We start from the raw sequence: 52,536 nt of genomic DNA on the forward strand, positions 1-52,536 counted from the left end.
CAGAGGTGGTGGATTGTGGAAACTCAATCCTGAAGTTTTTGGATTGCATTGCTCATCGCCTCGCCGGTTCGTTCCAGGCAGCCACGATCGAACGGCGTTTGCCAGACGGGGTAGGTATCGACATCGTACAGATTCGCCGGTGGCAGGTAGCCGACCGTCCCGTTGATGATGTTCATGCAGATGACCGCGTGATCGGGAAAACGGCTTCGCAATTCTTGCTGCAGCTGCGAGTAGGCTTCGCCCGCACAGCCGACAAGCACAGCGTCGCCGATCCTCCAGGCATACACTGGAAGCGGGAACGAAGAGCCGTCTCCGAGCCACTGTCGGATATCCCGTTTTCGTCGCAGCCGTTCTTCCAGAGCCCGGTCATCGCAGGCCACTCGCTGCTGTTCGAGTGCCTCCGCTGTCGGCCAGTCTTTGAGTTCCAGGTCCACTGCAACTTCGACGGCTTGCAACGCTGACGAAATCTCGTGGGGTTGATATTGCCAGAGGGCCAGCGGCGCACCGGATTCCATGACGCCCTCGAAGCACAAATGATTTCCGACCGGATCCATGTCGCTCAGAGTTGCCAAGACAGCATGCCCCAGTTGTCGTCCATGGCGATCGGCCACTTCGACGTCGCCAACGTATTGATGCTTCGGCGCGAGATCTCCCGACATCCCTTGAAGAAAGATCGCTGTCGCGCCGGTGGCCTCTTCGACCGTCTCCCGCATCGCCCCGATATAGTCGGGGGAGATCGCAGTGTTCTCCCAGGCCAGTGTGGTCGGGTGGCAGGCGTAGTTGACCAATGTTGCTCGCACCGTTCCCGCCGGGTCGGTGATGCGTCCTACCAGCAACGTGTCGTCGGCCGCGACGGCCGGATTGTAACCGCAGATCATTCGATTCGCCGTTGGATCAGGGTCGGGGAGATCGCGTGCGACCGCCAGTCCACATCGCCCCACGTGCCAATCCAGGACGGCCTCGTCAGCGGTCGCTAACGCGCCCTCGATGGCACTCACGGCGGCCTGGTGAACGAGTTCCAACCACGGTTCGAGCAGCTCACTGCCAGGCAACGACGGATCGGGCTCCATCAACGGGGCGGACGCGTGCGTGTGGCTCAAGGCAAAAATAAGGTGGGACGATTCGACGTTCACTTCATCAAGCAGTCGCTTCTGAAACCGGCCAAACAAGTCCATCCCACGCCACCAGCCCAGGTCAGCATCAATCAGAACAAGAGGGGCGCCACCGGAGATTGGGGCAAGCGTTAGAGCTGTGAGCGTCAGCGGTCGATGAATCGAATCGGCTGTCTCATGCGCCGCGGCGCCCCAGTTGCGTGAGTAGATACCCACCGGTGGTGTGATGTCCTCGCGGGTAATCCCGATGCGGCCTCGGAACGAACAGTGTCGTCGAGCGGATGGAGGCTGAGCAGGTGGGTGTTGGTTCATTGTGGCTGGGCCGGTCAGAGTTGAACTTGCGCTGTGAAAAACGGAAGCCGGGTGGCTCCGAACTCACGTCGAGGACGTGAACAATTGCTTTGTGGCTCCCTACCAATCACCGACACCGCCGTCTCGATAAAAGACACGTTGCGGAATCTCCTGTTCAAACGGGTGTTTCTTCACTTCCTCTTCGTTAATGGAGATTCCCAATCCGGGCTTCGTGTTGGGCGATACAGTGCGAGTTTTCTCGTCGATGGTGAAACCCTCCTCCACAATATCATCCCGCCACGGGACGTCATTGTGAACGGACTCGCAGATGATGTAGCTCGGCTGCGAGAACCCGAACTCCAGCGATGCGGCTGTGCTGACGGGGCCTTGCGGATTGTGAGGTGCAAGTGCGATCCGATGGGCGTCGGCAAGTGCAGCGATCCGTCGAGCCTCGGTGAATCCCCCGCAGTGGGTCAAGTCGAGTTGGCAGATCTCGCATCCTCGGGCCGCAAACAGATCGCGAAACGCCGCCAGATGCGTGACCCGTTCCCCCGATGCAATCGGCGTCGCGACCGCCGCGTTGATGGCGGCAAGTCCTTCGACGCTTTCCGGCCAGCAGGGTTCTTCTAGGAAGTAGAGTCCGTATTGATCGAGGGCCTTTGCGAACTGCATCCCCATCGCTGGTGAAGGGCGCGCGTGGCAGTCCACCATGATGTCGATGTCCGCTCCGACGGCCTCACGCATCGCGGCAACGCAGGCATCGGCCGCCTTGATCGGTCCGAGGCCCTCGATCGGCATGGTGGGCGGCACCGCCATGGATTTAAACGCCGTGAATCCGTCTTCAACGGCTTGCTGGGCCAGGTCCGCAAACTGCTTTGCATTGTCGACAGGGGTCTCATAAAAACTCTCCAGATCGCCGCCGCCAAGATGGCAATACAATCGGATCGAATCTCGAACGCTGCCGCCCCACAGCTTGTGACACGGAACCCCGTACGCCTTGCCGACGATATCCCACAACGCGAGATCGATCCCGGCAATCGCCGTCGATCGAGTCACCCCGCTGCCGTGCCAGAAGTGCTGCCGCCACATCATCTGCCAGAGATGTTCGACACACGTGGGGTCCTCACCGATCAGGAGAGGCGCTAGATCTTCGATCGTGCCGACAACGCCGCGAGTATGCCACTCCAGCGTCGCTTCCCCCCAACCATAGAGCCCGGGTTGGTCGGTGATCACTTTAACAAATATCCAGTTCCGCATGCGGGCGTGACAAACATGCGTTTGGATCGCTGTGATTTTCATTCCGTTCCACCAGTTCTTGCTGTGACGAGGTGTGTGGCCCGAGAAAACGAGTCACCGGTCACCCAATCTATTTTTAACTTTGTCGCCAAAGTACTTGTTTTTGTCGACGAAGACAAGTACTTTGTCCGTATGCCCATCACCACATACATCAAAAATGACCTCGCTGCTCAACTGCAATCGGGCCAGGAAGTTCCGGTTCAGCTGACCCTCGTTTCACTCGCCGGCCACTACAACGTCAGTTTGACGCCTGTGCGAGCCGCGGTAGCGGAGTTGATCGACGAGGGGTTGCTGCAAAAGGGCGAAAACAATCGGCTGGCCGCCACCTCCCAATGTGGAAAGGGAAAGGGTAAGAGTCCGGGGGCACGCCGTGAGTCCCCATTGCCTGAGTTGCCGCGTGATCCGTACGACGTCATTGCCAATGACTTGGTGCAGCTCAGTCTGGTCGGTGATCCGGTGTATCTGCGTGAGGAAGTAACGGCCGAGAAGTACGGCATCAGCCGTTCGGCGCTCCGCAACGTTCTGCACCAACTCGCCGGTGAGGGCGTGCTCGACCACATTCCACGACGCGGTTGGCGATTGCGACCGTTTCGGCAGGACGATCTCCTTGCTTTCATTGAAGTACGTGAGGCGTTGGAGCTAAAGGCACTGGAGCTGGCGCGACCGAAATTGGATGCTAGCGAACTCGAGCACCTGCTCGAACTGAACGCGGCTCCTAAATCGACCAAGACCCCTCTGAGTGTTAATGAGTCGTTGCACGAATACCTCATCGTTACGGCGGGTAACGCCTATATCAAGGACTTCTTCGAGCGTCAGGGACGATACTACAAACTACTGTTTGTCTGGGAGGATCGTGACCGTGATGTTGCGATTGAGACGATGCGTCAGCACCGCGAGATTCTTACTGCTTTGCTAAAGAAGAATTGGTCGGCGGCGAAAAAATCGTTGTCGCGTCACATCCGCAACAATCACCCTGTCCTGTCCAGGGGCTGACACTGGCGATCAATTACCGGCACCGCGTCCGTTTCTACACATGGTGAGCCACACGGGTGTCGCAATGGCAGCGTCGCAGTACGACAAACAGAAAACACAATCCCACCCCCACTTCCTTTCTGTGCTTTTGTGAGAAGTTAAAATGAAACGTTGCATTTCGAAACCGAGTCCCGGTTTCACCCTTGTCGAGTTGTTGGTAGTGATTGCGATCATTGGTGTCTTGGTCGGGCTGCTGCTGCCCGCGGTCCAGGCAGCGCGGGAGGCGGCCCGCCGAATGCAATGCTCCAATAATATGAAACAGCTTGGATTGGCGGTTCAGAATTACCACAGCGCCTACGATCAAATTCCTGCTGCAGCCACCCATTTCGAAGCCTATCAAAACGACGCAACCTATCCCCGCGTCAGCGGAATGATCTTCTTGATGCCCTACATGGAGATGGGGGCCCTGTATGAAGCCTTCACGCAGGATGCGAAGGTCGCCGCTCCAGGCTCGTATCTATGGGATTCGCCCTCGTTGCAAGCTGCAGGCACTCAGGCCGCGTTCATCTGCCCATCAGCTACCGGCGGAGAAGCACCAGCGCTAAACAATATTTCCAAGTGCTTGTACGTATTTTGTGTGGGCGATGCGATGTGGCACAATGCGAAGTCCGATGCATCAGAAGGAATGTCCATCGCCAGGATTGATTCACGCAGCATGTGGGTCAGCGCCCTGGCCTCGAATATGAATGCCAATCGGAGACGCTTTCGCGACATTCTCGATGGGCTGAGCAACACGATCGCGATGAGCGAAGTGGTGGGAGCTCCACGGGATCAATCGCTCGTTAAGGGCGACGTTGCGAACTTCAATGGGATGTACAATGGCTCGACGGCATCTCCGGCACCTTGCCTGACCGTCCCTATGACTACCGACCGAATCTCGTACACCACCGGTGCTGACTGCTGGCGTGGATTGATTCTGGGTGACGGTCGGACGATTAATAGTCGCTTTACAACAACGCTCTCTCCCAATTCCCCGTCGTGTGCCTACGCGGGCAATAACAATAGTTGGGGCACGTTTTCACCCACCAGCCATCATCAAGGCGGAGTGCAAACTCTCATGTTCGATGGCGCGGTTCGATTCGTGACCGATTCGATCGATACTGGAAACCTTAACCTGCCACAAGTGAAATCAGGGAACAGTCCTTACGGTGTTTGGGGAGGGATGGGGTCACCGCAAGGAAAAGAAGTAACGACGCTATAGAAAATGCGAGGGCGGCATGTCTCGATCCTCCGTTCTTGCTTTTATCGCTCCGGCGTGCCGATTGAAGGAGCCCGTTCCTGACATGCTCTCCTGTTTCTAATTCTCACCGACTCATTTTTACTACTATTAATAACCAACGAAAATATACATGTTTCCCATTCTCCGAATTCTCCCTGTTCTTCTGCTTTCGTCTGTACTTGGCTGTTCCAAGGAAGATCGTCCCGCTGGAATGCCAAGCCTAGAGCCGGTCGTCGTGACGGTGTTGCAGGGCGGGGCGCCGCTAGAAGGTGCCAGTGTTCAGCTCATGCCGGAAGATACTGCCAATACCTGGGCGATCGGCGGATCAACCGACGCGATGGGGCAGGTCAAGGTCATGACACTTGGGAAGTACGAGGGAGCCCCCGCAGGCAAATACAAAGTAACGATCGACAAAATTATCAGCGATGGGCCAGCTGTCGCGGTGGATGATCCCGCCGGAGTTCCTCCAGCAGCTTCTTTCCGCGTTGTTGACCCGGAATTTAATTCGGTCAAGACGACAACAGCTGAAATCACGGTCACCGAAGGTGCGCCAGCTGAAGAAACCATTGATGTCGGCCCGGCCGTCAAGAAAGAACTGCCCAAACTCTAGGTTCGAGTTTGGCAGTTTGAAATCATTTGTTGATGAATGCTTTTAGAGAAAGTCGTCCCGCGTTCGCCAACCCTTACGAGCTTTGGGGAGTGTCGTTAGCGGGGTGACTGTATTGTCTCGCTGTCGCCAGGTACCTGTTTGCGATAGCAGCCATTTAAGGGTCGAGCGGGAAATAAGTGGCCGAACGCTCCGCGGTTGGAATGCTCGACCGCGGAGCATTCGAGCACAATTCCAGACAGTGATTTTCCGCTCGTTCCTAAGTCGTTGTTTAACATTGTTAACAATGTGCTTGTTTTTGTCGACGAAGAAAAATATAGTGAAGAGCATGACTCCTCTGAACTTGCTTTATAGTTGAAGAGTAGTGAACAGCGGCAATGAAATTGTTGTCGTCGAGTATTTGTAGTAATCACCCCGTCCTCTCCAAGGAACGAAACTCATGAGCCAATCATCCTCACGACGTCAATTCATGCAAGCGATAGGTCTGGGTACCTCGGCGCTGAGTGTGGGAATCACAGCCGCGGCTCAGGAGACGGGATCGGCACCGAAGGATGCGAGTGGTCAGGTCATCGCGGGGTTCGAGAAGGGCCAGTCCGATCCAAACGCATCGAAGAGCTGGCAGCCGTTCTCGGATCGCAAAATCCGCGTGGGCATTGCCGGTTACGGTTTGTGCCGTTTCGGGGCCCAGTTCGGTTTCCAGAATCACCCCAACGTCGAGGTCGTCGCGGTCACAGATCTGATCCCCTCGCAGTGCGCCGAGTTGGCGAAGGTGTGTGGTTGTGAGACGACCTACCCGTCGTTCGAGAAGATGATTTTGGACGATCGCATTGAGGCCGTGTTTATCGCGACAGACGCGCCCAGTCACGCGCGGTTGGCGATCATGGGCTTGGAGCATGGCAAGCATGTGGCTTCGGCAGTTCCCGCAGTCTTCGGATCACTCGAAGATGCTGACCGGTTATTCGAGGCGGTCAAGAAGACTGGTCAGAAATACATGATGTTTGAGACCTCCTATTTCCGCTCCGATCTGTATGCGATGCATCAGCAGTATCAGGCGGGCCTATTGGGTGAGCTCGTTTATTCTGAGGGTGAGTACTTTCACTATTTTGGAAAGATGTTGGGCGGCTACAACCCAAAGACAAAACGAGTGGACAGCAATGGTTGGCGTAAGGGACTGCCGCCACAATACTATCCGACGCATTCCAATGCATACTACATTGGTGTCACCGGTGGGAGCTTCACCGAAGTCTCCTGCATGGGGAATCACAGCATCATTCCGCATTTGCAAGCGGCGAACAACGACTATAAGAACCCGTTCGGATCTGAAATTGCGTTGTTCCGCACCAGTGAAGGTGGGATGTCGCGGATGGCCGTTTGTTGGGACATGCCGTCAGCTCACGGTGAGCAGGGTCGAGTGTATGGGCAGTTGGCCGGCAAGGGTCAAGTCAACACCGACCGGCCACCGCTACCACCAGGCGTTGCCGGCGGCGGACATGGCGGGTCACACGGTTTACTGACGAGTGAATTTGTCGACGCCATTCTCCGTGATCGCAAGCCTTGGGTGGACGTCGCCCAGTCCCTCAATATGACGGTGGCAGGGATTGTCGCGCACCAATCGGCATTCCGGGATGGGGAACTATTGAAAATCCCGCAGTACGTGATGTGAAGCTTTCTGTGAGAGCGTCTCGGGACGCATCCAGTGAGTTGTTGAGGCGAGCGGAACTCGCCAGGAGTTTCGATTACTCGGGAAAGTGAAAGTCCCGACGACGTCCGCTGTCATCAAGGAAAGAGAAGTATGGGAGTTGAATCATTTGCGTTGGCACCGCTCGATTATGTAGCTATCGGGGCCTTCTTCGCGACGTTGTCGATCGTGGGATATTGGGCCGGACGCGGAGAACAGGCGAGTAGCACCGAGTATTTTCTCGCCGGAAAGAAGCTCCCTTGGTACGTCGTCGGTGGATCGTTCATCGCGTCGAACATCAGCAGTGATCACTTCATTGGGATGATTGGTTCGGCGGTTGTGTTCGGTATCTCCGTCTCGATGTTGGAGTGGGGCAATGTGATCACCTTCTCACTTCTGATCTGGTTCTTTATCCCCTTTTTGTTAGCGGCTAAAGTTTTCACAACGCCGGAGTATCTGGAGCTTCGGTTCAACGCCGCGATGCGGCAGATATTTGCCGTCGTCACGGTGATCAGCAACGTGGTGGCGTTCTTGGCTGCGGTGCTTTACGGCGGCGCGCTGGCTCTGGCGAGCTTGTTCGGATGGGATCCCTGGTTCGCTGTCATCGCACTGGGAATCGTATCGGGCATTTGGGCGATCTACGGCGGATTATCGAGTGTCGCGTGGACCGATCTATTGACCGTGGCGGTCATGATCGTGGGAGGCCTGACCGTCACGATTCTTGGCCTGGACGCACTGGCGGGCGAGGGCGGATCTCTGATCGATGGATTTCGCACCATGATCGAGCGGAACCAAGCGACGCACGGTGCATGGGCTGAGGCCGTCAATGTCAACACGGATCATCTTGCTGGCGGAGAGGCCGACTCATACGATCGTATGTCACTCTTCCAAGGTGCGACGCATCCGATCGTCCCGGCGATCAGTCTCTTGCCTTTCATCCTCTCCGTGGGCGTTTGGTACAACGTGCTGAATCAGTTCATGATCCAGCGTGTGCTGGGGGCAAGGAGTGAATACGATGCCCGGATGGGGATTGTGTTCGCGGGTTGGATCAAGGTGTTGATGCCCATGATCACCGTCCTGCCGGGGATGGTATTGTTCGCTCTGCATCCTGAAATCCTGTTAGGGCCGTGGGACCAGGTGAAGCCTGAAGCGGATAAGGGATACGTGCAGCTGATCCAGTCGTTGGTGCCCGTGGGGCTGCGTGGACTGTTGCTTGCGGCACTCTTTGGCGCGATCCAGTCGACCGTCAACTCGGTGCTCAACTCGACCTCGACCATCGTGACGCTGGACATCTACAAGCGGATGTTTCGCCCTGAGGCATCGGATCGGGATCTCGTCAGAGTCGGCGTGATCTCATCGATCGTCATCCTGGCCATCTCCATCGTGCTGGGGGGATTCGTGGGCAGGTTAGGCGGCAGTTTGTTCGAGTATATTCAATCGCTCTATGCGTTTTTCGCACCTCCATTTGCCGCCGTTTTTGTTCTTGGCATCCTGTGGCGACGGATCAACGGTACCGGCGCCCTGGCGGCCGTCATCTCGGGGTTCGCTCTGGGTATCGCAATCAAGCTGTATATGAACTTCGCCGCCGCGCCTCCCGCATGGCTGGTGCCCTACGCCAACCAGGCATCCATCAACTGGTTTTTCTGTCTGGCGATATGCAGCGGTGTGAGTTTGCTGACGTCGCCTCCTCGAGCGGAGCAGGTGAGTGACCAACTCACTTTCAACTGGCGGAAGATGAATCTCTTGAACGACCTTGGCGACCGGTGGTACACCAGTGTTGTGACTTGGTGGGGATTGTTTATCGTCACGATTCTGGCGTTGTTTATCATCTTCTCCGGTTTCGTTTTGCCCAGCGGCTGAGTTCAGCGTTCATCAGGGGGTGACTCGCAGCGGGTGCTGGTCTGATGCGGTCGACCAATGCGGTCGACCAATGCGGATGCCCGATGCGAGTCCCCCGACACGGTGGGTTCGGAGAGTCGAGCGACCCTGTTCTACGTCGACAAGCTTGCTTGATCACTCAGGCCAGCCGACTGGCCGGGCGTCTCTTGGTCGGAAATCGTAACCGCCACGACCGCCGCGCCCACGCTGTCGCCGAACACATTGACAGCGGTACGGAAGCGGTCGAGCAGCCAGTCTACTGAGAGGATCAACCCGATATACTCCAGCGGCAATCCGACCGCACCGAGCACGATCAGCATGGTCACGAGTCCCGCTTCCGGGATACCGGCGGCGCCGATAGCCGCGAGCGTTGCCGTCACAGCCACAATCGCTTGCTGAGACATGGTCAGATCTTGTCCGATCACCTGGGCGATGAAAATCGCCGCGGCGGCTTCGTAGAGTGCCGTGCCGTCCATGTTGATCGTCGCCCCGAGCGGGATGACAAACTCCGAGGAGCGTTTCGAGATGCCCGCCGACTCCGCGCACTCGAGCGTGACCGGCAGTGTGGCTGAGGAGCTCGCCGTCGAGAACGCCGTCAACAATGCTTGGCTCATCGCGGCGGCGAAGCGATAGGGATTCTCGCGGCGAACGACCCAGAAGATCAATGGCAGGACGATGAAAGCATGGATCGCCAGTCCGATCAGCACGGCGGCAAAGTACCAACCGATTTGTCCGATCTCTTGGAGGAATTTCCCTTCCGCTTGAGCCTTGCCGAATCTCGCCGTCACCAGACAAAAGATACCGATCGGAGCAATCTTCATCAGCACCATGACAAACGCCAGCAAGGCATCGTTGGCTTCGCTGATGAGCGTCGTGATTGAGCGGGTTCGATTCGGCATCGTCGTCAATAACGCACCGAAACAGATCGTGAATACGATGATTGGTAGCAACTGCATTTCTGCGGCCGCCCGGAACAGATTATCCGTGACGAGCATCAACGCGAGGTTTTCCAAGATCTTGCTTGTGCTCGGTATGTCATCATCGATGCCCGGCAATTCGTGGAACACTCCGGCGACCTCGCCTTCGGACAGTCCGCTCTCTTCCGCAAGTGTTTTACGGAGAATCTGCCTCGGTTTTTCTTCCCCTTTGCTGAATTCCTGCAACCGGGCTCGGTCCACCGTCCCAACGCCTGGCCGAATCACGTTGACCACGACCAAACCGACGATCACCGCCAACACGGTCGTGCATAAGTAGTAGCCCACCGCCGTCGCACCGGGTTTACCGAGCCGGCGGACGTCCCCCAGCCCCAGAATGCCGCACATCACGGAGGTGAACACCAGCGGCACGACGATCATCTTGAGTGAACGCAGAAACAGCTCACCACCGATGTCAAAGTGCATCGCGATTTTCGGTTGCCATAAGGCAAGGGCAATCGCCGCGACAATCGCCCCCGCGATCCAGTACGTCAGGGCATTACTATGTTTGGGGACGTTGGCGTCATCAGTCATCGTTTGGTTCCTTCACAAACCGGCGTTGGGCATCCCAGGGGGCCATCCCCCTTTTTCCGATACGCTTTAAGATACCGAATGATGAGCCACCGCACGGGTGCCAGAAACGGAAATGCTGAGCCCTGCGTCTTTCAGGAATCGCCCTCCTGCCTACCAGGCCGCCGCGTCGTTGCTGGACTCGTTGTCGACGCCGAGGCGGGTTTTGAGTTGTTCAAAGCGATCTCGCATCCGTTCGCTGCTGCTGTGAACATGTTCCGCTTCGGTGACAAAGCGGATTTTGTTATCGGGATAGACATCTCCCGCGATCAAGGTTTCCCGAAAACACGTTAGCGGAGTGCCGTAGGCGATCAGCAGTTTATGTTCGTCGAGCTGGATTTCCTGTTGCCGGGCGGGGCTGATGACAGCGATCCCCGTGCAACCATCGTCGGTCAGGACATCTTCAAATTCCAGCAGGATGGTCTTGAGCACCGGCACGTCGATGTGATCGCGGTACAGATCTTCATGGTGGGAATGGCAGTGATGGCTCGTTTCAAGTACCACATCGACCACGCTATCAAGCTGATCGATCAGACCGAAAAAGGTGTCCATCAAGATTGATTTGGTGACCGCGGCCATGATCACGGGAGTCGTTGCGCCGCTGACCTCATCGACGTACTTGTCATACCGAAAGCCTTGGCGCGGCGATATTCGTACGTCGTACGAAGGTCGGATCGCATCGGTCAATTCGAAACTACCATAGGTTTTGATACCCATGTGAACTTGCAGTTCCTCATCGCTGAGACATTCAAAGCTGCCGGAACGGGTCGACCGACTGGGGTGGTCGGTCGTGGAGGGTCGGAGGATGCGTTTGAGGAAGTCCATCGTGTTGATTATTCGAGAAACGCGGTTGTGCGGGATCAATTTCAATCGCGGTTCATGCCGTCGATTTGAAACGGTTCACCGATCGATGGGTGAACACCCAAAATTAGGTCATCCAGCGGTCGAAGCGTCCGCAGGCTGTTCTTAGTCAGCAAAACGTGCAGAATGATCAACGTGGGGCGGGTTACCGTCGCTACAATCGGTTTAATCGATCTGAGTTAAGGTGAACGGGAACATGACAGGAATCAAACGCAGTTTTCGGACACACATTTCGGTGCGGCATCTCGGCGGCTGTGTGCTGCCGTGTTTGCTATTCGGCGTGATCGTGGGCATGTTCCCTGGTTGTGATTGGCCCGACCGGCATGATATCGGAATCTTTCGCAAGCCCGCGGTTTGGGAAGTTGTGGACACTTCCATGGCGGAGCGTGACCGCATGGAACCGTCCGGTTTGTCAGGAAGTCCAGATGGGGAGCGAGGCCCACCGGAGGCGTGGCATTTTTGGTACTTGCATCAAACCGATCAGGGGGGCGTGGTCGGCGGCATGGAGATGCAGTCGCAACGGATTTTGTCGGCAAGTGCTGAGGACCAAATCCAAGTCACACTTCACGAACGGTCCGTCGTCGAGTCGGATGCTTCGACGTCGTGGACGCCCACCACGTTTCGTTATCTATCAACCAACGACCAGACGTTTTGGTACGGGCTCGATGGGGGGCTGTTGCGTGCCGAGTCCCAGTTTCGGATTGGGCCGGTCGAGCAGACCCGCACCGTCGAAGTGGCTGAGGAAAGGATTCGGTTCACGGCCGATGGTTTCAGCGGCATCACGTCAAAGAGCATCCCCCACGAGGGAGCCGTGGCGGGGCCGCTGGCGGTCTACCGCTCGCTCTTGGGCCATCCGCTGGGGCCGAACAAGCAGCGGAAAGTGACCGTGGTGTTGCCGCTGCAGGAGTCGACCGCCGAGTTGCTGATCGAAGGGCAGCCACCGGCCCTGGCGCGGCGATTGACTGCGCAGGGCGTGGTCATGGATTCACTACGCGAGGCCATCGCTGTCGTCTCGACGGATCCATCCCGGCAGCGGCAACAGTACTTCTGGTACGACGACGAGGGGGTCGTTCAAGCGACCCACGTCAGTGGCGATGCGTGGTTCACCTATCGCTGCGACGAGAATCAATACACTGAAATGGGCCAGCCATTGTTTCAGCAACAGTACCCCATCGTTGTTGATGTGCCCGGGAAACCGATCGGATCCGGTCCGCTCAGCTTGTTGTCGTTGGAGGTGGAACAGTCCCCCCCATCGCTGGCCTCGACGACATCGACTTGGCCAGGCATCTCGGCGGCACCTCGACAATATGTACAGAAGATCGACGCCTCACACCAACGAGTGGTCATGGCGGGACCGTCGATTTCACTGGCGAAGTTTGACGGTCTCTCGCCGCGATACGATTCGCCCGTCGAGCTTGCTGATTTGGCGGAAACGCCGGTGTTGAATTACCGTTCGGCCGGCGTCAGGGAGGTACTCAAAGTAGCCGCTTCGATGGCGGGTATGGGCGACCAGGAGAAAGCGGACGAATTGAACCGAATTGTCCACTCGTTGTTATCCGTTGTGCCGCTGTCCGCGGGGATCCGCCCGGCGGGCGCGATCGCTCAATCGAGTCTTGCTGACAGTACCGAGCATGCCATCTTGCTGATGGCGATGTTGCGAGCCAACAACGTTCCCGCGCGACTAGCGTTGGGACTGCGTTATCTCCCCGGCGAGTTGGACGAAGGCACCTCGGCGGCGACTCCCGCGTCCGCCCGAGCTCCGCGATCACATCGATTCGTGTACCACGCCTGGGTGACTGCCAAGACGGAGGATGGTTGGATTGCATTGGACCCCACAACGGGCGCGCCGACTGGGCCGGAGTGCCTGGCACTCGACATTAACGACTTGTCAAATTTGAATGCGAGCGGGCTGGTCAATCATTACTTGGCGATGTTGCGTTCGCTGCGATTGAAGGTTTCGGCAACGGTTGTCGGGCCGTAGTTCGATTTCTGCACTGTCCAAGTGCTCGGCGAGCGAATCGTGAACGAGTGTGTGTCAGCAAAAAACTCGCATGCAGGACGCCCGGTGCGATTCCACCGGATACGCCTGGGAAACGGGCCAAGGTCGACTTCAGCAGATACGAAAAAAAACGCCCCAGGAGAAGTTTCCTTCTTCTGGGGCGTTGATGTGGTCACGTCTGTTTGACGCAGTGTTACTTTCGCTTTTTAGTGAACAAGTTCACTATCGAGCGTAGCTGGCACTGGCCTGAATGACGCGACGATTACGGGAGATGCTGGCACTTGGGTCCACGATAGGAGCAGGTGGCATGGCATCGGATTGTTCTGCTGCAGGAACTTCGACAGGTGCTGCGTAAGGAACGGAAACAGGTGTTCCGCATCCGCAACCAGCCGAGGTGTAGCTGTCACAGCCCGAGTCGCAGCTGTTGTCTTTCTTGCAGCTCAGCTTGCCGAACATTTTGCTCAGCAGGCCGCACTTTTTCTTGCTGTCGCAGCAGCTATCGCAAGCTGGTGCTTCGCAGATCGTTTCGCAGCCACAAGCAACTTCGCAAGGGGCGTCGCAGCAGCCTTTGTTCTTCTTGTTGAAGAGTTTGCTGAGCAAACCGCCAGCACAGCCTTTCTTGATGCCACAGCCTTGGCTGTCACAGCAGGGGTCTGCACAAACGGTTTCGCAACCGCAGCTCGTATCGCCACAGAGTGTGGATTCGCATCCGCACGCTGGTTCGCAGCAATTCTTGCCGTGGTCGAACAAGCCCGTCAGGCAAGAACCGTGCTTCGATTCACAGCCACAGGCGGGTTCGCAAGGAATCTCACATGCAGATTCGCATCCACATTCGTTTTTGCCGTGGTCAAACAAGCCGGTAAGGCAGCTTCCGGTTTTTGATTCACAGCCGCAGGCCGGTTCGCAGCTTGTCAATCCGCAGCCGGTGGATTCGCATCCACAGGCTGGTTCGCAACAGGTATTATCATCGCATGGGGCTTCGCAGCAAGAGCTCGAGTTGCCGCAGCCTTTCATGCCGAGCATTCGGTCGAGTAGGTCAAAGCCATAACCTTGGCTACAAACTGAACTCGCCAAAACCATCGTTAATGTTAGGATTGTCCGCTTCATGGAGATCAATCTCCCTCTCTAGAAATTTGCGGGGTTGGAAACGCAGGTCACCAAGTGGTCTGCGAAACCGTGCGATCATCCGGTTGGGTGACTGGGGGACGCGGTCGTCGGACGAAGTCGCCGACGATCATTTCCCGAAGTCGTTTAGTGAACACACACGAACCAGGTGCGGACACCCGGCCCGCTGACTTCGTTCAGTTCACATTGACCAAACCGCCTCGAAGACAGTTGTCTTCGAGTGATTCTCTCAGGCTTCACTCATCTCACTGGGGTTACTGTCTAGTGCCGACATCCGCTGTCAGCACGTTTGGGTCTGTTCCAGGCGACTCACAGACGCCTCACAGGCTTGGAGAAGCTGAGTGAGGTGTGGTGCGTCCCTTGGACACAAGGAGATATCGGCGAGGGCACCGTTGGAAAATAGCCGAAGGCCCGCTTTTTCTTCGCTTGTTAAGCTTTTACGGATGTACCGTCTCGGTCTAATTTCGGGATCGGTCGCGTGGTAGCGAACAATCGGTTTCCATAATTCATACAATCGGTGTAGACTACCGTTCCCGCCGTTTCACGACCCGTGAAACTCAGATTGCCTGCCTTTTCCCGATCGTTCGCTCTCCATGGCTCAGCCGCAAATTGTCGACTTGACCGCGATTGCACCGGTTGCTTGCCCCTGTGGGTCGGCCCGCCGGGCCCTGGGCGACTTCGCTGAGTTCCCCGGAACCCTGCATTTGACGGATATCGTGGCCAGTGCTCATCCGCATCATCACGAGCATCACACCGAGGTCTACGTGATTCTGGAGTGTGATGCCGACGCAGCCATCGAACTCGATGGGGTACGGACGCCTGTGTCCCCCCTGACGGCGGTGGCGATTCCGCCCGGTGTTGTCCACCGTGCGATCGGCGAGATGCGGGTGCTGATTGTTTGTCATCCCGAGTTCGATCCCGCGGACGAGGTGTTGGCTTGATGGGTGATTGCCGCACTGTTTTGCCAAAACCGCATTCTGAGGCGAATCGGTACTTCCCGTTCGTTTTGACTAGCCGTTAAAATGTGCCATCAGCCCTGCTGTCGAAATCTCCCACCGTCGTTCCCCTCTCACTGGTTTCATTGATGTCCCACCAGACCGTGACGATTTCTCACTCCGACGACCCTGAACGGAGTCGATTTCTGTTACCCGTTTGCTTAGCTGCATTGTTGTTGTGTGCCTTTGCTAGCACTGCGTCGGCCGAATCGCATGCAGATTGGACGTATTGGCGCGGTCCCCACTTCGACGGCACCGCCGATGCGAAGGGATTGGTGGACGACTGGGATGCAGCCGGCGGCGACGGTAGCAATCTATTGTGGAAACGCGATGATCTCGGTGCCCGCAGCACCCCGGTGGTCATGGACGGGCGTCTTTACATGACCACGCGATCGGATCGGGACACCGTTGACGAAGGGCAAATGGTCGTTTGCCTTGATGCGGAAACGGGCGAGACCTTGTGGGAAAACAAGTTCAACGTCTGGATGTCAGACGTTCCCAACACCCGTGTGGGCTGGAGCAGCGTGGTGGCAGACCCGGAAACGGGCAATGTCTATGTGCTCGGCGTTTGCGACCTGTTTCTATGCATCAATGGCAAGACCGGCGAAACGATCTGGAGCAAACCGCTGCACGAGCAATTCGGGATGCTCAGCACGTATGGTGGGCGGACGAACTTCCCCGTCATTCACGAAGATCTGGTGATCATCAGCGGTGTCATCATCAATTGGGGCGAGGCTTCCAAGCCGAACCACCGTTTGATCGCCATGGACAAGCTGACGGGCGAAGTCGTGTGGTTCTCGGGAACTCGCGATCTACCCGATGACACCACCTACTCCGCTCCGACACTGACGACGATCGACGGTCAACGGCAGCTGATCATCGGTGCGGGCGATGGGGCGCTTTGGGGATTCCAGCCGCGCACCGGGAAAGCTCTTTGGCACTACGATCTCTCGCGCCGTGGGCTTTTCGCCACACCATTGGTGCACGGCAACCGAGTCTATGGCACGCATAGCGAAGAAAACATGAGCGGTCGCTCGATGGGTGCGATCGTGGCCCTGGAGATTTCGGGGACCGGCGCTGCGACGACTGCGAAGGAAGTCTGGAAACTGGATGAACTGGTCGTCGGCCGCAGTGCTCCGATCATTGTCGATGGTCGGCTCTACGTCGTCGATGACCGCTGCAAACTATGGGTGATCGATGCCGCCACGGGTGACATGATCGCCGAGCGGATTGCGATTGGGGACCGAAAACAGTGGCCCAGCCTTCTATACGCTGACGGGAAAATCTACGTCCTGACTGAAAACGGACGCTGGGCGATTCTCGAAATCACCGACGATGGCGTTGAATTCCTCAATAAGGGCCGACTGCGGGATGAAGCGTTCTACGGATCGCCGATCGTCGCGGACGCGAAATTGTACTTCCAGGGGACCTCGGCGCTGTACTGCGTGGGCAACGACACCGCGACCCAAAAACCGGAGAGTCTGGCTGAACAACTGGTCGGTGAAACTCCCACGGAGCAAAATCCCCAGCCCGCTGAACTGCTTGTCACGCCCGGCGAATTGCTGCTGCAGCCTGGCGAATCAGCCGAGATGTCGATCCGTCTCTTCAACGCCCTCGGCCAACCTCTGGCGACGCCTGACGCCGAAGAAATCACGTATGCAGTCAGCGGCTCGGGCAGCATGGACGGTTCGACGTTCACCGCGAACAGTGACGCGGACCACCAAGCCGCGACGATTACCGCAACGGTCGGCGATGTCAGTGGCTCGACACGGGTGCGGATCGTACCGCCGCTGCCGTGGAAATTCACCTTTGACGAACTCTCCGATCCGCCGTTGACCTGGATTGGTGCTCGCTATCGACACCAAATCCGGACCGTCGATGGTTCGAAGGCCCTCGTGAAAGTTAGCACCATTCCGAAGGGTGCCCGCAGCCGCGCGTGGATGGGGTCGAGCGAGTTGTCCAACTATACGATCGCTGCGGACGTTCGCGCCGAGCGTAACGGCGACCAAATGCCCGATATCGGTCTGACCGCCAACGGCTATGCCCTCGACATGATGGGCAACAGCCAGCAGCTGCAGATCCGCTGCTGGGCCCCCGAGTTGCGGATGGCGGAAACCATCGATTTCCCATGGGAACCCGATCGTTGGTATCGCATGAAGCTGCGGGCGCAGATCGAAGGCAGTGGTGAAAACGCCGTCGCCGTGCTGCAAGGCAAAGTCTGGGTGCGCGGCGAAGACGAGCCCGACGACTGGACAATCACCGCAAAAGATCATTCGCCTGTGATGTCGGCCAGCCCCGGGTTATACGGCAACGCCAAAGTCGCTGAATTTGCGATCGACAACCTCGAGGTCACCGAGAACTAGCTCCTGGCTTCCCTACTCCCCCCTCTCCCAAGTCCCGTCTCCCCCCTCACCTCCCCACTCCGATATGGTCCGTACCGAAACTACAGCTTTGTTATTGATGTTCATGTCCGCCGTGCTGGGGGCGATCACGACCGTGCTCGTTGCGGGTTGCAATCCGCCAGTCAGCATGGTGGCACCCGTGACTCTGGTCAGCACGACAGCGGCTGCTCCGGATGTCGATTCCGGCGAGAAAAACAATACCGACGCCAGTCCTGTGCAGGAGTTCATCCAACCCGAAACGGTGCTCAGTGAAGGCAAAGAATGGCCACAGTGGGGCGGAACGCGAGCTCGCAACAACGTGCCGAATGTCAAGAATCTGCCCGCATCGTGGAACGTTGGTGATTTCGATCGGCGCACCGGCGAGTGGAATGACGAGGATGCGGAAAACATCCGCTGGTTCTCCGAACTCGGCAGCCAAACCTACGGGAACCCCGTCGTGGCCGGTGGCAAGGTATTCGTCGGCACCAATAACGGTGCCGGTTACCTCGAACGCTATCCCTCGAGCGTCGATTTGGGCTGCATGCTCGCCTTTGACGAGGAGACCGGCGATTTCCTATGGCAGCATAGCAGTGAGAAACTGATCACCGGCCGTGTCCATGACTGGCCTCTGCAAGGACTTTGCTGTGCCCCGATGGTCGAGGGCAATCGAGTGTGGTTCGTGACCAGTCGCGGGGAAGTTCGCTGTGCTGATACCGAAGGTTTTCACGATGGTGAAGATGATGGCATTGTCGATCCCGAGCCAGCCCGAGTGGCCGATCTTCCCGACAGCGGCGACAACAACGATTTCGAGGATACGCTCCAGATGCTCAGTGAGGGGCAGCTCAGCGAGCCGATGCGAAAGCTGCTCGCCGGTGCGGGCAGCGAAGCGGGTAACGACGTGAAAATCGAGTCGGTCGCGGCCAACAAATCTTGGCAGGCAACCGGCACCTTCGGCGGTGCCAAGCGAGAGCTCTCGATCAAGTTAATGGGCCCCAAGATTTCCGTATTCAAGACGCTCGGAGTCAACGATAAACGAGATGCGGACGTGATCTGGGTGTTTAACATGATGGAAGAACTCGGCGTCAGCCAGCACAACATGTGCTCCTGCAGCGTGACTTGCTACGGGGATCTTTTATTCGTCAACACAAGTAACGGTATCGACGAATCGCACATTAACCTGCCTGCCCCGGAAGCCCCGAGCTTCATCTGCATGAACAAGAACACAGGCGAAGTGCTGTGGACGGATCGTTCACCGGGCAGCAATATTCTGCACGGACAGTGGTCCAGCCCCACCGTGGAAGTCTTCGGAGGCGTGCCTCAAGTCCTGTTCTGCGGTGGTGACGGCGTGCTTTACAGTTTCCGTGCCGATGGCGGCAAGGATGGAAATCCCGAAGCGCTCTGGCAATTTGACTGTAATCCCAAGACATCGAAGTGGGTTCTCGGCGGCGAAGGCACGCGAAACAACCTGATCGCGACGCCTGTCGCTTACGATGGATTGGTCTACATTGCCGTCGGGCAAGACCCCGAGCACGGCGAAGGCGAGGGGCACCTGTGGTGCATCGATCCGACCAAACGCGGTGACGTCTCACCGCAACTCGCCGTCAAGATCGAAGGCAGCAAACGCACCCCGATCCCACGCAAGCGAATTCAAGCTGTCGAACCCGAGAAGGGAGAAGCGGCCGTCGATAATCCCAACTCGGCTGTCGTATGGCACTATTCACTTGCCGATCAAAATGGCGATGGCGAGATTGACTTTGAAGAAGAGATGCACCGCAGCTGTGGAACCGTAGCGATTAAGGACGACGTGCTCTACATCGCCGACTTTTCCGGACTGCTGCACTGCCTCGATGCCAAAGGCAGCCCCGACGGCACGCCGATCGTCCATTTCACCTACGACATGTTCGCGCAGAGTTGGGGCAGCCCCTTGATCGCCGATGGCAGAGTCTACATCGGTGACGAGGACGGCGACGTCTGCGTGTTTGAGTTGGGGGCTGAGAACAAGGAACCGATCGAAGAGATCAACATGGGCAGCAGCGTGTACAGTACTCCTGTGGCAGCTGATGAAACCATCTTCATTAGCACCAAGGACAAACTGTTCGCAATCGGTTTGCCGAAAGAGTAGTCGTCGGGCGTTCATCCCGAACGCTAGGCAATTTGCCAGACGCTAGACAATTTACCAGGTACCGCTGCACCCGCTCCAGACGAACGTCAGGGGCGGGTGCGGTCGCGCGCAGCAAGGAACGAGCGGAAAATCAGTGGCCGAACGCTCCGCGGTCGGAGCGTTCGACCGCGGAGCGTTCGACCACAATTTCAGACAGTAATTCTCCGCTCGTTCCTAAGGTTCGGGGTAGGGCAGAGGTACTGGATTTCGATCTCGAGGTGCGGGAACGATCTTCAATATCGACGTACCTTGACCAGCAGGATGGCGCCGATACTCCCCAGCACGATGTTGCCCGTCCACACACCATAGGGCGGCAAGTCGCCTGACTTGGCTTGATCGAGCCCCAGCAGAAACAGCGGATAGTAGATCAAGATGATGGGTAGGAAGCACATTCCAAACGTGGTCCAGTAGTCGCTGGTCTTCGCCAGGATTGCCAGTGGGGCGCCGACGAAGACGAAAAAGAAGCAGGTGAAGCCCTCGGCCCAGCGACGCCAGGGCTCAGTTTTCAAACGTGTCAATCTCGTTTGGCTGGCGTCGAGTGCCGCATGGATGCTTTGTGCCTTGGTCCCACCGATCGTTTCGGGGCGGGATTGCAGCAGGGCGAATCCGGTGAACGCGGCTAATTGTCCAACCGCTGCGTGGGTCGCCTCGCGTTGATGTGATTTCTGCCGGCGAATCAGCCGCAACGGTAGCTCACTCGGGCTTTTAATCGACGGATCCTCGTCAGCCAACGTATTGCCCAGAGGGATCTCAAAGGTGGACTCACCGGGCAACGTGCCGCCGAAACCACGCCCCCGGACAACTTTGCTATCGACGAGTTTGAGTACCAGCGCTTGACGCTCCTCATCCATCACGAGTTGTCCCTCGCTCGCGGTGACCTCGAACGCCTCGTCACCCCGTCCCCGCACGATCACCGTTGGCGAAATCATCCGTCTGTCTTTGATTTCGCGAACATGAATCGAAAATCCGTGATCAGAGGTGAATGAATGTTGGGATTCGAGCACCTTGTAGGCAATGTCTTCGACCGACAGCAGCACGACCCGTTTCACCCCGGGTTTCCCCCAGGACACGGCTGTGTCGCTGCAGTAGACCGCCAATGGACTGAGCAGGGCCGCAAACATGAATGCTGGTTGGAGCAGCCGCAGCGGCGAGATGCCGGACGATTTCACTGTGCTGATCTCCCCGTCCGCCGCCATTCGGCCGTACACACAACAGACCGAGAATAATGCTGTCGCAGGAACTGCGTGCTGCAGCGAAATCGGTATCGCGAAGGGGAGCAAATGCAGAACGGCCATCGGGCCGAGTCCCTTGCGAATCAGTTCACGGGCCACTGCGATCAACAGGATGATGGTCGTCAGCACCACCAACGCGATCACAAAGATTCGCAAAATCTCCCACAAAATCGTACGTGTTAATCGAGTTGGAATCACGAGTGAAAGATTGGGTGTGGAGAGAGATGGGAAGGGCGATACCGGGATCGAAACAATCGCCGTTTCACGATTTTGGCGTGAAACTGGATGGCAAAAGATGCGTGGGATCGCGACGGATACGTTGTCGTAACAAATCCGGTATCCCGAGCGACAGAGCGTTAATCTGTGCGGGTTTTGCGGGTCGATCCGTGTCTGATATGCAATCACGCAGGACAATCGGCAGAATCGGCATGATCCTCCCCCGGCTCGATCCGATGAGATCAAAGCACCGAGGCAATCGCCGATGTTTGTGCTGTCACCTGAGGGACCCGTTCATGAATCATTCACACCATCCCAACTGTCACTGTCAACGCGTCAAAATGGTGTTGGCTCGTGCCTTCTTCGGAGGAGCGATGTGTTTCGCATGTGGCGCGCCGTTGGCCGCCGATGAGAAACTCCCGCAGTCGACCGCCAATCCAACATCCGCCTCCCGCATCACGCCGCTGTCGCCGATCACATCCGTTCGTCTGCGAATGCCTCACGGGATCGGCGATTCACCGGCATCCTCGAGTGCGATCGATAAGCCCGCCAGATGGGCGGACCTTTCGATGGGGATCAATCGCATGGGATATGCGATCAGCCCACCACCGGACCGTTCCGGCCGCCAACAGAGCGTCCAATCGAATGCCGCATCGAGCGTTCATGTGGGGCCGTCCCCGGCGGCATTTGTCCCCGAAACGTTCCGTGGAGCTCGGCACGACCGCGAACAGCTCGCCCGGAAACAATTGCGTCCGGTTCGTTTGCCTCCGACCGGGCATTTCGACGAATCGGTGATGAACGCACGCGTCGCGACGGCTCCTCAGCGTCCAGCAAACGTGCAGGAAAAATAGCGTTCACGGTGCCGTCGGCTGCCATCGAAAACCACTTGAGTCCGCGTCAATTGGGACGCGAGGCCTGTGGAAATCATCCCGTGTTGATGGTGTGAGAGCCAATCGGACACTGCGGCTCCTGCTGATTCGCTCGGTCGGCGAGTTTGTGCCGAATGGCGGGATGGTTCCGGTGGGGCCAGTTGTCGGGCGGCCGTAGTCGAATTGTTGCCTCCTCGGCACGTTCCCTGCCCAAGCAACCTCAATTGACGTCGACCGAAGTGCCGATAGATCACTACCAGTGAGCAGCCTCCCCGCCGCCGGCCCCCCCTACTCAGGACGAGAGACAAGATGGAAAAGGAAGTCAACGTGATGGCCTTAGTCAAAGGCGAAGAGAAATTCATCTTTTTGTTCGATGATGAAAATCGTGACGAAACGCTGCGGCAGCTGGCCCGTTTCGCAGCCAATCCTGAGCTGGATTTTTCCTGGTACGACGCGGCCATGCTGTCTCGCAAAATCCGTGAATCCGTATTCACCGAGTACGACGAAGTCGACGCCAGCGAAGAATTCGACAGCATCTCGATGGATGATTTCGCGTAGTGCCCCGCGCCACTCTCTCATCGGCGATTACTCGGTTTTTGAGATACATGGCCACCGAACGCAATGCATCGGACCTGACAATCAAAGCCTACCGGGAAGATCTGTTCGGGTTCGCCCAGTGGATCGGCGGTAGTGATGATGCGGGGACATCCGTTGACGCGTTAACGCCCTCGCACCTGCGTCAATTTCAATCTGCTCTGCAGCAAGCGGACTATGCCAAGAGTACGATCTCGAGAAAGCTCGCATCGCTGCGGAGTTTCTTCAAATTTGCAATGCGTGAAGGCACGACGAAATCGAACCCTGCCAAGCCGCTGCGCAACCCACGTCAAAACCGCAAACTGCCGCTGGTTCTTTCCAATGAGGAAATTGGCCGTCTGTTGACGGCCCCCTCGGCACATGACCCTGCTGGTCTACGCGACCGGGCGATCTTGGAAACAACGTATTCAGCTGGCCTGCGGGTCAGTGAGCTGGTTGGACTGCGTGATGGTGACCTGGATTTCTCGCAGGGCATCGCACGGGTGCGCGGTAAGGGTCGCAAGGAGCGGATCAGTCCCCTCGGATCGTACGCCATCGAAGCGATCCGCACCTATGCGGCGCGGCGCACCCGTTCAGCTAAGACCGAGTTGCTCGGCCAGGCGGCCCCAGTGTTCGTCAATCGCTTTGGCAACATTTTGACAACCCGTAGCGTGGGTCGCATGCTCGACAAGTACATTGCTGCGGCCGATCTCGATACCCGCACCAGCCCGCACACACTGCGGCACTCGTTCGCCACTCATCTGCTCGATCGGGGTGCCGACATCCGCAGCGTGCAGGAGTTGCTAGGACATAAATCGTTGACAACCACACAAATTTATACGCATGTCAGCGCGACGAATCTTCGAGCGATTTACGAGAAGGCTCACCCGCGGGCTCAATGAACTCATCCCCGAGGAAGACGATGACGCCTGTCTTGACATCGTACATGGCACCCACCACTTTGATCTGACCGCTCTCGGCAGCCCGGCGAATCACTGTACTGCGCCGGAGTATCTCGTCGACGGTGTGTAGCACATTTCGCTTGGCAACGCTGTCGACGTATTGGTCGAGTTCGGCGGAATCAAGTCGCTTGAGGGAGTCACCGGAATGGCCCGAAATGCCGGGGCCCCCAATGCTCGGTGCGATTTCGTTGACGATCGATTGCAAGTGCTCGCAACCGGTCACGCTCTCGGCACTCTGATGGTTGCAGATCAGGTTCACCGACGAGGTCACCGCGCCGCAGCGGGTATGGCCGAGCACAACAACCAACTTCACACCGGCCACACCGACGCCAAATTCGAGGCTACCAAGTGATTTGGTACCAATCACATTACCGGCCACACGCACGCTGAAAATGTCACCCACACCCAAATCGAATACCAGTTCGGTGGGCACACGCGAATCGATGCAGCTCAAGACCGCGGCGAACGGATTCTGTCCCTCTGCCGTCGCGCCGACTTGATACCGTAAATCGCGAATCAGTCGATTGCCCTCGATAAATCGCCCGTTGCCCTCACGCATGATTTCAATCACTCGGTCAGGCGTGATGTTGTCCTGAGCCTCGCGGGTGGTGTAGTCGGCAAACTGAACACTGTTTTCGATGTGATACTTGGGCCTGAATCCGACCAAGTTGACGAGCACGCCACGGGCCGGACCTGTGCTATTGGCGAAGTCGCGGATCAGACTCAGTACGTCGGGATCGATGTAGTCAGACTGATTGGCGTCAATCGTCAACCTGCTGCCTGGTTTGGCTTCGTCGACAATACCCTGAATCGCTGCGCGGTTGAGAAAGCTGACCTGATTGGCCAGTTCCAGGTGAGTGACGTCACCGTCGAGTCGGGATTCCACCGTGCGGCGAATGGGACGTCGCAGGTTGCTGTTGAGAATGAACAGAATCGCGATGCCCAACCCGATCAGAATCCCGATCAGCAAGTCCGTCATCACAATCGCGACGACTGTGATGATGAAGGGAATGAATTGATAGCGTCCTTCGTCCCACATTTGCTTGAATAACGTTGGACTGGCCAGTTTGAAACCCGTTACCAACAGGATCGCCGCGAGTGCCGAGAGCGGGATCATGTTCAGGTACTGCGGCAGCAATGCCACACTGAGCAAGATGAGCAGACCATGGAATATCGCCGCCATTTTCGTCTTGCCGCCCGCATTGACGTTCACACTGCCGCGCACGATGACGGAGGTGATGGGCAATCCACCAATCAATCCACAAACGAGATTGCCACAGCCCTGGGCCACCAATTCACGACTCGGCGGTGAATGACGTTTTTGTGGATCGATCTTATCGACCGCTTCGAGGTTCAAGAGGGTCTCCAGCGAAGCCACCACGGCGATCGTGACGGCCGCGAGGTAGATTGCTGGGTTACCGATCTGACTGAAATCAGGAAGTCTCAAGAAACCGGCAAACTCGGCGACAGTCTTGGCAATTGGAATTTCAACCAAGTGCTCCGTACCGATCGCCCACGTGGGACCCCAACCACCGAACCAGGCGCTCAACGCCACACCCATCAAAACAACCAACAGCGGTGCGGGCACCATCGATTTCTTCAGCGCCTCGATGCGATCCCAGCAGAAGAGAAGCGCGACCGATAGCAGACCGATCACCATCGCTCCGACATGGATGCTGCCCGCGATCGTTGCGTAGAGTTCCGAAAAGGTGGTTTCTTTGTCCGGTTGGAAAAACGACATGTCGCCTTCGGGATCCAGGTCGTGACCCAAGACGTGGGGAATTTGCTTCAAGATCAGGATCACACCAATGGCAACCAACAGGCCTTTGATGACACTGGAAGGGAAAAACGCGGACAGTGCGCCTCCTTTTGCGATGCCAAAACCAATTTGAATCAAACCGGCGATCGCGACCGCTAACAGAAACGCTTCGAACGACCCCAGCGTCACAATCTGCGCAGCTACGATCGCAGTCAATCCGGCCGCCGGGCCGCTAACGCTCGTGTGCGAACCGCTGATGGCGGCCACGACTAACCCGCCGACAATGCCCGCCAGCAGCCCGGAAAACAGCTCGGCACCGGACGCCAAGGCGATACCCAGGCAGAGTGGCAAGGCGACGAGGAAGACAACTAGACCAGCGACCAAGTCGTGGATGAGCGTGCTGGTCGAAGATGGGGGATTTTGCGTCGTCATAGATCGGTATTCTGGAATAGAAAGGAATCAGCTGTACCGGTGCCTGGAAGTGAGCACGCGCAACACGGACGAGGGAGACAAAAAGAGCGGACCGAGTGACCGTTTCTTCTTTGCGAGAGAGCTACTGACCACACTGCGCCCAGGTCGAGGCATCGCCGAGCGAACCAAGACGTTTACTGGTACCGGAATGCTAATAACGAATCGGTGCCCGTGATCCATTTCCCCGACGATGCCCCACGACCGCTCACGGAAATTCTCGATGATTGACGTTCTTCTGGACGTGCGACCCGCGATTCACTGGCTATCCCGTGCCCCGCTTAACTCGCTGCGCCCTGTCGAACAGGGCACGCTCCCGTCCCGTCTCTCGGTTTAACTCTGGCTGTCGCTCCGCAGTGTCCCGTGTCCCCACGGCGACCTGCGTCCGCGTTGTTGTCGCATCGATACTTGGCAGCATAAACAATGCCAACAAGATGCAGAGCATTATGCGGCGGAATCAGGACAAGCAACTCGATGCAGGCATCAAAGGCAGCATATTCGTCGTCGAAAGGAAGACTAGGTGAGCGGAATTCTACCCGGTTGACCCACCGAGGGAAAGTAGAACCACGGCCTCAGGCCACTGTTGATAGCGGTCAAAGGGTTTCGATCTGTACTTTCCCGCTAGAATACACGAAGCTGCCGACCTCATTCGTGAAGATCCATCACAACTGGCGTTCTGGGACCGCCATTGTGCCGATGATGTTGGCGATGGGTGCGTCTATTTTGTCTCGAGACGAGTCCTTGCGGCCCGCCGAAGGAGACAAACTGCAAGTTCCGATGGCCGCAGAAGGATTTTTGGTTCGTCCAGCCACGCACCCGATTTTAAGAACGATTAAATGACCAAATGTTTTCTCCTTGAAGGATAGCCAGATGCCCCTCCATGAAAAAGATTCCGTTCGCGAGAGTTTCACCGACGACATTTACGCATCGAGCGATCTGTCGGTTGGCATGCCGAAGTACAAGATGCCGGAGCACGAGCATGATCCGCGGCACGTGTACACCGTGGTGCGTGACGAGTTGATGCTTGATGGGAACGCGCGACAGAATTTCGCCACGTTCTGTCAGACATGGGCGGAACCCGAAGTCCGCGCCCTGATGGACGAGTGCATGGACAAGAACATGATCGACAAAGACGAGTACCCTCAGTGCGCCGAAATTGAGTCTCGCTGCGTCCACATGCTGGCCGATCTTTGGAATTCGCCGGCAGCGGCCAATACGATGGGGTGTTCGACCACGGGTTCCAGCGAAGCGGCCATGCTCAGCGGAATGGCCATGAAATGGCGCTGGCGTGCGAGACAGAAGGCTGCTGGAAAATCGATCGAAAAACCCAATATGATCTGTGGGCCGGTCCAGATTTGCTGGCACAAGTTTGCCCGCTATTGGGATATCGAGTTGCGTGAAATCCCGATGGAAAATGATCGCTTAATCATGTCGCCCGAAGAAGTGCTGAAACGGTGTGACGAGAACACGATTGGCGTGGTGCCCACGCTCGGCGTCACCTTCACCTGCGAGTACGAACCGGTTGCCGAGGTCGCCGCAGCCCTTGACCAACTTCAGGCCCAGACAGGCCTCGATATCCCCATGCATGTCGACGGTGCCAGCGGCGGGTTTCTGGCACCGTTCTGCTCTCCCGATCTCGTCTGGGACTTCCGCATTCCGCGGATCAAGTCCATCAATGCATCGGGCCACAAGTTCGGTCTTTCACCCCTGGGCGTCGGCTGGGTGATCTGGCGTGAAAAGGAAGATCTTCCCAAAGACCTGGTGTTCCACGTCAACTATCTCGGCGGTGACATGATCGATTTCGCGCTGAATTTCTCCCGGCCCGCAGGTTCGATTGTCTCTCAATACTACAACTTCCTGCGTCTGGGCAAGGGAGGGTATCGCAAGGTCCATACCGCTTGTTACGAAACCGCTCAATTCCTCGCCGATGAGATCGGAAAATTGGGGCCATTCGAAATCATTTATGGTGGCGAGATGGACAAGGGGATTCCGGCGATCTGCTGGAAGTTGAAAGACGAACAGGCGAAAAACTATACGCTCTACGCTCTTGCTGACAAGCTTCGGGCGCGCGGGTGGCAGGTACCGGCCTATTCCATGCCCGCCAACTGTCAAAATCTGGTGATCCAACGGATACTCGTTCGTCACGGAGTTAGCCGCGATTTGGCCGGTCTCTTACTCGATGACATGAAACGAGCAATTGACTTCTTCGAGAAGCATTCGGTACACGCGTTGATGACTGCCGATGAAGCGTCTGGCTTTCATCACTAAGAGCGGCAGCAAAACCCGAACCGAGCAGCCAGCTCGCAGGCCTGCCGCCCCTCGCAGGCCTGCCGCCCCTCACGGGGCTACGCTGTGATGCCTGTTTTCGGGGCAAAGCCCCGTCAGTTTACCCAGCCCAGGGCAACGCCCTGGGGATAGGATTCACCATCAATCGGTAGGGCCAACGGCCCGGCCTTTTGTGGTTGCTCAGCTGTGACCAAATCACCAACCGGAACCGTATCACCAACTCACCGGCGCGGCGACGTGTTCGCAACCACCACGCCCGAACCGCCAAGTCGTTCCGAAACCAACCCAGTAGCTCTCCACCGAGCCGGTCGTCGCACCAAATGTTTGCGACGCTCGGAACATGCCACCGGCGAACAGATCGAGATCGACTCCGGGCAAGATGTCGGTGAGGCCGATACCACCACTGATCCGATGTTGATTGATATTCGGGAATAACGCTTGGACATAGTCGACCCCTGCTTGAGGTGTGATTGGACCGAAGCTTGGCGCAACGATGTCTCTCGATGCGTTCTCTGCGTAGACATATCCAGCGCGGAATTTGGCTCCTCGATCGGTTCTGTATTGCAGACCGGTTTGCACCGCAAATTGATCTTCCCACATGGCACCGAAAAAGTCGGTGTCCGACCAGTTAAAATACAGGAGGTCGACGGCGACGAGCAGCTTGCCATCGAGCAGCGAAGTATCCGCGATTCCGAGCCCATACTTGTTCGGTAACGATACATCGAAGTTCTGGAATGGCTGACCTGGTCCGCCTATCCGGACAAAGTCAACGAAGTTGAATTGTTGCTTGGTATGCCAATAGCCGCCGATCGTCGTGGCCTCCCGAAGTTCGTAGGTCAACCCCAATGCAGCACGCAAGTTATAGGCTGGGGTGGACGAACTCGTCCCAGCAAAGATGCCGTCCATCGAGGCTGATCCGACGGTACCCTGAAAACCAAGTGAAAGGCGATCGGTCAATTCGACCCCTACTCCCAAGGCGGTCTGCAAGACTTGCATATCCGCCGCGGTGCCGTTGCTGGCAATGTCCTGATTGTAGTTGGCACCGAGTCCGGAAGAAGTCAACAGTCCCAGCCCCACGGTGGCCGGTAGCCCGAGTGCGGTAAGGTCTTGAGTCACTCCAATGTTGCCGACGATCGAACCGGGGCGTTGCGACTTGGCACTGTACGGCTGAATGGTGCCGCCCGCCAGAGGCGCAGTATTTTCCAGATTAATCGTTGGTTCGGCCCATCCGCCGCTGAAGCTGAACTGGGTCCCCTTGAATTGCGACAGCGTCGCCGGGTTGAGGGCCAAAGTCGTTTGAAGATCTTGGGGGCGAGCGATACCAGTTCCCCCCATGCCGCCTGAAGCGGGCAGCATACTGGCCTGGAGTTCCACTCCAAATGCCTGTCCAAAACTCTGTTGGGGTGCAATCGCAATGAAGTGACACGCGAGCGCCGCCATTACCGCCAAACGCTTTTTAATCGACATAATCGGCACTCCCTTGCCCATGTGTGATCCCCTGCCAGCTCGATGTTCTGGGCAGGGTTTGATCTGAGTATCGACTCACTTCGTGTCTCAATTCCAGCGAAGACGTTACAAAACGAACGGGTGGGTCGATCCATGCCCTCCTATCCCGAATCACCCGACCAACCATCAAACGCTCCTCATCGCGACGCCCATTGGAGAAATTGATCTGTTGCCAGGCCCTCACGAATTGACATCGAATTCCATGGGGGCATCGCTCGTTACACCGATTGCACCTCGGAAGATTTCAATACAGGTATTGGCGTTGTTTGGCGGTACGCCGACATGTGCAAAAGCGAAAAGACGACCAGCGGAAGCAAGTCAACAACCTTGATTACTCAAACCAGCGTTCTCAGCTTGGACCTGACAAGTGGCGGTTTTGTCGATGCCCGTGCTGATTGCCCGCTGCCGGATAACTCGCTGACGATTTCCTGCTAGCCGACGACTTTGGGCGGTTGCCAGTTGAGGAACGACGCGGATGTCTGCTCCGCCGAGAGGATGAGCACGGCGCGGCTGCCATCGGTGACATAAGGGTCTCCCGTCAAATTTCGTCGGGGCGACGTCGACTCCGATTCGCCGACACCATCGACGTAGCCCATCTTCCGAAGATGACCAGCGCCCAAAATATCTTCAATCACATAATCGCGAGCATCGTCGACATCGGGATCGATCCGATGGGTCGTGAGATTCCAGGTCCGCCAAGTAAATCGGACACCGATATCACGACTGACTTGACCCACCCACACCGGTTGACCGTCATAGCGCAGCGGTGTCAGCCACAACCGTAGGTGCAATCGCTCGTTGATCGAATGACGAGTTCGTTGGAGAGCGAAGTCTTGACTGCGACCTTCGAGGAACAGCGGACTGACCGGCGAATACCGGTAGTGAGATCCAAACAAAAATGCCTTGGCGGTTTTCCAGCAGGTCGCCAGCGTGATCGTCTCGGTCTCGTCCCAGCGAGTCCCGAAGGAGGTCAAAATGGTGTGAAAGTCAGCGATGACGACCAAGTTCACGGGATCGCCTTCTCGCGTGGCCAAGTGATTGCAAGTTGCACGGGGCTGCTGACGCAGCCGTTCTTGCAATGTTGTTTCATCACAGTCGACCAGCTTCTCGGTCTTGTAGAGATCATCAAACGGGCGGTGTTTGTAGTCAACCGTGATGCCGGGGATCGGAACCGAGAGTACGAACTCATGCGTTTTTTCGGGCTTGACAACCCTCAATCGCACTATTTTCTGACCATCGTCGATCAGCGTAAACAAAAAACCGCTCGCGGTTGTTCCCGACTCAATCGCACCGATGGGCAACGCGTGTTCGCGAAAGAACGCGTCCATCCTGCGATTGGCACGGCGAGCACTCCAGTATTTCAATGGCAAGATGATCAGCAGTGGAAAGAAGAACCACGCCAGGGCGCCAAATTCGAGGAGCCGCTTGGCAATCGCGAAGTGATTGACCATTGCCGCTTCAATCGGTGGATAGTAGTTCGGGTCAAGATAGACGCGATCAAAAAACAGAGGGCCTGCGCCTTGGTTGCTAATTTCCAGCCACACCGGTTGGATTCCCCGACGCCCCATCGAAACACCGAAGAATCGCTGACTCTCCTTCTTGCTCAGTACGGCAACTTTGACGGTCACATCGCCTTCGTGGACCACCTGCAGTCGTTCCAGAAACGGGCGCTCATGAGGATTCGGTGAGTAAGCGACACCGAGGCGACGGAAAATAGTCCAGAGTCTCATCAATATCCGTGCTTTCGTATTTCAAATCGCCGTCGGCGGTGCTGGTGTCGCAGGCTCATAGACGCCGGGGATGGGGGAGTTGAGAATCACAACTCGAATGATGTAGATCGCAACGGGCACTCCTAGCACGAGCCCCCACATGCCGAAGAACTTTTCAGCGACGAGCAAGATGACGATTACCAGTACCGGGTGCAGGTGTCCGATCTTCCCAATGATTCGCGGCGACAGGATCATTCCTTCGAGCAAATGGATGAACCCAATGGCTACCATCACCTGCAAAACCATCCACAGTGAGCCATCTGGTTGCAGCATGGCGACGGCGCATATTGGTATGCCGGACAGAATGACACCGACGACGGGAATAAAGCAGGACACAAACATAACCAATGCCAGCACGAATTTATTCTCAACTCCAATCAGCCATAGCGCGCACAGCATCAAACATGCGTTGATCAGAGCAATCAGTACCTGCCCCTGAAAAGATTTGCCAATCAGTTTTCCCAATGCAATGAGACCAGGTGTCACTTCGTCATAGATCGGCTGGACTCGCGTGTAGCGTAGATTGGCGGTGCCACGCGTCATACCATCCCATTCGGTCAGTATGAAAACGGATAACAGTAATGCAGTGAGAACCTGAATAGGGAGTCTCACGAGATAATTGAGACCATCATCGACCCGCTTTGCCACTCCTGTCAAAACCTTCGGACCATCGTTGGTCGCGTGCTCGCGAATCCAGGCTGCCTGGGGATCGGTGGTCCACCAGTGTTTGCCCAGTGCCAACTTCGTTGCAGACTCGAACTCGGCTTGCTCCTGCGTCTCGTCCGTTAGGCCAGATTGACTCGGTTCTTCATCGCTATGGGCGGCGGTTTGAAATTGTTTCAATCCCTGCTGATAACGCTGGTCTTCAGGCAATCCAAATTGCTGATCGAATTCCCACGTGCCGATGGTCCGAGTTAATAAGGAATTCTGTAGCTTTTCTACGCTTGATGTTTGTAGCTGAGCCGCCAGATTCTTGCCCTGGTAAATTACCTCGGGCACGAAGTAGCGACCTAATCCGTAGAGAATCAAACAGCAGCATAGAAAGATCGTGAGCGTCAATACTAATTCAAGCCGCCGGGCGTCACGGCTGGGATCGACGCGACGTGTGAGAGCTGCCACCAGGCTGCGGACAGTGAAACAGAGCAAAAAGGTTAGGAATCCAATCAGGAAGAAATCACGCAGTAGGTAGAGCAGCAGGAGCAGCACGCCCCAAATCAGCGGTCGATACCACCACGTTTGTTGACTCAGCGACGAAGGAGCGGTGCTCGCAAGCTGACTCGAGACATCGCTCGGAACGTTGGATGACTCGCTGGTCATAGGCATGGCACCCAATGGAGGGAAATCGTACGTGGGTTAGGAACGAGCAGGAAATGACTGTCTGATATTGTGGCCGAACGCTCCGCGGTTGACCATTCCGACCGCGGAGTGTTCGGCCACTTATTTTCAGCTCGTTCCTTACTGATCGAATTCAAAGATCTGCTTCCAATCATTCTGCATACTAAGTGACAGCGATTCAATAACTAGCGTGGTGGATCCTATTAAAGATCCTATGCCGATGGGATCTTTCACAAAATCCACTACCAATAGCGAGTTTTATTGATTCGCTGTTGCGAATCACGGTCCAACCGTGTTTCTTCGCCTCATCGTACAACGCCTGGGTGGAGTTGCCGACCTTGGTGTCCGACAAACCTTGAGCCGGTCCGTAGGCCTGCTCACGCACCGCGTCATCGTGATCGCCAGCAGCGCGGCGCTACGGATGGTTAGGCGTTTTGTAGCCCATCATGCCGGAGTTGTAACAGCTCGGGTTGTTCCATCCGATGTCGTCTCCCCAGATGACCACGATATTGGGTTGCTTGTCCTGGGCAGACGCCGCTGCGTTGCCTCCCAGCACGATGGTTGCAGCCAGCCCTGCATGGGCCCAACTCGTTAAACGGTGTCGCGTGTTCTTCACATCACCACTTTCTCCAGATAGATGGAACGGCCAACCTCCAAATTATTCAGAGCTGCGGTCCAGAACGGCAGTCTACCGTCTGGATGGGACAAAGCTACTGACCTTCCCCTCGCACCCCCAGATGGAGCGAGGGATTTATTCTGTATTCGCGTGACGTCATCGCTGAAGTAGTCTCATGATGAACGACAGTCCAATGGTCAAAACCAAGCTGCCGATGATGGAAATGTGCAGGTGAAAGAAAAAGTTGAGCGCAATTAAGATTGCGATAAACACGCCAAGCTGCACCAAGACATTTTTGTTCATCAATTCAATTCCGTCGGTTGAGAGATCTTTGTGCTGCCGCCCCGTATCGAATTTCGCGGGGCTACCTTCACGAACACTTGCTGCGGGAGTGTTCACTACTCGCTCGTCTGATTGTTTCGCGTCGCCGCTTCGAGTTTTCTGATGTCGCTGGCCGACAGTTGTGGACGATCCAACTTCAGCGTCAGCTTGTTCAGCTTGCCGGTGAACTCGAACGGGATTTTGTAATCCGCGTCGTCAACGGGCGTTCCGGTATCACTACCGATGTCGAAAGTCTCGTCCCACTGCAAGATCAGTGGAACGGTCCTTTCCATTTTTCGTGTGGCGACTGCTTTGCCGTCGACCTTCAGCACGCCTGTGCCACTGCGGCCGATGCCGCTCATGCTGTTGAACGCCAGCGTGCCAGCGCCCAGGCCGTCATATTCGAACTCGAACTCGAGCGTATGCTTGCCGGGTGGAATTGCCTCGCCGCCTTCCCAGCGTGGACGATCCAGGTCAACCAGATTCCAGAGGAACACGGGCTTGCCTTTGAGCAGGTAAAACCCGTAGCCGCCAAAGCGTCCGCCCGAAGTCAGCAGTACCCCTTCGGCGCCACCTTCGGGAATTTCGACTTCCGCCGTGATGGTGTAAGACGTGTTCAGGATTAGCGGTGAGTCTCCTTGAGGGATGCCCGTCATCGGTAATTGATAGACAAACTCGGTGCGTCCGGCGGTGATGTTCGGCCGCGGTGAGACTAAGCGAGTCGCCACCGAAGCATCGAGCGGCAGCACCTGATACTGCTCGGCTTGTTGCAAGAAGAGCTTTTTCATCTCGGCGAGCTTGGTGGGGTTTTCGGCAGCCACGTCGTGGAACTGCGTCCAGTCTTTGCTGAGGTCGTACAATTCCCACGTCACGTTGCCGTAGGGATCCTGATTGACCGGCCCGACGATTTTCCACGGCGGGCGGATGACCTTCGTGCTGGCGATCCAGCCTTCGTGATAGATGGCATGGTCGCCCATCATTTCGAAGTACTGGGTTTTATGCGTCGAAGGCGCGTCGGCGTTCTCCTTCTTGAATGTGTAGGCGAAGCTGACCCCTTCAATCGGGGCCTGTGGAATTCCATTGACCTCTTGCGGCGCAGGAATATCGCAAACCTCCAAGAGGGTCGGTACGACGTCGATCACATGATGGAACTGATGTCGAACGCCGCCCTCGTCGTCGATGTGCCCAGGCCACGAGACGCACATCCCCTGCCGGATGCCGCCGAAATGTGACGCAATTTGCTTGGACCACTTGAACGGAGTGTCCAAGGCCCACGACCACGGCACCGCCATGTGGTTGTACGTTTCGTCGCTGCCCCACACGTCATAGAATTTCTCCAACTGCACATCGACGGGAACATCGACCCCATTGAACGAGGCGACTTCATTCGGCGTTCCTAGTAGCGTCCCTTCGACGCTGCCGCCGTTGTCACCACTGATGTAAACGATGATCGTGTTGTCGAGTTTGCCCATGTCCTCGACCGCTTGAATCACCCGGCCGATTTCGTGATCGGTATAGGCGAGATAGGCGGCGTAGACATTCACCTGGCGGATGAACAGCTTCTTTTCGTCGACGGTGAGCTCTTCCCATCGCTTCAAAAGGTCATCCGGCCAAGGCGTCAACTTAGCATTTTGGGGAATCACGCCGAGCTTCTTCTGGTTGGCGTAGATCGTTTGACGCAGTTCGTTCCAACCCTCATCGAACAGGTGCATGTCCTCGATTTTCTTGATCCACTCCGGCGTCGCATGATGCGGTGCGTGCGTGCCGCCGGGAACGTAGTAGCAGAAAAACGGCTTGCTGGGATCGATCTGGTCGATACGGTTCATCCAAGCGATCGCGTCATCGGCTTGGGCCGTGGTCAGGTTCCAGTCGGGTTTGCCCACGTAGGGATAAATGGCCGTCGTGTTGCGATACAAATTGGGCTGCCATTGGCTGGTATCGCCGCCGACGAACCCATAAAAGTACTCGAATCCCATACCGATCGGCCACTGGTCGAAAGGGCCGACCTGGCTAGCGGTGAATGTCGGCGTGTTGTGGTCCTTGCCAAACCAACTTGTCGCAAATCCGTTGTCCAGCAGCGTCTGACCGATCGTAGCCTTGTCCTTGGGAATGATGCTGTTGTAGCCAGGGAAGCCCGTCGATTGTTCGGAAATGACGCCGAAGCCCACCGAATGATGGTTCCGTCCGGTGATCAATGCCGCGCGAGTGGGCGAGCAGAGTGAAGTGGAATTAAAATTCGTATAACGCAGCCCGCTGTTGGCGATGCGATCGAGCGCGGGCGTGGGAATGACACCGCCGAAAGTGCTCGGCGCGCCGAAGCCCACATCGTCGGTCATGATCAGCAGCACATTCGGTGCTTGCTTCGGCGGCACCACGCGTGGCGCCCACCAGGCTTTTGACTGCGCCGCGTTCCGCTCAATGGTTCCACCGAATTTGGGGTCTGGCGCGGGGAGTTGGTTTCCAGGGATCGTGCTGGTGGCGCTCGGCGAGCCAGGCGTTTCGGTGGTTTTGGTTTGTGCCTGGGCGGATGACGTGAATGCCAACAAGGCGGCCATGAAGAGCCCGCTCAGGAGGATGTGTCGGTGGGGGCTCATGGTCTGATGCCGTTGTTGGTAGTGCTACTTTTCAGAATCGCTTCGCATGGATTTGAAGGTCGTGGTGGGCTCTTAAATCTTTGGTGTCGCCAATGATTCAGCCGGCGTCCCCAGCGTTCGAACCACAGTATACCCCGATTGACGGTCTTCATGCATTTCCATGCGTAGGAATATTCGCGTTACTCCAGCAGTTCGACCGCACTCGATCGCCAACTTTAGTCAAAGAAAGATTCGAGCGGGCTGCCGAGTCGCAGGCATGCAATGAAGCCTTTGCCGGGGAGGGGCTGGATCCAGTTGCCACGCGTGACACCTTCCGGCTTGGTCGGGCCAAAATAGTTCTGCCAGATGGCACCCTTGTCATCATCCAACGGTTCTAACGGGTTTACCGTAGTGGATCTTGTTAAAGATCCTGTTCTGGATGGATCTTTAACAGACGCGCCCGACAAAAGTCTCATGCTACCGGCTTCTTTCGTGGGCGAGATGCGTTACCTTTTGCTGTCTGGATTTAGCTTTTTTCTTCGAGTGGTCGGTTAGTCAGTGAAAACCATCGAACTACCTACGCAGCAAAGACTTTTCGACCCGTTCGAGGGCGTCATCGGCCCCATGGGGCGAAAGATGATTGACAACGGATGGCAGGGCCTCCTTCGCGACGTGCTCTTGGAGCAGATGCCCATCGGCCTCGTCGGTGAGCATCTCAGTGACGATCAAGGACGACCAACCTTTGAGTTGCACGCGATCATCGCGCTCCTCTGGATCCGTGACTTTCAAGGTTGGACTGTCCCCCAGGCCCACGAAGCACTGCTGTTCCGAACCGACATCCAGTACGCACTGAACTTGGAGCCAAGCACCGAAGTCACTCAGCGAACCATTGAACGCTACATCGCTCGAATGCAAAGCAACGAGAAGATCAGTGAGGAGATCTTCGCAGGCGTTACCGACACCCTGCTGCAAAGCATGGAAGTCAAAGTCAAAAAACAGCGTCTCGATTCCACCCATGTGCTCAGCGACATGGCCACCCTGGGACGCGCCCAAATGATCGGCGTGGCCCTGCGGCGGTTCTTCAAGAAAGTCGAAAAGCACGACGCTCAGTCTGGTTCGGCTAGGCTGATCGACCGATTTGACGACGAGCTTTTGGCCCGCTACCGCAAGCAATCCGACAGCCGAATCTTTGGCGACGCACGCACTACCGAACAGCGGAAAATTGCGTTGCAGCAAGCCGCCGAAGACCTCTGCTTAATCCTCAATGAATTAACCGAAACCAAACCGATCTGCGACTGGGACTCCTTCAAACAACTGCAAACGATCTTTAACCAGCAGTGCGAACTTCGGGAAGAATTCGTCGAAGTTCGCAAGAAAACCGGCGGCCATGTGATCGTCAATCCGTCGGATCCCGACGCGACCTACAGCGGTCACAAAGGAGCCGGATACCAGGTTCAAATCGCCGAGACGTTCAACGAAGACGGCGAGCCGAACTTGATTACTTCGGCCAAAGTCGAAACCGCTGCGGACAACGACGCCGATGCGGTCTCGCCGGTGTTGGAGGACTTGAAAAAGCGGGATGTCATGCCAGACGAACTGCTGGCTGATACCGCTTACGGTGGCGACGCCAACGTCGAGTCGGCTAAGCAAGAAGGCGTCGAATTGGTCGCTCCGGTGCCAGGCTCGAAGAAGTACGATGCTGATGAAATCGGCTACGACCAATTCAAGCTCAACTGCGCCGGTGAACTGGAGTCTTGCCCGGCTGGTCACGCTCCCGAGTCGACCAACTACAACGCCAAAGGCGACTACACTTTCGCACAGATGGATCCCGAGAAGTGCCAGCACTGCCCGCTGCTTGCACACTGCCGCGTTCAACGCAATCGGGACACCGAGCAGCCGACCGGCCGCATTCAATTTACCGGCAGTGCGGTTCGAGCCGACGCGCGTCGTCGCCACGAGCAGAGCGACGAGTTCCGCGATAGGTACCGTTGGCGGTCGGGTATCGAAGGGACCAACGGTTGCCTCAAGCGAATGATGGGCTTGGGTCGGCTCCGCGTTCGCGGCCACAATGCGGTGAAGCTTTCGATCCTACTGAAGCTGGCCGGTTGGAATCTGCTTCGAGCGGTGGCAATGCGCCGCCAGCGAAAGAATTCGCTCCAATTGGCCATTAACTAGGAAAAACAGGGGCAATAGGCGACTAGGACGACGGTTCATGTAGAGCCTGCGACTCCTCGACAGTCAAACCAGGGCCTCCAGAGAGGCCCCAGCTAAAAAATTTTGCACCACCAAAAAAAGTCGCCCGCAGCAAAGCCACCTAATGTCGGTTCCGTCTTAACAAGATCCACTACGCCAGTTATTGATCCCGCGTTGCTAAGCAGGTTCGGGAAAGTCTTTCGGTCTATTGGCAGGTTTAGCGGTCCAGGCTAACGCCCAAACGGCTAATAAGGTTATGCGGAATAAATAACCCGAACCTGCTTATTACCCTGATCTTCAGGTCATCTGCGAAAGCAACGCTCCCACCGATGTTTTTCAGGATCAACCAGCATTGATCATCGAAGTCTTGTCTCCATCGACCCGAGCGTATGACTGCGATGAAAAACTCAATGCCTACCTGAAGATCCCGTCGCTGGGGTGTTACATCATCCTTGAGCAGCACATCCCGTTTGCGATCGTCATGCGGCGAACTCCAGACGGTTTCTTACGGGAGACCTATGAGGGGATCGATATGAAGATCGCCTTGCCGTTCATTGACTGCACGTTCACGTTGCGTGACGTCGATGATGGCGTCGAATTCACCAGCAGCTGCGTTCAAGAACCCGAAGAGGCCTACGATGCTGCAGAGTAGTGCAGTAGGTCCGGTTCCACCGGCGATGAGTTGCAGTATGGGGCATTGGCGAGTCGGTCCCCAGCGGACACGTTCCCGATCAGACATAGGCAGCATCCGTTGGAAACGTACCGATTCAGTATGATTTAGGAACGAGCGGAAAATAAGTGGCCGAACGCTCCGCGGTCGGAATGGTCGACCGCGGAGCGTTCGGCCACAATTTCAGACAGTCATTTCCCGCTCGTTCCTTACAAGGCCCTCATGCAGGCGAGATTGACTGCGCGGTCGTTGGCGATCAGCGGCCCATATCGGGTGTCGACAGATCCAGACGTGGCCGTGGGATCGGTTGTCTGGAGCAAAATGGAGAGCTGTGAACCAGAGTCTGAGAAGAACGCCCTGTTTAATTTGGATTGGCAGAAGTTTACTATCCGACTGCAAACTTGCTATTTTAGGGCGGCATCTGAAGTTCATCGGCGGAACCGGTGGGCCGTGACAGTTTAATCCCCATCGACGACGGTTTCGTTTCATGCCTGATTCTTTAACGCCGATCGAGATTCCAGTCATCTTGTCAGCGGCGAGCAACCTGACGCTGATCGATTGGGGAGTGATCGCGGGTTACTTTTTGATCATGGCCGGCGTGGTGGCTTGGTCGTCCCGCCGCCAGAACAACACGGCGGACTATTTCTTAGCGGGGCGCAACGTCGGCTGGTTCGTGATCGGAACTTCGCTGTTCGCATCGAACATTGGCTCGGAGCACATTGTCGGTTTGGCGGGTCAGGGCGCGGTGTCGGGGCTCGCGATGGCCCATTACGAACTGCACGCGTGGATCATGATCATGCTGGCTTGGTTCTTCGTGCCGTTTTACTACCGCACGGGCGTGTACACCGTGCCCGAATTTCTCGAGCTGCGTTTCGGTTCGACCTCACGCTGGATCCTCTCGGTGGTGTCGTTGGTGGCCTATGTGTTTACGAAAGTCTCGGTGACTGTGTACGCCGGGGCTGTCGTGTTTTCGGCATTGTTGCCTGACACGTTCGGGTCACCCGCAGCTGCGTTTTGGATTGGCGCGATCGCCACGGTGCTGTTGACGGGGTTGTATACCGTGTTCGGCGGCCTGCGGGCCGTCTTGTTCACCGATGCGGCGCAAGCCCTAATTTTATTGGTGGGCTCGATCTGCATCACATTCATCGGTCTCCAACAACTCGGCGGCTGGGAAGAGCTCCGCGTGATGGCCAAGGCGAACGCGGATGCGTTTGCGTTGTGGCGACCGATCGACGATCCCAATTTCCCATGGCTGGGGATTTTGATTGGATCCCCGATCGTCGGTGTGTGGTATTGGTGTACCGATCAATACATTGTTCAGCGCACACTCTCGGCCAAAAATCTCCGCAACGCGCGCCGCGGAGCGCTGTGGGGTGGCGTGTTGAAGGTGTGGCCGGTATTCATTTTTTTGGTTCCCGGATTGATCGGGTGGGCCTTGCACAGCAAAGGGCTGATCACGATTCCATCGAAAATGATGGCCGATGGCAGCATGGGTTTGGATGGAGACAAGGTATTTCCGACGCTGGTGACGTCGCTGCTGCCCGTTGGATTACGTGGTCTGGTGGTGGCAGGTTTATTGGCGGCACTGATGAGTTCGCTGTCGTCGCTTTTCAATTCGGCCGCTTCGCTATTTACGATTGACATCTATCAGAAATTGCGTCCGGGGCACTCCGAGCAGCACCTCGTTCGTGTCGGGCGAATTGCGACGCTCGTTGTCGTCGCGGCCGGTTTAGCGTGGATCCCGGTCATGGCCCGTATTTCCGGCGGCGGATTGTATGAGTATTTGCAATCCGTGCAGGGCTATCTGGCGCCGCCGATCACGGCGGTGTTTCTTGTTGGGTTGCTATGGCCGCGGATGAATTCGCCTGCTGCGGTCGTGGGTTTGACCTTTGGCTTTGCGCTCGGGTTGGGCAAAACGATCGTGCAAGCGATCTATGGCAGCGGCCCGGGCAAGGTCTCATCGCCTGCGTTGCTCGCCTGGATAGGCGATGCGAATTTTCTGTATTTCTCGTCCGTGTTATTCGCGATTTGTTTGCTGGTGATCGTGGTGACCACGCTCTGCACACGAGCACCTGATCCCGAGCGAGTGCGGGGCCTGACGTGGGGTTCTCGGAGCGAGGCCGACGTCCGTGAGATTCGTGAAAGCTGGACGCCCGTGGACGTCGTCATGACCGTCGCCATCTTGGGGCTGGTGATCAGTGTCTACCTGTACTTCACGTTTTGGTTGGCGTACTGAGCCTGGCGGCCGGTTGGGTGGGCAGCTCTTTGGTAGGGTACTCGACCCGCTGTTGAGGCGGCACGACGACGCCGCAACTGACCACGAATTGGATCGCTTCGTCGATCGTCAGTTCCAAGTCAATCGCTTCGCTGCGACGGACCGTGACGGTGAACCCCGTCATCGGCATCGGGCTGGTCGGCATCAGGACGCTGAGCATCGGTTCGCCGGCGGCTTCGGAGATTTCCCGCATTCCGTTGCCGGTTACAAAACCGAGCGACCAAATTCCCTCGCGCGGATATTGGATCGCTACCACCCGGTTGAACTCGATCTGGCGATCATCGAACGCGAAATCGGTGATCTGTTTCACACTGCCGTACACTTTGTTGACGATCGGGATGCGCAGGATGGTGGCATCGAACGTGCTTACAAACCAGCGACCGATGCCACCGGTGAAGGCACGACCTAGGAAGTACAGCAGCGAGATGAACAGGATCAGGAAGACTGGGACCACGATCCAGCGTGGCATGTAATGCAGCTGGTAGTAGCGATCCCAGTACGCTGTGGCGGTTTTGGGGGGCAGCGCCGACGCACCGAACGCGTCGGCATTGTCGTCGACTTCCCGGACCACATAAGCGGGCAGGTAATGGCGCCCGGTCGGGTCGGCTGCGTAGGTTACCGAGCGATAGGTGTAGCCAGGGTGTTTTCTCCCACCGGCGGCGTCTTCGTTGGTGTCAAGGATTGCATCCTTGGGCACGCTGTGGCGGATGTCGGCAAATCCCCACACCATCAAGTAGCGAATCCCGCCCTCGACCGGGATTAAGACACGATTCTCGATCGCGCTCCATGCCCAAATCAGCACGACAATCGTTAAGAGAGGTGGTAGGACCACCCCGAGACCGCGCAGTACCGCCCGTCGCGCGCCGTGCCCTGAGGTCGGAGCCCTTCTGACCTCGGCATCATTCAGCGAGGAATCAGAGGCGCTGTCGTCGTGTGAGTTGGAATTCTGTGGGTCAGTCATAATCGTCGGCTGGCGAGGAACGCGAGGCGAAAAGAGAAGAAGTGTGAATCATCCGGCTCGCGATTTGAGGAACAAGTCCTTTCCAGCACGAGCCCCCGAGAATTCGAGCCGCCTGGAAAACTGTAGCATGTGATTTCCACTGGCAGCAGGGATCCACCCATGATTCGGCAAAATCGCCCGAAAGGTTCATGAATCCCGCATGGCGAGGGCAACCACTGCCAACGATACCCGATGAGCCCCCGCGTCGATCAGGACACCGGCAACTTCGTCGGCGGTGGCGCCGGTCGTCATCACATCATCGACCAATAACACGTCACAATCCAAGCTCGTTTTTCGCCAACGTCTGCCAATTCGAAATGCGCCTCGCACATTGTCACCGCGGGCATCGTCATCGAGCAACGCTTGCTTCGCGATCGAGCGGGTGGTCTGGACCAGGCTCACGTAGGGCAGCCCCAGGTTCTTAGCGGTGTATTGGGATAGCAAGCGTGTGCCGCTACCGCCCCGGCGGACCTGCCGCATCCACGGGCTGGGGACGCTCGTCACGATCACCGGTGCCGCGTCTTGCGCGGCTGGCGCTGTCATCTCAGGCCAGCGACTGCGGCAGCGGTCGGCCAAACGCATCGCCAGTTCCCGTGTGACGGCGGAATTGCGGGGGTATTTGGCAGCGACGACCGCGGTGCGCGCCGCATCGTGATATCGATACAGCGGCGTGATCCGAGCAAAACGATGGGGACGGGCGCGCCCCTGACACTTGGGGCAGGGCAACCAATCAGGCTCCGAGCTGGACACTTCCATTTCGCTCAGTGGATCCGCAGACACCGGGGCCGAGCGAATCAGATGTGGCGAGCGGACCCTGCGTGGCCAGCCACATCGATCGCAGGCCGTCCGCATCATGGGTTGAGACTGAATCAGCGAGGTTTCGCAGCTGGCGCAGAATGTAGCGTACCGCCGGAGCGAGTTTTCGTTCATGTTCAGACCGGTCGCTTCACCGCAGAGCACACACACCGGCGGGAAAATCAGAGGGGCCAGCGATTCCCAGAATCGCGGTGCTCGGATCCCAGTAAACCAAGGTTTTACCGCTGTTTTTCTGGATCGTGCGGGCGTGGGTGCAGACATATTTTGGAAATTTAAAGATTTTTCTAGTAGCCGGGCGAACCTTCTGCTGAAATAGTCTTCTAAGAACGTAACCGAAAACCAGTCCCACACCACGAAAACCGTGGTGTGAATGTGCCTAGTTTTCGGCACGGTTTTTACCGATCGCAGTCTCACCGACCGTCTGTTCTGCAGGGTGGTGGTTCCTTTGATGGGCCGCCACGTGAGCTGTATTTCCAATTTGTGCTCCACAACCGCACCGTAAGAAACGGTGCCGGGAGGTTCCGATGCGAACTCTGATTTCCAACCTGAATGTCATTCGTGCGACCCGCGTTAGCGGACTTCTGTGCAATGGTTTCGGCCGGATCTCGACAGTCGTCGTGAACCTTACCGAGAGACTCGCGGAGTTCACGTGGTCGGCCCATCCGGCAGACCAACGAGAACGTCGCGAGCTGTTATGGAAGCCTCTTTATGCCAGCGTCGGCAGTACGCCTGCCGACCTCGGGAGCGATAAACGCACGTGTTTTTCGCTGCAGATGGACCAAACGTGTCCATCACAGTCGCGATTATGGGGGCGACCCCAGATGACGCGTTTCGCAGTCGTCCCGGTGACCATGTCACCGCGAGCGGCGAATCGCACGAGCCAGGACCACGCGGTCATAGGCTAACGCCACCCGCATCGTACCCAGCTAGCTGACCCGAAAACGATTCTTCGTAAGCCCGTTTCGCCCCGGATTGCTGCATCCACTGCAGCCTTGAGTTCCGTGGTCTGAAACGAAGCTTCGGCGAACTGATTTCGGTCAACCCTTGATGCTGCTCGCAGAAGTCTGCTAGCGCCAGAGAGATGTTCCCAGCGCCCTGAACTGCTTTTCCTTCCAGCCTACTACTCAGCACGAGTATGTCTGGAGCCTTTGCATCGGAAAGCATGAACGGGTCGCTGCACGTTCCTCATCGGCGTGGACTCCGCCCGCGAACAGCAGAACCATCGCGATTCCTGAACGAATCTTGGAAGCTTTCACTGGCAGTTTGAAACTGGAATGCCCCTGTTTGATCCTGGGGAGGAACAAATCATGACGATCACTCTCGAAAACTCGACCCCTATCTCGGCTGCGATATTGCCGATGCACAACGTCACCCACGATGCTCCATTGACGGTCGCACAGCTCGTCGTCCTCGCGCAAGCGGGTGACCGAGATGCGTTCGGCGAACTGTTCGAACGATATCGGCCCACCATCGTGGCGCTCTCGATGCAGCGAATGCGAAATGCTCACGAAGCCGAAGAATTGGCACAGGACGTCTTTATCCAAGCGATGCAGAAGGTCGATCAATTGCGTGTCCCGGAAGCTTTCGGGGGCTGGTTGCGACAGATCGTGCACCGGATGGCCATCAACCGGGCCACCCGGGGGCGCTTGTCGGTGTCCTGTGACCCCGAAACGTTGGAGGCCACCTGTGCTGACGATGCATCGCCTCAGACGGCGTTTGAAGATCGTGAGCGAGCCGATGCCGTCCGTAGCGGTTTGACCCGCTTGGGAGACATCGACCAGCAAACCTTGCGGGCGTTTTACTTGCAAGGACAATCACTGATCGAAATGAGCGACCGCTTCGATGCTCCCGTGGGCACGATTAAGCGCCGGTTGCACACTGCTCGCAAGCGGCTTGCCGAAACGATGCGGACCGATTTTCCGGCGACCGTGCCGATGGCGGTCGTGGCGCCAGAAATCCCGGTCTGCCACGCGGTTTGATCGGGCAGTCGCTGGGGAAGCAGTGTCCCGAGCGTCTACCCGTGGAACGTATTGACGCGGAGTCCGTCTCGGACGGGGGCAATCGCCCTGGTTCTACTGGGCGAACGTGTAGTCGGGGTTGGCCGTGTCGAAGTCTCGATCGGTCAACCCGACATTCGTCTTCAGGTCGTGGTATTCGTAGGATTCGAGCAAGGGACGCTGCTCACTGCCGGCTTCCGCCCAGCCGAAGCTGCGATAGCTCACGACCAAGTTTTGCGACTGGTCGAGGACCAGTTCCGCTACCGCGAAATCGTTTTCCCGACCGCTCGGTTCGCTGCGTTCAATGCGGAGGTGGGTCAGTGGTCGATCGTCAAAAAGGTAGCCTTCTGTTTTGAACACGTGCACCTTGGGATCGTTGCGGTCCTCGCCGCCACGCTCGATCAGCTTTTCGAGAAGTCGAGTCAGTCCGATTTCGGTGATCGGATATCGCTGGCCCTGCATGGCTAGAAAACCATCGGGTTGCAGCGACACGGTCATCATCGCCCCGACCATGCCAGCTTCGCGGACCCGCATTTTTCCGTCGTTTTCGTTCTCCACCCAGATCACCTCACGTCCGCGCACACGACTGGGGGAATCAAACCGCAGGTAGACCTTTAGCGGCCCATCTGGCTTGCCACCGGCGTGCCGTGTGACGACCTTCATGTCGATTTCCGACGCCGGTTGCAGTACGCCGTTGCGGTCTTGCTCCTGTTTGGTCAGCCGCGCCGTGTAGTCATCGAGTTGGGCGATCGTCTTGGCGAGCGCGTCACCGGCGAGTTGCAGCATTTCTGCCATCGACACCTCCACTGTTTCACCGGAATCGGAAGACGGCATTGCGTTCTCGGAAGTTCGCGGTGGTGCCATGGCGATGGGTTTCGCCGGTTCGCCGCCACCACCGGCAAGCGATGCGGCGATCACGGTGAGGCACGCGGCGACCAGAGACAGTGCGATCAACCAAACCCAGTGGTTTCGCTGGCGGGGAGTTGCGGAAAGCGATTCAGGCACGGTGGGGAACCTTGGATGAGAGATGGGATTGGGCACGAAACCACTAGGGTAGCGGAGCATCGCTAGCGCTCTGCCGAATTTGTCGTGTCCGCGATGATGCGGGGGTATGGTAGCCCAACGCGTCGGCGAGGGATCTCATCGAATCCCTCACTGACGCGATTCATGGAATCGACAGTACCCACGTGTCGGGCGTGAATGATCTTTTTGCGGGCGTTCGTGGGCCGGTGACCAAACGTGTCCCAGGGCGCGGCGATACTAGTTTCGTGAGCCACATGGGGCGCACCCGCCAATGATGAATTGTTGCTGAAAACGTTTCTGGAAATTCAATCGTTTCGAACTATTTCCCCTGTCATTATCGGGGTTTCGGAATGAAATTTGTTGTCCAGGGGCTGGTTTCGCGATACCATCAACCGGCTTCTTCGTTCGGTGATGTTCAAACTGACGACGATGTTGCGTCGCTCGTGATATTTGAGCTGGAAAAGAAAAACTTAAGGAAAACAGGGATATGGCTAAGCAACCACGTACGGCGACTGCAGCAGCAGCCAAGGGTGTCAAACTCGATCCGGGCATGAAGCGAATTTTGGAGAAAGAACCGGGGCTGAAGACGACCCTGCAGCAGATCGAGAAATCATTCGGCGAAGGGGCGATCATGCCGCTCGGTGCGTCCCATAAACTCACCATCGACGGCATTCCGACGGGCTCGTTGAGCCTCGACATGGCACTGGGCGGGCAGGGGATCCCGCGTGGGCGGATCATCGAAATCTTCGGTCCGGAATCGAGCGGGAAGACGACGTTGGCGCTGCATGTCGGTGCCGAGGCACAAAAAATGGGCGGGATTGCCGCGATCATTGATGCTGAGCATGCCTTTGACCCCAGTTGGGCGAAAAAACTGGGTGTCGAGCTAGACAGTCTGCTCGTCAGTCAACCCAGCAGCGGTGAAGAGGCGATGCAGATTTGCGAAATGTTGGTCAAGAGCAATGCCGTCGATGTAATCATCATTGACTCTGTTGCCGCCCTCGTGCCCAGGGCAGAACTCGAGGGCGAGATCGGTGATAGCCACGTTGGGTTGCAGGCGCGATTGATGAGCCAGTCGATGCGGAAATTGACGGGGGCGATCGCGAAGAGCAAAACGGCGGTAATCTTCATCAACCAAATTCGCGAGAAGGTCGGTGTGATGTTCGGTAGTCCCGAGACGACACCGGGCGGCCGGGCGCTGAAGTTCTACTGCTCCTGTCGGATCGACGTCCGTCGGATCGGGGCGCTCAAGGACGGCGACGAGCAAGTCGGCCAACGCGTCAAAGCAAAAATCGTCAAGAATAAAGTGGCGCCGCCGTTCCGCATCGCGGAATTCGACATGATGCACAGTTGTGGGATCAGCTTCGAAGGCGACCTCTTGGATCTGGGGACCGAGCACAAAGTGGTCAATCGCAGCGGTGCATGGTTCAAGTATGGCGACACGTATCTCGGTCAAGGCAAAGAGAAAGCACGCAATTTCCTAATTGAAAACCCCGATATCAGGGACGAAATCAAACAGAAGGTACTCGCCGCGGGCGGTTACGCCGCGCCGCTCGATGCCGAGGCGTTGGACAGCGAAGCAGAAACCGAGGACGTCGGGAATAGCTGAGCGGAGACGCCCGGTGGACCGGGGTTTGATGCGGCGCACGCGAGCCCCGGACATGGGGCGGTGGTAGGCAAACTCAGAGCATCGCTCCATGCTTCCAGCGTTGAGATCGCGGCCCGATGGACACACGGTCCAGCGGACACACGGTCCAGCGGACACACGGTCCAGCGGCGTTTGGCGTGATTGCGTGTACGCGGGTGCTTGGGTCCCGCTACGCGTACTCACCATTCATCGCTGCAATCCCTCTGGGATCGTTGCCAATGATTGGAACCCATCGAGCAGGGTCCGGACAGCGTGTGCTCGTTGGGACGCCCCCTCGCGGCGACCGCGACGGGTGGCTTTTCTGTACCGAGATTAATCCGTGCGTGGACGCTCTGGCGGCGTCCACGCTCTGGCGAGCGTGGCCACTTCGCGAAACAGGATCAGTTCTGATCGACTAGACGTCGTCCTCTTCCTCTTCTTCGTCGGCTTCCTCGTCCCAGTCGTCGTCCTCATCATCCTCGTCGTCGTCGTCCCAATCTTCGTCAGCGTCGTCGTCGTCGACCTCTTCCCAGCTGTCGTCGGTTTCGAGGTCATCGTCTTCATCGGCGTCGTCTTCTTCATCGCCGTCCTCCTCCTCTTCGTCGTCGTCTTCTTCGTCGTCGTCCCAATCGTCGTCGTCGTCAACGAAATCGTCGTCGTCATCATCTTCGAGGCCGTTTTCGTAGAGGTCATCTTCCTCGTCTTCGATCACGGCGGTGGGTTCTATCTCGTCCGATGCAGACGTGTCCGTCCGATCAAACGACTCAGCACCCTGGTCGGCGATGCCGGTTGTAAAATGAGACAACACCGAATCGGTGGCGAGAGCGTCGGTCACTGCGAGACTCACGTCAGACTCCTTGGGGACTTGGGAAACGGTCGCTTCGACCGATTCATTAGAAGGGGAAAGTTCAGAACCGCCACCATTAGTTGTAGCGACTTGCGTACCAGAAACATCATCACAGAATCCCCGTGCGTCAATCGCTGGCAAGGCATTTATCGATGGCAATCCGCAGATTTTTAAGAAACGTTTGGTGGTTCCGTAAAGATAGGGTCGTCCGAGATCGTCGCTGCGTCCACTAATTCGGACCAAATCCAACTGCATCAGTTGCCGCAGAATCTCTCCGCAGGCGACACCGCGGACGCTTTCGACATCCGCTCGCGTGACGTCTTGGCGGTACGCCACCACTGCGAGCGTTTCCATCATCGGCCAACTCAGGCGAATTGCTGGAGCTAAAACTCCGAGTCGGCGCAACCACGGTGCAACGACCGAGCGGGTCATCATGCGACAACCGCCGGCGAGTTGTTCAATCCGAAAGCTGCGTCCGAGCGAATCGTAGAGTTCGTTCAGTTCGGCGACAAGCGTGCGTGCTTGGGTCGCGTCTTCGAGTCCCGCCAACGAGGCAATTTTGCGGTAATTCAGGGGTGATTTCGCGATCAGGAGCAACGCCTCGACACGGCTGCGGGACGCCGAAGATTCGTTCGACTGCGATTGTGTCGCCTGATCACCCGCCTCCGCAGTCGCTTCCTCGGCCCGCGACACGCCAGTGGGCAATTTCCCGGCGACGTGATTCATGAGCCCAAACGTGACATCGCGATGATTCGCGGCAGTCGCCTCGAACCGATCGCGGAGCGACGTCAGTCGTCGCCACGGGGCACCATAGGGATTCATGTTGGTTACGATGGAAGGTCGCCTTGGAGTCGAGGTCGCATAGTTTTGGAGTGGCTAGCGAACCCACCAACGCTAACCGGGCTGTTGAGTTATTGAGCCGAGTCGCGTAGGCGGTCGGGTGGCGCGCGTTACCCGACCGCCTCACGGCATTCGGCTCACCATTGGCGAGCGACAGTCGACCAAGCATTCGTTATTCTTTAAGGCCGGTCGGTATCGGTTTTGCCACACACCTATCATGAACCAGTCGCCTCTGCGTCACCAGACCGGTTAACATGCACCTGAGCTCATCACCGAAGGAACGAGCGGAAAATAAGTGGCCGAACGCTCCGCGGTCGGAATGGTCGACCGCGGAGCGTTCGACCGCAATTTCAGACAGTAATTTTCCGCTCGTTCCTAAGCGGGTCAGGGAAGTGTTTCGGTCGATTCGCCATTTGGGCGTTCGTCAGGGTTCTCGCATTCAACCGGAGTGAACGCCTAAACGGCGAATGGGGTTGTGCGCAATGAATTCCCCCGACCTGCTTCGGAAGCATGGAAGAGTGAGGGTGAAGGAATGCAAGTCGGGGTGTGTTCGGAGGCACTTTGCATCTTGCATTGATCCGTTTCGCTTTTTCATGTTCCCATACTTCAACGCACGCTCCGCACGCAACGACAACCACCCTGAACCCTCCCCTTCTCCCATTTCAATCGATTTTGCATGCAAAAAATCAATGGATCTCAACTTTGGATCTCGCTGGTTTCCGCCGTGATTCTCGGTGTTCTGCTGTGGGCGGTGATTTGCACGATGGGGTACGTCGAAGGTGAAGAATTCTCACCGACCCATTTTCGTTCACGACGGTTTTCATTTTATGAGATACCGATCATTCATTGGCAGATCACGCCGATCAATCGTTCGAGCAGCACACCGCCGACCGCCCTTCTGTTAACGCAAAAGCAGTGGATCTCCCCGCCGTCGACGCCGCCCACCCTGTGGCATCTGGCGTCGTTGCGGCGCGGCGGGAGTGAGCCCCAGGACGCGGATGCGGCGCTCCTGCTCAGCCAACTCCGGCTCCCGCGAGGCGGCGGGCAATTTTGGAGTCAGTGGAGTCAGGACCACCCAAAATTGGCCAGCATCTTGTGGCCTACCATCGGTACCCTGGCGCAGCGAGAACTGTACATTCTGATGCCACGTCTACTGGAATTGGTCCGTCCGATCGACAACGCCGACGCGTTGCGGGCGACCCAGAGGCAGTATTTGCAGAAGGAATATGCGTCCTTGGTGCGCGACATGCGAGCCGCAGGCCTGAACGATTTGGCGGACGTCTTGACGGCCGAGGCCGCCCAAGATGAGCAAAGCCCCCCTCAGAAACCAGCTGTTGATCCATGATCTACCTCGATAACAATGCCACCACAGCACTCGACCCACGCGTCGCAGACGTGTTGATGGACACGTGGCGATCCGGCCCCGCCAATGCGTCGAGCCAGCACCAGTTCGGTCGCCGTGCACGGGGGCGGCTGGAGTCGGCACTCGACCGGATTGGGAAATCGCTCGGCAGTGATCTGACACGCGTCGACGCTGCCCGGTTGATCGTGACCAGTGGGGGGACCGAAGCGAACAATCTCGCGGTGACGGGACTCGGGCCTGAGGACGGTGCGATTCTCGTCAGCACGATCGAGCATCCCAGTGTCCTCGGTGTCGCGGCGACCTTGGCGGGGCAGGGCCGTGCAGTGTTGTCGATTGGAGTCGATGCCGATGGAGTCGTGCGTCTGGACGGTTTAGAACGTGGGTTGGCCGAAGCCAAACGGTTGGACACGCCGGTCGGATTGGTTTCCATCATGTCGGCAAATAACGAGACGGGAGTGATCCAACCGATCGTTGAAATTGCGGAGATCTGTCGAAACCACGGCGTGCTGTTGCATGTCGATGCGACTCAGTCGATTGGGAAAACGCCCATCGATTTAGTGCAGTGGGGAGCCGCCGCGGTGACATTCACGCCGCACAAGTATCACGGTCCGGTCGGCGTCGGATTCCTTTGGTTGGCGCCCGGCGTCGCCATCCGTCCGTCGCTCCATGGCGGCGAGCAGCAGTTGAGCACCCGCCCGGGCACCGAACCGGTACCACTGGTGATCGCGGCGGCGGAGGCGACGGCGATTGCCGTCGCGGAACAGCCCGCCGCTGCAATCCACATGGCGAGTTTGCGGGATCGACTCGAGCGTGAGCTCCAACGCCGGCATCCCCAGCTGATCGTGCATGGACAATCGGTTCGGCGCATCGGCTCGACCACCTGTTTGTCGTTGCCCGGCACGGATCGGCAAACGATTCTGATGGCGCTCGATCTCGCGGGAGTTGCCTGCAGCAGCGGCTCGGCGTGCAGTAGCGGCAGCAGCCCCCCCAGTCATGTGTTGATGGCGATGGGGGTGGCCAAGGCGGCCGTAGACGCGGCCCTCCGGTTTGGGGTGTCCAAGTTTTCCACGGAGGAAGAAGTCACGCGAGCGATCGACGTGATTTCCAAGAAACTGCAGCCTATCGGCGGTTTTGCACATGTGGAAAACTAAGTGGAAAAGCTGGCATCGCGGCGGGGATTTGCATAGAATGGGGGGCTGACTTCTTCTCGCCAGTGAATATCTC

36 protein-coding genes and 1 pseudogene are annotated in these 52,536 nt (G+C 57.1%); 21 read left to right on the top strand and 16 right to left on the bottom strand.

Annotated features, from left to right (window positions below; genetic code table 11):
- Positions 1-23: 23 nt before the first annotated feature.
- A complete protein-coding gene (locus SH410x_RS29790; protein WP_473673444.1) occupies positions 24-1,424 on the bottom strand; it encodes an alkaline ceramidase in 1,401 nt (466 codons plus the stop codon).
- A 99-nt stretch (positions 1,425-1,523) separates the two neighbouring features.
- On the bottom strand, positions 1,524-2,702 hold the full coding sequence (locus SH410x_RS29795) for an enolase C-terminal domain-like protein (protein ID WP_473673446.1): 1,179 nt from the start codon (positions 2,700-2,702) through the stop codon (positions 1,524-1,526).
- A 129-nt stretch (positions 2,703-2,831) separates the two neighbouring features.
- Here SH410x_RS29795 and SH410x_RS29800 point away from each other — a divergent pair, with 129 nt between their 5' ends.
- From SH410x_RS29800 to SH410x_RS29820, 5 genes are all read left to right on the top strand, one after another.
- Complete coding sequence (locus SH410x_RS29800; protein WP_473673448.1) at positions 2,832-3,692, top strand: GntR family transcriptional regulator; 861 nt, start codon at positions 2,832-2,834, stop codon at positions 3,690-3,692.
- Between the two features lie 142 nt (positions 3,693-3,834).
- Complete coding sequence (locus SH410x_RS29805) at positions 3,835-4,932, top strand: DUF1559 family PulG-like putative transporter (RefSeq protein ID WP_473673450.1); 1,098 nt, start codon at positions 3,835-3,837, stop codon at positions 4,930-4,932.
- Positions 4,933-5,080: 148 nt separating this feature from the next.
- Complete coding sequence (locus SH410x_RS29810) at positions 5,081-5,560, top strand: carboxypeptidase regulatory-like domain-containing protein (protein ID WP_473673452.1); 480 nt, start codon at positions 5,081-5,083, stop codon at positions 5,558-5,560.
- Positions 5,561-5,996: 436 nt separating this feature from the next.
- Positions 5,997-7,220: a Gfo/Idh/MocA family protein gene (locus SH410x_RS29815; protein ID WP_473673454.1), complete on the top strand. Its 1,224-nt coding sequence runs from the start codon at positions 5,997-5,999 to the stop codon at positions 7,218-7,220.
- Between the two features lie 129 nt (positions 7,221-7,349).
- Positions 7,350-9,095, top strand: coding sequence for an SLC5 family protein (locus SH410x_RS29820; RefSeq protein WP_473673456.1), 1,746 nt, complete (start codon positions 7,350-7,352; stop codon positions 9,093-9,095).
- Positions 9,096-9,226: 131 nt separating this feature from the next.
- Here the strand turns inward: SH410x_RS29820 and SH410x_RS29825 are convergent, their stop codons facing one another.
- Complete coding sequence (locus tag SH410x_RS29825; RefSeq protein WP_473673458.1) at positions 9,227-10,621, bottom strand: dicarboxylate/amino acid:cation symporter; 1,395 nt, start codon at positions 10,619-10,621, stop codon at positions 9,227-9,229.
- Between the two features lie 150 nt (positions 10,622-10,771).
- Positions 10,772-11,482, bottom strand: a complete 711-nt coding sequence (locus SH410x_RS29830; protein WP_473673459.1) for a hypothetical protein — start codon at positions 11,480-11,482, stop codon at positions 10,772-10,774.
- 232 nt (positions 11,483-11,714) lie between these two features.
- On the opposite strand from SH410x_RS29830, the gene SH410x_RS29835 reads away from it, so the two are divergent.
- From SH410x_RS29835 to SH410x_RS29850, 4 genes are all read left to right on the top strand, one after another.
- The gene (locus SH410x_RS29835) at positions 11,715-13,499 is read left to right on the top strand and encodes a transglutaminase-like domain-containing protein (protein ID WP_473673461.1); all 1,785 of its coding nucleotides are present in this window, start codon (positions 11,715-11,717) and stop codon (positions 13,497-13,499) included.
- A 1,736-nt stretch (positions 13,500-15,235) separates the two neighbouring features.
- Entirely contained in the window at positions 15,236-15,583 is a 348-nt protein-coding gene (locus SH410x_RS29840; protein WP_473673462.1) for a cupin domain-containing protein, read from the top strand.
- 143 nt (positions 15,584-15,726) lie between these two features.
- Positions 15,727-18,000 carry an outer membrane protein assembly factor BamB family protein gene (locus SH410x_RS29845; protein WP_473673464.1) on the top strand — a complete coding sequence of 758 codons (2,274 nt, stop codon included), beginning with the start codon at positions 15,727-15,729 and terminating at the stop codon, positions 17,998-18,000.
- 64 nt (positions 18,001-18,064) lie between these two features.
- A complete protein-coding gene (locus SH410x_RS29850; RefSeq protein ID WP_473673466.1) occupies positions 18,065-20,140 on the top strand; it encodes an outer membrane protein assembly factor BamB family protein in 2,076 nt (691 codons plus the stop codon).
- Positions 20,141-20,412: 272 nt separating this feature from the next.
- Here SH410x_RS29850 and SH410x_RS29855 read toward each other — a convergent pair whose 3' ends face one another.
- On the bottom strand, positions 20,413-21,609 hold the full coding sequence (locus SH410x_RS29855) for an LptF/LptG family permease (RefSeq protein WP_473673467.1): 1,197 nt from the start codon (positions 21,607-21,609) through the stop codon (positions 20,413-20,415).
- Between the two features lie 314 nt (positions 21,610-21,923).
- On the opposite strand from SH410x_RS29855, the gene SH410x_RS29860 reads away from it, so the two are divergent.
- The 3 genes from SH410x_RS29860 to xerC all read left to right on the top strand — a co-directional run bounded on the left by SH410x_RS29860 (position 21,924) and on the right by xerC (position 23,971).
- A complete protein-coding gene (locus SH410x_RS29860; RefSeq protein ID WP_473673469.1) occupies positions 21,924-22,478 on the top strand; it encodes a hypothetical protein in 555 nt (184 codons plus the stop codon).
- A gap of 327 nt (positions 22,479-22,805) precedes the next feature.
- Positions 22,806-23,054, top strand: a complete 249-nt coding sequence (locus SH410x_RS29865) for a hypothetical protein (protein WP_473673471.1) — start codon at positions 22,806-22,808, stop codon at positions 23,052-23,054.
- Positions 23,054-23,971: a tyrosine recombinase XerC gene (gene xerC / locus SH410x_RS29870; protein WP_473673473.1), complete on the top strand. Its 918-nt coding sequence runs from the start codon at positions 23,054-23,056 to the stop codon at positions 23,969-23,971. Before SH410x_RS29865 ends, xerC begins: the two co-directional genes overlap by 1 nt.
- Here xerC and SH410x_RS29875 read toward each other — a convergent pair.
- The gene (locus tag SH410x_RS29875; protein WP_473673475.1) at positions 23,916-26,222 is read right to left on the bottom strand and encodes a bifunctional SulP family inorganic anion transporter/carbonic anhydrase; all 2,307 of its coding nucleotides are present in this window, start codon (positions 26,220-26,222) and stop codon (positions 23,916-23,918) included. The genes xerC and SH410x_RS29875 overlap by 56 nt on opposite strands.
- A gap of 906 nt (positions 26,223-27,128) precedes the next feature.
- On the opposite strand from SH410x_RS29875, the gene gad reads away from it, so the two are divergent.
- Positions 27,129-28,526 (top strand): glutamate decarboxylase, encoded by a 1,398-nt coding sequence (gad, locus tag SH410x_RS29880; RefSeq protein WP_473673477.1) that lies wholly within the window; start codon positions 27,129-27,131, stop codon positions 28,524-28,526.
- A gap of 231 nt (positions 28,527-28,757) precedes the next feature.
- On the opposite strand, the gene SH410x_RS29885 is transcribed toward gad, so the two are convergent.
- From SH410x_RS29885 to SH410x_RS29910, 6 genes are all read right to left on the bottom strand, one after another.
- A complete protein-coding gene (locus tag SH410x_RS29885; RefSeq protein WP_473673479.1) occupies positions 28,758-30,011 on the bottom strand; it encodes an OmpP1/FadL family transporter in 1,254 nt (417 codons plus the stop codon).
- A gap of 470 nt (positions 30,012-30,481) precedes the next feature.
- Positions 30,482-31,780, bottom strand: coding sequence for an LssY C-terminal domain-containing protein (locus tag SH410x_RS29890; RefSeq protein ID WP_473673481.1), 1,299 nt, complete (start codon positions 31,778-31,780; stop codon positions 30,482-30,484).
- 21 nt (positions 31,781-31,801) lie between these two features.
- On the bottom strand, positions 31,802-33,142 hold the full coding sequence (locus SH410x_RS29895; RefSeq protein WP_473673483.1) for an AI-2E family transporter: 1,341 nt from the start codon (positions 33,140-33,142) through the stop codon (positions 31,802-31,804).
- A gap of 427 nt (positions 33,143-33,569) precedes the next feature.
- Positions 33,570-33,770, bottom strand: a complete 201-nt coding sequence (locus tag SH410x_RS29900; protein WP_473677451.1) for a hypothetical protein — start codon at positions 33,768-33,770, stop codon at positions 33,570-33,572.
- 156 nt (positions 33,771-33,926) lie between these two features.
- Positions 33,927-34,169, bottom strand: a complete 243-nt coding sequence (locus tag SH410x_RS29905) for a hypothetical protein (RefSeq protein ID WP_473673484.1) — start codon at positions 34,167-34,169, stop codon at positions 33,927-33,929.
- Positions 34,169-36,685 carry an arylsulfatase gene (locus SH410x_RS29910; RefSeq protein WP_473673486.1) on the bottom strand — a complete coding sequence of 839 codons (2,517 nt, stop codon included), beginning with the start codon at positions 36,683-36,685 and terminating at the stop codon, positions 34,169-34,171. The genes SH410x_RS29905 and SH410x_RS29910 overlap by 1 nt, the downstream gene beginning before the upstream one ends.
- Before the next feature lie 537 nt (positions 36,686-37,222).
- Between SH410x_RS29910 and SH410x_RS29915 the strand changes: the two genes are divergently transcribed.
- The 3 genes and pseudogenes from SH410x_RS29915 (at position 37,223) to SH410x_RS29925 (ending at position 41,763) form a co-directional block, all read left to right on the top strand.
- Complete coding sequence (locus tag SH410x_RS29915; protein ID WP_473668332.1) at positions 37,223-38,839, top strand: transposase; 1,617 nt, start codon at positions 37,223-37,225, stop codon at positions 38,837-38,839.
- Positions 38,840-39,146: 307 nt separating this feature from the next.
- A pseudogene (locus SH410x_RS29920) lies at positions 39,147-39,509 on the top strand (Uma2 family endonuclease); the annotation flags it as partial.
- A 505-nt stretch (positions 39,510-40,014) separates the two neighbouring features.
- The gene (locus SH410x_RS29925; RefSeq protein WP_473673488.1) at positions 40,015-41,763 is read left to right on the top strand and encodes a sodium:solute symporter; all 1,749 of its coding nucleotides are present in this window, start codon (positions 40,015-40,017) and stop codon (positions 41,761-41,763) included.
- Here SH410x_RS29925 and SH410x_RS29930 read toward each other — a convergent pair.
- Both SH410x_RS29930 and SH410x_RS29935 read right to left on the bottom strand, forming a co-directional pair.
- Positions 41,741-42,604, bottom strand: a complete 864-nt coding sequence (locus SH410x_RS29930) for a DUF502 domain-containing protein (protein ID WP_473673490.1) — start codon at positions 42,602-42,604, stop codon at positions 41,741-41,743. The two genes, SH410x_RS29925 and SH410x_RS29930, sit on opposite strands and share 23 nt — an antisense overlap.
- A gap of 345 nt (positions 42,605-42,949) precedes the next feature.
- Positions 42,950-43,879 (bottom strand): ComFC family protein, encoded by a 930-nt coding sequence (locus tag SH410x_RS29935; RefSeq protein ID WP_473673492.1) that lies wholly within the window; start codon positions 43,877-43,879, stop codon positions 42,950-42,952.
- A gap of 263 nt (positions 43,880-44,142) precedes the next feature.
- On the opposite strand from SH410x_RS29935, the gene SH410x_RS29940 reads away from it, so the two are divergent.
- Both SH410x_RS29940 and SH410x_RS29945 read left to right on the top strand, forming a co-directional pair.
- Positions 44,143-44,523, top strand: coding sequence for a hypothetical protein (locus SH410x_RS29940; protein WP_473673494.1), 381 nt, complete (start codon positions 44,143-44,145; stop codon positions 44,521-44,523).
- A gap of 402 nt (positions 44,524-44,925) precedes the next feature.
- Positions 44,926-45,597 carry an RNA polymerase sigma factor gene (locus SH410x_RS29945; protein WP_473673496.1) on the top strand — a complete coding sequence of 224 codons (672 nt, stop codon included), beginning with the start codon at positions 44,926-44,928 and terminating at the stop codon, positions 45,595-45,597.
- A gap of 93 nt (positions 45,598-45,690) precedes the next feature.
- On the opposite strand, the gene SH410x_RS29950 is transcribed toward SH410x_RS29945, so the two are convergent.
- Positions 45,691-46,620, bottom strand: coding sequence for a DUF1571 domain-containing protein (locus SH410x_RS29950; protein ID WP_473673498.1), 930 nt, complete (start codon positions 46,618-46,620; stop codon positions 45,691-45,693).
- A gap of 505 nt (positions 46,621-47,125) precedes the next feature.
- On the opposite strand from SH410x_RS29950, the gene recA reads away from it, so the two are divergent.
- Positions 47,126-48,244 carry a recombinase RecA gene (recA, locus tag SH410x_RS29955; protein WP_473673500.1) on the top strand — a complete coding sequence of 373 codons (1,119 nt, stop codon included), beginning with the start codon at positions 47,126-47,128 and terminating at the stop codon, positions 48,242-48,244.
- A 433-nt stretch (positions 48,245-48,677) separates the two neighbouring features.
- Here recA and scpB read toward each other — a convergent pair whose 3' ends face one another.
- Positions 48,678-49,931, bottom strand: coding sequence for an SMC-Scp complex subunit ScpB (gene scpB / locus SH410x_RS29960; protein WP_473673502.1), 1,254 nt, complete (start codon positions 49,929-49,931; stop codon positions 48,678-48,680).
- A 694-nt stretch (positions 49,932-50,625) separates the two neighbouring features.
- Between scpB and SH410x_RS29965 the strand changes: the two genes are divergently transcribed.
- Together SH410x_RS29965 and SH410x_RS29970 are read left to right on the top strand one after the other, a co-directional pair.
- The gene (locus tag SH410x_RS29965; RefSeq protein WP_473673504.1) at positions 50,626-51,294 is read left to right on the top strand and encodes a hypothetical protein; all 669 of its coding nucleotides are present in this window, start codon (positions 50,626-50,628) and stop codon (positions 51,292-51,294) included.
- Complete coding sequence (locus SH410x_RS29970) at positions 51,291-52,463, top strand: cysteine desulfurase family protein (protein WP_473673506.1); 1,173 nt, start codon at positions 51,291-51,293, stop codon at positions 52,461-52,463. The genes SH410x_RS29965 and SH410x_RS29970 overlap by 4 nt, the downstream gene beginning before the upstream one ends.
- Positions 52,464-52,536: the final 73 nt, after the last annotated feature.

The organism is Rhodopirellula sp. SH410, assembly GCF_055811895.1.

What these genes read in the sequence shown, in the direction of transcription:
- SH410x_RS29790 (WP_473673444.1), bottom strand. Translation starts at nt 1,424, where the DNA reads ATGAACCAACACCCACCTGCTCAGCCTCCATCCGCTCGACGACACTGT.
- SH410x_RS29795 (WP_473673446.1), bottom strand. Translation starts at nt 2,702, where the DNA reads ATGAAAATCACAGCGATCCAAACGCATGTTTGTCACGCCCGCATGCGG.
- SH410x_RS29800 (WP_473673448.1), top strand. Translation starts at nt 2,832, where the DNA reads ATGCCCATCACCACATACATCAAAAATGACCTCGCTGCTCAACTGCAA.
- SH410x_RS29805 (WP_473673450.1), top strand. Translation starts at nt 3,835, where the DNA reads ATGAAACGTTGCATTTCGAAACCGAGTCCCGGTTTCACCCTTGTCGAG.
- SH410x_RS29810 (WP_473673452.1), top strand. Translation starts at nt 5,081, where the DNA reads ATGTTTCCCATTCTCCGAATTCTCCCTGTTCTTCTGCTTTCGTCTGTA.
- SH410x_RS29815 (WP_473673454.1), top strand. Translation starts at nt 5,997, where the DNA reads ATGAGCCAATCATCCTCACGACGTCAATTCATGCAAGCGATAGGTCTG.
- SH410x_RS29820 (WP_473673456.1), top strand. Translation starts at nt 7,350, where the DNA reads ATGGGAGTTGAATCATTTGCGTTGGCACCGCTCGATTATGTAGCTATC.
- SH410x_RS29825 (WP_473673458.1), bottom strand. Translation starts at nt 10,621, where the DNA reads ATGACTGATGACGCCAACGTCCCCAAACATAGTAATGCCCTGACGTAC.
- SH410x_RS29830 (WP_473673459.1), bottom strand. Translation starts at nt 11,482, where the DNA reads ATGGACTTCCTCAAACGCATCCTCCGACCCTCCACGACCGACCACCCC.
- SH410x_RS29835 (WP_473673461.1), top strand. Translation starts at nt 11,715, where the DNA reads ATGACAGGAATCAAACGCAGTTTTCGGACACACATTTCGGTGCGGCAT.
- SH410x_RS29840 (WP_473673462.1), top strand. Translation starts at nt 15,236, where the DNA reads ATGGCTCAGCCGCAAATTGTCGACTTGACCGCGATTGCACCGGTTGCT.
- SH410x_RS29845 (WP_473673464.1), top strand. Translation starts at nt 15,727, where the DNA reads ATGTCCCACCAGACCGTGACGATTTCTCACTCCGACGACCCTGAACGG.
- SH410x_RS29850 (WP_473673466.1), top strand. Translation starts at nt 18,065, where the DNA reads ATGGTCCGTACCGAAACTACAGCTTTGTTATTGATGTTCATGTCCGCC.
- SH410x_RS29860 (WP_473673469.1), top strand. Translation starts at nt 21,924, where the DNA reads ATGAATCATTCACACCATCCCAACTGTCACTGTCAACGCGTCAAAATG.
- SH410x_RS29865 (WP_473673471.1), top strand. Translation starts at nt 22,806, where the DNA reads ATGGAAAAGGAAGTCAACGTGATGGCCTTAGTCAAAGGCGAAGAGAAA.
- SH410x_RS29875 (WP_473673475.1), bottom strand. Translation starts at nt 26,222, where the DNA reads ATGACGACGCAAAATCCCCCATCTTCGACCAGCACGCTCATCCACGAC.
- gad (WP_473673477.1), top strand. Translation starts at nt 27,129, where the DNA reads ATGCCCCTCCATGAAAAAGATTCCGTTCGCGAGAGTTTCACCGACGAC.
- SH410x_RS29885 (WP_473673479.1), bottom strand. Translation starts at nt 30,011, where the DNA reads ATGTCGATTAAAAAGCGTTTGGCGGTAATGGCGGCGCTCGCGTGTCAC.
- SH410x_RS29890 (WP_473673481.1), bottom strand. Translation starts at nt 31,780, where the DNA reads ATGAGACTCTGGACTATTTTCCGTCGCCTCGGTGTCGCTTACTCACCG.
- SH410x_RS29895 (WP_473673483.1), bottom strand. Translation starts at nt 33,142, where the DNA reads ATGCCTATGACCAGCGAGTCATCCAACGTTCCGAGCGATGTCTCGAGT.
- SH410x_RS29910 (WP_473673486.1), bottom strand. Translation starts at nt 36,685, where the DNA reads ATGAGCCCCCACCGACACATCCTCCTGAGCGGGCTCTTCATGGCCGCC.
- SH410x_RS29925 (WP_473673488.1), top strand. Translation starts at nt 40,015, where the DNA reads ATGCCTGATTCTTTAACGCCGATCGAGATTCCAGTCATCTTGTCAGCG.
- SH410x_RS29935 (WP_473673492.1), bottom strand. Translation starts at nt 43,879, where the DNA reads ATGTCTGCACCCACGCCCGCACGATCCAGAAAAACAGCGGTAAAACCT.
- SH410x_RS29940 (WP_473673494.1), top strand. Translation starts at nt 44,143, where the DNA reads ATGCGAACTCTGATTTCCAACCTGAATGTCATTCGTGCGACCCGCGTT.
- SH410x_RS29945 (WP_473673496.1), top strand. Translation starts at nt 44,926, where the DNA reads ATGACGATCACTCTCGAAAACTCGACCCCTATCTCGGCTGCGATATTG.
- recA (WP_473673500.1), top strand. Translation starts at nt 47,126, where the DNA reads ATGGCTAAGCAACCACGTACGGCGACTGCAGCAGCAGCCAAGGGTGTC.
- scpB (WP_473673502.1), bottom strand. Translation starts at nt 49,931, where the DNA reads ATGAATCCCTATGGTGCCCCGTGGCGACGACTGACGTCGCTCCGCGAT.
- SH410x_RS29965 (WP_473673504.1), top strand. Translation starts at nt 50,626, where the DNA reads ATGCAAAAAATCAATGGATCTCAACTTTGGATCTCGCTGGTTTCCGCC.
- SH410x_RS29970 (WP_473673506.1), top strand. Translation starts at nt 51,291, where the DNA reads ATGATCTACCTCGATAACAATGCCACCACAGCACTCGACCCACGCGTC.